The organism is Paraglaciecola sp. QJM3NY_14, from assembly GCF_056173245.1.
Genome location: NZ_CM149664.1, coordinates 288356 through 346026 on the forward strand (window position 1 = coordinate 288356; position 57671 = coordinate 346026).

The 57671-nt window shown below is 45.1% G+C and carries 53 protein-coding genes (2 of these 53 running past the window's edge); 27 read left to right on the plus strand and 26 right to left on the minus strand.

Features of this window, described 5'->3' with window-relative positions; all coding sequences use genetic code 11:
* A protein-coding gene (gene hemE, locus AC0VYA_RS01220) for a uroporphyrinogen decarboxylase (RefSeq protein ID WP_475489801.1) crosses the window boundary here: on the minus strand, window positions 1–246 show its 5' portion. 822 nt of this gene lie to the left of the window's left edge; only the first 246 of its 1068 coding nucleotides appear in the window; the start codon lies at window positions 244–246; its stop codon lies off the left edge, out of view.
* A 251-nt stretch (window positions 247–497) separates the two neighbouring features.
* Window positions 498–1313, minus strand: a complete 816-nt coding sequence (gene nudC, locus AC0VYA_RS01225) for an NAD(+) diphosphatase (protein ID WP_011573179.1) — start codon at window positions 1311–1313, stop codon at window positions 498–500.
* Window positions 1314–1647: 334 nt separating this feature from the next.
* On the opposite strand from nudC, the gene AC0VYA_RS01230 reads away from it, so the two are divergent.
* The 4 genes from AC0VYA_RS01230 to AC0VYA_RS01245 all read left to right on the plus strand — a co-directional run bounded on the left by AC0VYA_RS01230 (window position 1648) and on the right by AC0VYA_RS01245 (window position 4215).
* Complete coding sequence (locus AC0VYA_RS01230; protein ID WP_006993003.1) at window positions 1648–2079, plus strand: transcriptional repressor; 432 nt, start codon at window positions 1648–1650, stop codon at window positions 2077–2079.
* A gap of 49 nt (window positions 2080–2128) precedes the next feature.
* Window positions 2129–2593 (plus strand): chemotaxis protein CheX, encoded by a 465-nt coding sequence (locus AC0VYA_RS01235; protein WP_006993004.1) that lies wholly within the window; start codon window positions 2129–2131, stop codon window positions 2591–2593.
* Window positions 2583–3020 (plus strand): secondary thiamine-phosphate synthase enzyme YjbQ, encoded by a 438-nt coding sequence (locus AC0VYA_RS01240; RefSeq protein WP_475489802.1) that lies wholly within the window; start codon window positions 2583–2585, stop codon window positions 3018–3020. The genes AC0VYA_RS01235 and AC0VYA_RS01240 overlap by 11 nt, the downstream gene beginning before the upstream one ends.
* Window positions 3021–3108: 88 nt before the next feature.
* The gene (locus tag AC0VYA_RS01245) at window positions 3109–4215 is read left to right on the plus strand and encodes an OmpA family protein (protein ID WP_011573181.1); all 1107 of its coding nucleotides are present in this window, start codon (window positions 3109–3111) and stop codon (window positions 4213–4215) included.
* Window positions 4216–4318: 103 nt separating this feature from the next.
* Here the strand turns inward: AC0VYA_RS01245 and dnaB are convergent, their stop codons facing one another.
* Window positions 4319–5710, minus strand: a complete 1392-nt coding sequence (dnaB, locus tag AC0VYA_RS01250) for a replicative DNA helicase (RefSeq protein WP_475489803.1) — start codon at window positions 5708–5710, stop codon at window positions 4319–4321.
* Window positions 5711–5864: 154 nt separating this feature from the next.
* Complete coding sequence (recQ, locus tag AC0VYA_RS01255; RefSeq protein ID WP_475491014.1) at window positions 5865–7673, minus strand: DNA helicase RecQ; 1809 nt, start codon at window positions 7671–7673, stop codon at window positions 5865–5867.
* A 128-nt stretch (window positions 7674–7801) separates the two neighbouring features.
* On the opposite strand from recQ, the gene AC0VYA_RS01260 reads away from it, so the two are divergent.
* Complete coding sequence (locus AC0VYA_RS01260) at window positions 7802–8275, plus strand: thioesterase family protein (protein WP_011573184.1); 474 nt, start codon at window positions 7802–7804, stop codon at window positions 8273–8275.
* Window positions 8276–8381: 106 nt separating this feature from the next.
* Here the strand turns inward: AC0VYA_RS01260 and AC0VYA_RS01265 are convergent, their stop codons facing one another.
* From AC0VYA_RS01265 to AC0VYA_RS01280, 4 genes are read right to left on the minus strand one after another with little or no spacing between them, the layout of a single operon-like run.
* Window positions 8382–8816: a group I truncated hemoglobin gene (locus tag AC0VYA_RS01265; protein WP_475489804.1), complete on the minus strand. Its 435-nt coding sequence runs from the start codon at window positions 8814–8816 to the stop codon at window positions 8382–8384.
* Entirely contained in the window at window positions 8816–9664 is an 849-nt protein-coding gene (locus AC0VYA_RS01270) for a DUF3034 family protein (protein WP_475489805.1), read from the minus strand. The genes AC0VYA_RS01265 and AC0VYA_RS01270 overlap by 1 nt, the downstream gene beginning before the upstream one ends.
* Window positions 9654–11990: a putative bifunctional diguanylate cyclase/phosphodiesterase gene (locus AC0VYA_RS01275; RefSeq protein WP_475489806.1), complete on the minus strand. Its 2337-nt coding sequence runs from the start codon at window positions 11988–11990 to the stop codon at window positions 9654–9656. The genes AC0VYA_RS01270 and AC0VYA_RS01275 overlap by 11 nt, the downstream gene beginning before the upstream one ends.
* A complete protein-coding gene (locus AC0VYA_RS01280; RefSeq protein WP_475489807.1) occupies window positions 11991–12713 on the minus strand; it encodes a methylamine utilization protein in 723 nt (240 codons plus the stop codon). It lies immediately after the preceding gene.
* Window positions 12714–13006: 293 nt separating this feature from the next.
* Here AC0VYA_RS01280 and AC0VYA_RS01285 point away from each other — a divergent pair, with 293 nt between their 5' ends.
* The 9 genes from AC0VYA_RS01285 (at window position 13007) to AC0VYA_RS01325 (ending at window position 24301) form a co-directional block, all read left to right on the plus strand.
* A complete protein-coding gene (locus AC0VYA_RS01285) occupies window positions 13007–13609 on the plus strand; it encodes a mechanosensitive ion channel domain-containing protein (protein ID WP_475489808.1) in 603 nt (200 codons plus the stop codon).
* 153 nt (window positions 13610–13762) lie between these two features.
* A complete protein-coding gene (locus tag AC0VYA_RS01290) occupies window positions 13763–14680 on the plus strand; it encodes a mechanosensitive ion channel family protein (protein ID WP_475489809.1) in 918 nt (305 codons plus the stop codon).
* Window positions 14681–14803: 123 nt separating this feature from the next.
* Window positions 14804–16543 (plus strand): autotransporter assembly complex protein TamA, encoded by a 1740-nt coding sequence (locus AC0VYA_RS01295; RefSeq protein WP_475489810.1) that lies wholly within the window; start codon window positions 14804–14806, stop codon window positions 16541–16543.
* The gene (tamB, locus tag AC0VYA_RS01300; RefSeq protein WP_475489811.1) at window positions 16540–20319 is read left to right on the plus strand and encodes an autotransporter assembly complex protein TamB; all 3780 of its coding nucleotides are present in this window, start codon (window positions 16540–16542) and stop codon (window positions 20317–20319) included. Before AC0VYA_RS01295 ends, tamB begins: the two co-directional genes overlap by 4 nt.
* A 268-nt stretch (window positions 20320–20587) precedes the next feature.
* Entirely contained in the window at window positions 20588–21925 is a 1338-nt protein-coding gene (locus AC0VYA_RS01305) for a magnesium transporter (RefSeq protein ID WP_475489812.1), read from the plus strand.
* Window positions 21926–22141: 216 nt separating this feature from the next.
* The gene (locus tag AC0VYA_RS01310) at window positions 22142–22315 is read left to right on the plus strand and encodes a DUF1328 domain-containing protein (protein WP_041713142.1); all 174 of its coding nucleotides are present in this window, start codon (window positions 22142–22144) and stop codon (window positions 22313–22315) included.
* A 183-nt stretch (window positions 22316–22498) separates the two neighbouring features.
* The gene (locus tag AC0VYA_RS01315; protein WP_041714172.1) at window positions 22499–23047 is read left to right on the plus strand and encodes a BON domain-containing protein; all 549 of its coding nucleotides are present in this window, start codon (window positions 22499–22501) and stop codon (window positions 23045–23047) included.
* 67 nt (window positions 23048–23114) lie between these two features.
* The gene (locus AC0VYA_RS01320; protein ID WP_475489813.1) at window positions 23115–23279 is read left to right on the plus strand and encodes a hypothetical protein; all 165 of its coding nucleotides are present in this window, start codon (window positions 23115–23117) and stop codon (window positions 23277–23279) included.
* Between the two features lie 89 nt (window positions 23280–23368).
* Entirely contained in the window at window positions 23369–24301 is a 933-nt protein-coding gene (locus tag AC0VYA_RS01325) for a GGDEF domain-containing protein (protein WP_011573196.1), read from the plus strand.
* A gap of 151 nt (window positions 24302–24452) precedes the next feature.
* On the opposite strand, the gene purD is transcribed toward AC0VYA_RS01325, so the two are convergent.
* From purD to AC0VYA_RS01355, 6 genes are all read right to left on the minus strand, one after another.
* On the minus strand, window positions 24453–25736 hold the full coding sequence (gene purD, locus AC0VYA_RS01330) for a phosphoribosylamine--glycine ligase (RefSeq protein ID WP_475489814.1): 1284 nt from the start codon (window positions 25734–25736) through the stop codon (window positions 24453–24455).
* 101 nt (window positions 25737–25837) lie between these two features.
* On the minus strand, window positions 25838–26644 hold the full coding sequence (locus tag AC0VYA_RS01335) for a class I SAM-dependent methyltransferase (protein ID WP_011573198.1): 807 nt from the start codon (window positions 26642–26644) through the stop codon (window positions 25838–25840).
* 157 nt (window positions 26645–26801) lie between these two features.
* Window positions 26802–28424: a bifunctional phosphoribosylaminoimidazolecarboxamide formyltransferase/IMP cyclohydrolase gene (gene purH, locus AC0VYA_RS01340; RefSeq protein ID WP_475489815.1), complete on the minus strand. Its 1623-nt coding sequence runs from the start codon at window positions 28422–28424 to the stop codon at window positions 26802–26804.
* 99 nt (window positions 28425–28523) lie between these two features.
* Window positions 28524–28817 carry a DNA-binding transcriptional regulator Fis gene (fis, locus tag AC0VYA_RS01345; RefSeq protein WP_006991173.1) on the minus strand — a complete coding sequence of 98 codons (294 nt, stop codon included), beginning with the start codon at window positions 28815–28817 and terminating at the stop codon, window positions 28524–28526.
* 29 nt (window positions 28818–28846) lie between these two features.
* Window positions 28847–29848: a tRNA dihydrouridine synthase DusB gene (gene dusB, locus AC0VYA_RS01350; RefSeq protein ID WP_475489816.1), complete on the minus strand. Its 1002-nt coding sequence runs from the start codon at window positions 29846–29848 to the stop codon at window positions 28847–28849.
* 311 nt (window positions 29849–30159) lie between these two features.
* Window positions 30160–30465 carry an Mpo1-like protein gene (locus AC0VYA_RS01355; protein WP_011573201.1) on the minus strand — a complete coding sequence of 102 codons (306 nt, stop codon included), beginning with the start codon at window positions 30463–30465 and terminating at the stop codon, window positions 30160–30162.
* 167 nt (window positions 30466–30632) lie between these two features.
* Between AC0VYA_RS01355 and AC0VYA_RS01360 the strand changes: the two genes are divergently transcribed.
* Window positions 30633–31478, plus strand: coding sequence for a tetratricopeptide repeat protein (locus tag AC0VYA_RS01360; RefSeq protein ID WP_011573202.1), 846 nt, complete (start codon window positions 30633–30635; stop codon window positions 31476–31478).
* Between the two features lie 135 nt (window positions 31479–31613).
* On the opposite strand, the gene AC0VYA_RS01365 is transcribed toward AC0VYA_RS01360, so the two are convergent.
* The gene (locus tag AC0VYA_RS01365; protein ID WP_011573203.1) at window positions 31614–32498 is read right to left on the minus strand and encodes a LysR family transcriptional regulator; all 885 of its coding nucleotides are present in this window, start codon (window positions 32496–32498) and stop codon (window positions 31614–31616) included.
* A gap of 132 nt (window positions 32499–32630) precedes the next feature.
* Here AC0VYA_RS01365 and AC0VYA_RS01370 point away from each other — a divergent pair, with 132 nt between their 5' ends.
* From AC0VYA_RS01370 to AC0VYA_RS01420, 11 genes are all read left to right on the plus strand, one after another.
* Window positions 32631–33281, plus strand: coding sequence for a peroxiredoxin-like family protein (locus AC0VYA_RS01370; RefSeq protein WP_011573204.1), 651 nt, complete (start codon window positions 32631–32633; stop codon window positions 33279–33281).
* Between the two features lie 111 nt (window positions 33282–33392).
* Window positions 33393–34076: a haloacid dehalogenase type II gene (locus AC0VYA_RS01375; RefSeq protein ID WP_011573205.1), complete on the plus strand. Its 684-nt coding sequence runs from the start codon at window positions 33393–33395 to the stop codon at window positions 34074–34076.
* Window positions 34077–34254: 178 nt separating this feature from the next.
* Window positions 34255–35181, plus strand: coding sequence for an alpha/beta hydrolase (locus tag AC0VYA_RS01380; protein WP_475489817.1), 927 nt, complete (start codon window positions 34255–34257; stop codon window positions 35179–35181).
* A gap of 30 nt (window positions 35182–35211) precedes the next feature.
* Entirely contained in the window at window positions 35212–35799 is a 588-nt protein-coding gene (locus AC0VYA_RS01385; RefSeq protein WP_475489818.1) for a pentapeptide repeat-containing protein, read from the plus strand.
* An 802-nt stretch (window positions 35800–36601) separates the two neighbouring features.
* The gene (locus AC0VYA_RS01390) at window positions 36602–36946 is read left to right on the plus strand and encodes a hypothetical protein (RefSeq protein WP_475489819.1); all 345 of its coding nucleotides are present in this window, start codon (window positions 36602–36604) and stop codon (window positions 36944–36946) included.
* Window positions 36947–37209: 263 nt separating this feature from the next.
* Window positions 37210–38247: a succinylglutamate desuccinylase/aspartoacylase family protein gene (locus tag AC0VYA_RS01395; protein WP_475489820.1), complete on the plus strand. Its 1038-nt coding sequence runs from the start codon at window positions 37210–37212 to the stop codon at window positions 38245–38247.
* A 142-nt stretch (window positions 38248–38389) separates the two neighbouring features.
* Window positions 38390–38812: a hypothetical protein gene (locus tag AC0VYA_RS01400; RefSeq protein WP_011573210.1), complete on the plus strand. Its 423-nt coding sequence runs from the start codon at window positions 38390–38392 to the stop codon at window positions 38810–38812.
* 24 nt (window positions 38813–38836) lie between these two features.
* Window positions 38837–39052, plus strand: coding sequence for a TIGR02450 family Trp-rich protein (locus AC0VYA_RS01405; RefSeq protein WP_011573211.1), 216 nt, complete (start codon window positions 38837–38839; stop codon window positions 39050–39052).
* A gap of 366 nt (window positions 39053–39418) precedes the next feature.
* Window positions 39419–41098, plus strand: a complete 1680-nt coding sequence (locus tag AC0VYA_RS01410) for an ABC transporter transmembrane domain-containing protein (protein WP_011573212.1) — start codon at window positions 39419–39421, stop codon at window positions 41096–41098.
* Entirely contained in the window at window positions 41091–42119 is a 1029-nt protein-coding gene (locus AC0VYA_RS01415; RefSeq protein WP_475489821.1) for an efflux RND transporter periplasmic adaptor subunit, read from the plus strand. The genes AC0VYA_RS01410 and AC0VYA_RS01415 overlap by 8 nt, the downstream gene beginning before the upstream one ends.
* A complete protein-coding gene (locus tag AC0VYA_RS01420) occupies window positions 42119–43534 on the plus strand; it encodes a TolC family protein (protein ID WP_475489822.1) in 1416 nt (471 codons plus the stop codon). Before AC0VYA_RS01415 ends, AC0VYA_RS01420 begins: the two co-directional genes overlap by 1 nt.
* Window positions 43535–43572: 38 nt before the next feature.
* Here the strand turns inward: AC0VYA_RS01420 and AC0VYA_RS01425 are convergent, their stop codons facing one another.
* The 8 genes from AC0VYA_RS01425 to manD form a co-directional block, all read right to left on the minus strand.
* The gene (locus tag AC0VYA_RS01425; RefSeq protein ID WP_475489823.1) at window positions 43573–44019 is read right to left on the minus strand and encodes a DUF2798 domain-containing protein; all 447 of its coding nucleotides are present in this window, start codon (window positions 44017–44019) and stop codon (window positions 43573–43575) included.
* 94 nt (window positions 44020–44113) lie between these two features.
* The gene (gene gdhA, locus AC0VYA_RS01430; protein ID WP_475489824.1) at window positions 44114–45466 is read right to left on the minus strand and encodes an NADP-specific glutamate dehydrogenase; all 1353 of its coding nucleotides are present in this window, start codon (window positions 45464–45466) and stop codon (window positions 44114–44116) included.
* 44 nt (window positions 45467–45510) lie between these two features.
* On the minus strand, window positions 45511–45897 hold the full coding sequence (gene rnk / locus AC0VYA_RS01435; RefSeq protein WP_473477595.1) for a nucleoside diphosphate kinase regulator: 387 nt from the start codon (window positions 45895–45897) through the stop codon (window positions 45511–45513).
* Window positions 45898–45940: 43 nt separating this feature from the next.
* Window positions 45941–46111: a hypothetical protein gene (locus AC0VYA_RS01440; RefSeq protein ID WP_475489825.1), complete on the minus strand. Its 171-nt coding sequence runs from the start codon at window positions 46109–46111 to the stop codon at window positions 45941–45943.
* Window positions 46112–46371: 260 nt separating this feature from the next.
* A complete protein-coding gene (locus AC0VYA_RS01445) occupies window positions 46372–47319 on the minus strand; it encodes a hypothetical protein (protein ID WP_475489826.1) in 948 nt (315 codons plus the stop codon).
* 3 nt (window positions 47320–47322) lie between these two features.
* A complete protein-coding gene (locus tag AC0VYA_RS01450) occupies window positions 47323–49095 on the minus strand; it encodes a sodium:solute symporter family protein (protein ID WP_475489827.1) in 1773 nt (590 codons plus the stop codon).
* An 11-nt stretch (window positions 49096–49106) separates the two neighbouring features.
* Window positions 49107–50246, minus strand: coding sequence for a Gfo/Idh/MocA family protein (locus AC0VYA_RS01455; RefSeq protein ID WP_011573220.1), 1140 nt, complete (start codon window positions 50244–50246; stop codon window positions 49107–49109).
* A 51-nt stretch (window positions 50247–50297) separates the two neighbouring features.
* Window positions 50298–51515: a D-mannonate dehydratase ManD gene (manD, locus tag AC0VYA_RS01460; RefSeq protein WP_475491015.1), complete on the minus strand. Its 1218-nt coding sequence runs from the start codon at window positions 51513–51515 to the stop codon at window positions 50298–50300.
* Between the two features lie 198 nt (window positions 51516–51713).
* Between manD and AC0VYA_RS01465 the strand changes: the two genes are divergently transcribed.
* Window positions 51714–52739: a LacI family DNA-binding transcriptional regulator gene (locus AC0VYA_RS01465; RefSeq protein ID WP_475489828.1), complete on the plus strand. Its 1026-nt coding sequence runs from the start codon at window positions 51714–51716 to the stop codon at window positions 52737–52739.
* A gap of 192 nt (window positions 52740–52931) precedes the next feature.
* Here the strand turns inward: AC0VYA_RS01465 and AC0VYA_RS01470 are convergent, their stop codons facing one another.
* The 3 genes from AC0VYA_RS01470 to AC0VYA_RS01480 all read right to left on the minus strand — a co-directional run.
* The gene (locus AC0VYA_RS01470; protein ID WP_475489829.1) at window positions 52932–54905 is read right to left on the minus strand and encodes a BCCT family transporter; all 1974 of its coding nucleotides are present in this window, start codon (window positions 54903–54905) and stop codon (window positions 52932–52934) included.
* Window positions 54906–55329: 424 nt separating this feature from the next.
* Window positions 55330–56727 (minus strand): 5-methyltetrahydrofolate--homocysteine methyltransferase, encoded by a 1398-nt coding sequence (locus AC0VYA_RS01475; RefSeq protein ID WP_475489830.1) that lies wholly within the window; start codon window positions 56725–56727, stop codon window positions 55330–55332.
* Window positions 56728–56759: 32 nt separating this feature from the next.
* Window positions 56760–57671, minus strand: the 3' end of a protein-coding gene (locus tag AC0VYA_RS01480; protein ID WP_475489831.1) for a TonB-dependent receptor. The gene runs 1482 nt beyond the window's last position; 912 of the gene's 2394 nt are visible here — the last part of the coding sequence; its start codon lies off the right edge, out of view — the gene reads right to left on this strand; the stop codon is at window positions 56760–56762.

Sequence of the window (57671 nt, forward strand, 5' to 3'; positions counted from 1 at the left end):
AGGGATAGTGAGTATGTCAGAAAACAGTATAGCGGCGTCTAAATCAAAGCGACGAAGAGGTTGGAGCGTCACCTCGCATGCCAACTCTGCATTTTTGCACAATGACATGAAATCACCGGCTTGCGCGCGCGTTGCTTTATATTCAGGCAAATAACGGCCTGCTTGGCGCATCATCCACACAGGGGTGACATCGACTGGTTGGCGAAGTAAAGCGCGTAGATAACGATCGTTTTTTAACGAATTCATGAATTTCCTCTATACATCTGTGAAAGTAGTGCGCCAGTCCTAGGCCAAAAAAGCCGACATTGTACCCTGTTAATCTTAAGGTAGAAGCGAAATCAACCTAAATTTTGTAAAAACTTGCAACATAACCAGAAACTCTGTTATAACAATGTTGCGAAAGCAAACTAACAATAAGAAGCTCGAAAAAACGAGACTTAGACGCTAAAATATTCGAACCCCACTCAAAGTGGGGTTTTTTATGCCTGGTGTTTTTTTCAGTTTTGGCAAATTTCTTCAATCGTGCGTTCGATTAATTGCCCGGCAATAGAAAACTTCGGTGGTATATTCGGCAACTCGTCAAATTTAAACCAGTGGGCTTCGATGATCTCGTGCCCATCCACATTGATATCGCCGCTATCAAAGTCTGCTAAGAAGCCGACCATCAATGAATGTGGAAAAGGCCAAGGTTGGCTAGACATGTATCTGATATTTTTGATCGCGACACCCACTTCTTCAAATACTTCCCTGTGAACAGCGTCCTCTAAGGTTTCTCCGCTTTCAACAAAACCAGCCAATGTTGAAAACATATTGCGCTCTTTCTGGGGTTTACCTTGTGCCAGTAGAATTTTGTCTTCATGGCGAATAGCAACAATAATGCAGGGCGATATTCTTGGATAACATCTGTGATGGCAGCGATGACAGTGCATGGCCATTTCCCAATCTATTTTCTGCATGGTAGAGCCACATTGGCCGCAAAACCTATGAGTACGCAAAAATAGAGCAACTTGCCAAGCTCTGGCTGCCACAGAAAATATATCCATTTCATCATGAAGCAATAACGATCTGAGGTGACTTAGTTGTAATCCCGCTTGTTCGATGAGTTCATTGCCCATATCGACGAGATAGCAAACTTGTCCATTATGCTCCCCTACCTGCACAACTTGCTCTTCATATGCATGAGCAAATTCTAGCTTTTTCCATGTTTCGATAATTGGACCAGGCTGCTTTGTAGGCACTAACAGTTTTTCGGCGCTGAAAATAAACCAGATGCTTGGGGTATCAACATTGATGTTTACATTTTGTTTGATCATAGATTTTTACCACTTATTCATCGGCACTAAAATGATACTGCTACCTACACGATGAACGTTTTTGTAGGAAAGAATGCAAAAATTACATCTTAGCGATTTATCATTTTGCGCCTAAAACGGATTGGTTCAGCTTTCGTTAAGAAATGCTTGTCCACAATGATACTCATTATGTGTACTAATTCCTCAACTTTATGAAGTAAATCAAGCTACTATTCATACAAACCCTATTAGATGAGTGATATACTTCGCTAAAATAATCAGATAACTCTGATTGAGCGCTATTCTTTTACGTTTAAAGGACAGCTTGATTAACTGGAAGGCCTGCAGCATAAAGATGAGTATTGGATCGCAAGTAGAAAAAGCACGTCAATATTGTGAACAAAAAGGTGCACGTTTTACCCATTTAAGAGAAACAGTGTACGCCCTGTTGTTAGAAAAAGAAGGGGCTGTTGGCGCCTATGACTTGCTTGATACATTGAAAGAAACGGAAACGAATGCCAAGCCTGCGACTGTTTACCGTACTTTAGATTTTTTGCTTGAGTTCGGTCTGATCCACCGATTGGAGTCGACTAACGCATTTGTTGCTTGCCATCATTTTGGTTGCAGCCATCCAGTGCAGTTTTTAATCTGTGATAATTGTGGTTTGGTTAAAGAGATTCAGTCTGAAGGGTTGCAAGATACCTTAGTCAAGCATGCTGAGTCCCATGGATTTAAGGTTTCAAAACAAACTATTGAGGCGCATGGTTTGTGTACAGCATGCCAATAATGTTCAAGGCAGTGCAGATACTTAGTAATCGACAGGAAGTATGGCAAAAATGAATGCAGAGTTTATAAATCCGTTCATTGCCGCTTTACGCAACGTTCTCAGTACCATGGCGCAATTAGAGTTGGTGCCAGGCAAGCCACAGAAGAAAACGGATTCTGCGGCGAAAGGTGATGTGTCTGGTTTAATTGGTATGGTTGGTGACGATGTAAAAGGGTCACTATCAATTACTTTTGAAACCAGCATTGCGCTCAAAGTTATGCATAATATGCTCGGAGAGCAATTAGAATCGGTCAATGAAGACGTGGCCGATATGGTTGGTGAAATCACCAATATGATTTGTGGTGGTGCAAAAAACGAATTAGCTAAACTTGGTTACAATTTTGGTATGGCAACACCGGTTGTAGTTTTCGGTAAAAATCATACACTAAGTCACACGGCATCTGGTCGTAAATTGATCATGCCATTCGCTAATGAACACGGCAAAGTGTATTTAGAGATGTGTTTTGACAAATAGTTTACCGATTTGGCAACAATTTCAGTTAAGCCTTCGTGCTAAACCTAGAGGATTTCATCTCATCACAGATGAAATAGAGAAGCAGTTAGAAGTTTTAACGACGGTAAATATTGGCATTCTGCATCTGTTTATTCAGCATACAAGTGCCAGTTTGACGATTAATGAAAATGCAGACCCAACAGTCAGGTCAGACCTAGAGAGTCACATTAATCAAGCTATTCCAGAGAATGCGGCATATTACCTGCATAACTATGAAGGTTCGGATGATATGCCAGCACATATTAAAGCCAGTGTATTTGGTAGCAACATTACCATTCCTATACAAAACGGAAGGTTAGCACTGGGTACATGGCAAGGAATATATTTGGGAGAGCATAGAAATCATGGTGGTGAGCGTAGCGTGATTGCAACAATTACCGGCCAATAAATATTTTACACACTGAATCAGAATATATATCGACGTTAAGTCGGTCGTTATATCGAATGATTAACACATTACATTAAGGACGTTTATTATGAAAAAAACCATGACAGCCATGGGTATCTTACTTGCTTTTACCAGTGGCGCTTTCGCACAATCTGCGCCAGTAGGCGACAAATGGGTAGGTGGTTTCGGTGAATATTATAAAACTGATGGTGAGCTAGATGGCGCGCCTACATTTTATGATGACGGTGTTGGCTTTGGTGCCGAGCTAGGCTTTCGCTTCAAGCCTCAGTGGGCTGCAAGATTAGAATGGTCACACTTAAACATTGACCAAACTAATGGCCTAGGCGACGAGTCTGGTAACCGCTTTGGTGTCGACGCCATGTACTTTTTACCTGACGACTTAATGTATGTGTTCGCAGGTGTCAAACACCTTGATTTAGCTGATAGTTCTCGCTTAGCTAATGTTGGTATTGGTAAGCACTGGGCTATCAATGACAAATGGCGTGTTATTACCGAAATCGCTGCGTATCACGATTTCGGTGAAGCATACAATGACGTAAGCGCAAAAATTGGTTTGGCATATAGCTTCGGTACAACATCTACTCCAGTGACTCGCGATTCTGATAACGACGGCGTAAACAACAGCATGGACAAATGTCCTGGTACTGCACCTGGCGTTAAAGTTGACGCTATGGGCTGTGCACTTGCTGCTGCAATGACTGAATCTGATTCAGACAACGATGGCGTTGTAGATAGCAAAGATAAGTGTGCAAACACGCCTTCAACAGACCAAGTAGATGCAACGGGTTGTAGCATTTTTACTGAAGTTGAAGTTGAAGAAACCTTACGCATTTTGTTCGCTAACAACAGTGCAGAAATTGCAAACCGTGCGAACAGCGACATCCGTGACTTCGCAGCATTCATGAAGCGCTTCCCTTCAACTGATACTGTAATCGAAGGTTACGCGTCAGCTCCTGGTGAAAGCGACTACAACCAGTGGTTGTCTGAAGAGCGTGCAAAAGCGGTACGTATGGTATTGATTGAAGATTACGACATCAAACCTGCTCGCATCACAGCGGTTGGTTTCGGTGAAAGCAAATTGCTTGACGCACCTACAGCTAAAGAAGCTAACAAAATTAACCGTCGCATCGTAGCGCGCGTTAGTGCTTCTAAGCGCGAGAAACTAACTAAGTAATTAGTTCGTTTTATAAGAGTTTCGAGCACAAAAAAAGGAGGTGATATTCACCTCCTTTTTTATGTCTGCGATTCAGTTGTATAGCTAGATTGGATGCGGCAGATTAATACTCGTCGTCCCTGGGCGGCCCAGCATAATTGTCAAATCGAGAAAACTGACCTTGGAAGGTAAGTCTTGATGTACCAATAGGGCCGTTACGCTGTTTACCAATAATGATCTCAGCCACGCCTTTGTCTTCACTGCCTTCGTTATACACTTCGTCTCGATAAATAAACATGATCAAATCGGCATCTTGCTCAATTGACCCTGATTCCCTCAAATCCGAGTTAATGGGGCGTTTATCTGAACGCTGCTCTAGTCCACGGTTTAGCTGCGAAAGTGCAACGACCGGCACTTCGAGCTCTTTTGCTAGAGACTTTAACGAGCGAGAAATTTCGGCGATTTCTAGAGTACGGTTGTCACTCAAGCCCGGCACCTGCATCAGTTGCAGGTAATCGATCATAATCAGGCTAATACCACCGCGATCGCGCGCCAATTTACGCGCACGCGTACGCACTTCCATTGGTGTCAGACCGGATGAGTCATCGACGTATAAGTTATCTTTGTCTTTGAGCATTGCCATAGTGTTAGACATGCGGGCCCAATCTTCATCATCTAATTGAGCGGTACGAATTTTGGTTTGATCTACGCGGCTCAGTGAGGCAAGCATACGCATCATGATCTGTTCGGCGGGCATCTCTAAGCTGAATACCAAAACTGGCTTTTCTTCCAATAACATAGCGTTTTCACACAAGTTCATAGCGAACGTGGTTTTACCCATGGAAGGACGCGCGGCAACTATTATCAAATCTGAAGGTTGTAACCCACTGGTTTTCTTATCTAAATCAGTGTATCCGGTAGAGACACCAGTCACTTCTTTATTGTTTTTAACTAACTCTTCAAGGCGGTCAATGGTTTTTGTTAGTACGGACTCAATGCCTCGTGGACCTTCGTTTTTTGAGGTTCGCTTTTCCGCAATTTCAAAAACTCGACTTTCCGCCATATCGAGTAATTCGCCGCTATTTCGGCCTTCGGGATTATAACCAACATCGGCGATATCGTGAGCCACACCAATTAGCTCTCTAACGACGGCGCGCTCTTTTATAATATTGGCATAGGCAGTGACGTTAGCAGCACTTGGCGTGTTTTTCGCTAACTCGCCTAAATAAGCAAAACCGCCTGCTTCTTCAAGCTCGTCTAGATTCTCTAAATCTTCTGAAACAGTGATTAAATCGATTGGATGGTTGTTTTTTAATAAGCGCAGAATCGCGCCATAAATGACCTGATGGGAGCGGTTGTAAAAGTCTTCCTCAGTGACAAGTTCAGCGACTTTATCCCAGGAGTCAGGTGCGATCAACATACTGCCCAGCACAGATTGCTCTGCCTCAATGGAATGCGGAGGAACTTTAAGTTTTTCGACTTTTTGATCTTTATTTTTTGCTGAAACGGCTTTCACAGAAGGTACATTTATCCTCAAGAACAGGTGGCTAGTATGCGCCAAATTACCCCTGTTAGTAAAGGTAAGATAACGCGGTAAGGTATGTGGTTAACGATGAAAGTACGGTTATAAAAAAGTATTTTTGTTCGCCAAAGTATCGACTATTTTAGCACTACAAATCTTGCGAATAAGCAGATATTACAGCTAGAAACTCGCTGCCATAACGGTCTAGCTTGGTTTGACCAACCCCATTGACCTCTAAAAAGTCGGTTTTAGACTGAGGCAGCTTATCGGCCATGTCTGCAAGAGTTGCGTCACTGAAAACGACGAATGGCGGCACATCTTCCCTTTGCGCAATGGACTTTCGTAAATGCTTTAACTTGGCAAACAATTTACGATCGTAGTTCATCTCTTTGAGCTTTGATTTTTTACCTGAATCAATTGTCAGACGCGGCACCGCTAATGCCAGTTCTAATTTACCTGCAAGGACACCCCTGGCTTCCTCAGTTAGTTTAAGCACGGCGCTTTGTGTAATGTCGATGCGCAGAAAACCTTTGTGGATGAGCTGATTAATTATGTTGTGCCAGTGCGCATCAGACTTATCTTTACCAATAGCAAACGTACTGAGGCTATCATGACCTTGCTCAACAATGCGTTTGAGCTTTTTGCCACGTAATACATCAATGACATATTGGCTGGCGACATTCTGTCCCAAACGATAAATACACGACAGCACCATCTGCGCCGGCACAGTCCCATCGAATCGCTTCGGCGGATCGAGGCAAATATCACAGTTGCCGCAGTCATGGGCTGAGTACTCGGAAAAGTAATTGAGTAAGACTTGTCGCCTACAGGTCTGAGCCTCTGCGAACGCCTCCATAGCGGCAAATTTTTGCAATTCGATATCTAGACGTTCGGGGTTATCACCCATACCAATCCATTGGCGTATCCGTGCAGCATCTTTTTCATCAAACAAAAGTAATGCTTCTGCCGGCATACCGTCTCGCCCGGCGCGCCCTGTTTCCTGATAATAGGCTTCCACGCTACGTGGCAAATCGAAATGAACTACAAAGCGCACATTGGATTTATTGATCCCCATACCAAATGCGACAGTGGCCACAATGATGTCGATGTTATCTTGAATAAAGTCCCGTTGGATTTTGTCTCGTATCGGGCCTTCAAGGCCGGCATGGTAACCGGCACAGTTGATACCTTGTCTGGCAAGAGCAATACTCAAATCATCAACTTTCTTGCGGCTGTTACAGTATATGATCCCGCTACCTTCTTGTTGTTTTACGTACTGAATCACCTGATCAGTCGCTTTGTATTTGAACAATTGGTTGTAACGGATATTAGGCCTGTCAAAGCTGCCCTTAAAAATGAACGGATCCTGTAGGGCGAGTTGCTGCAAGATATCACTGCGCGTTGTGATATCTGCGGTAGCGGTCAGCCCCACCACTGGAACAGTAGGAAACTGTTGTTTTAATTGACCTAGCCGACGGTACTCTTTACGAAAGTCGTGACCCCAGTGTGAAACGCAGTGGGCTTCATCAACGGCAAAAAGGGCGAGTTCTAGACTATGTAAGCGCTGAATAAAATCAAATTGCATCAAGCGCTCAGGGGCGACATAAATGAGTTTGTAACGACCATCTTGCATGCCGCGATAAACATTGTGTATTTCTTCGCTGCTGAGGTTTGAATTGATATAAGCTGCACTGACCCCTGATGCGACAAGAGCGTCTACTTGGTCTTTCATAAGAGCGATAAGAGGTGAGACAACAATGGTTAACCCCTCAAGCACCAAAGCTGGTATTTGGTAACAAAGTGATTTCCCTCCTCCCGTAGGCATAAGGACTAAGACATCGTGACCTTGTAATATCTTTTCGATAACGTCGCGCTGACCGTCACGAAATTCATCATAACCGAAAACCGTTTTCAAAACGGATTGGGCGCTGTTGATAGCGCTTGTAGCGGGGGGCATTTGGGACAAAAATCAGGCTCTAAAACAAAAATTCTGCGCGCATTTTACGTGTTTTTACACCATACATCACTTGCCAATAACTAAAAACTTCGTCACATTGGGATCTTCGCCGCAATAAGGAAGATTATATGAGCGATAACAAAAGCTTAACGCCAGAGCAGCTGGCTGAATTCGTCATCGAGTTTTTTCAATCCAGTATGCCCTTTAACCAAGCGCTGGGATTTCAAATTGAAACCTTAGCTGATCATGAAGTGCAAATACGTATGCCTTGGAGCAACATGCTTATGGGTAACCCGGTACATAAAATTTTGCACGGGGGCGCAACCGCTGCCATTCTCGATACAGTAGGTAGTGTGGTTGCTCTCATGTATGGAATAAAGCAGCTTAAGCCTGAAGAGGTGGAAGAGTTCAAAAATACATTGGCCAACAACGGTACCATTGATATGCGAGTAGATTACTTGCGCCCAGGTAAGGGGGAAGAATTCATAGCAACTGCTAGCGTTATTCGCAGGGGAAGAAGGGTAGCTGTATGTAGAATGGAGTTACATAATGAAAAAGGTCAACATATTGCCTCCGGCACGGGGACCTATTTAGTCGGGTAATTCAGTAAGGGCTCTAGCTAGATATGTTTGCGCCCCTTTGCCTTCGATCGTTACGTCTGCGTTTTCAAAACTTTGCTATAAAAATATGTACAGTTAGCACTCAGGGTTACAAGTAAATCATCTCTTTGCGAGTCTTGGCCAGTATTGCCAAAACCTTGTTCTGTATAGGGTGAGGTATTTCTGCCTTGTTCATTGCGTTTATAAACAAATCGACCCCTCGATTAAAATCGGTTTCAGTGATGTTCATGCCTGCATGCACACGGGCCATAGTGTCGCCCGTGTATTCACACTGCCCTCCGGTAAGGTGGCATACATGTTCAACCAGCTTTTCTCTGAAGCGGTCAACATCTGTATCCGTAAAATATTCGAAAATAACCGGATCGAATTCGATTTCTGTAATGAAATTGTCTACTACTTCTTCTACCTTTGGCTGGCCGCCCATCTGAGCATAAACTGATTGTTGTGCATTTGATGCGCAGGCACTCATCCCGAAAGCAAGCGATATAAGGAGTAATACAAATAATGGTTTGATAGCATTCATTAAAGTTGTCCATTAAGAGAAAGGTAGACGCCGTCTTGACCGTGAGCGCCGGCTATTGAGCCTAAGTCAGCCCACGCCAAGGTCACACTGAAATGCTTGCTAGGAATATAGGTAATAAAAATGTCTTTCCAATCATCTTCACCTAAGCCTAAATTGTCTGGTTTTTGTCGATATTCAATACCTACCGCAAGGTTGCGAGAAAACAAGATACCCACAGACGCTTCTAACATCATTTCATAGTCATCGTTGTTGGCGCCGCCGAAACCTAGTAACCCCATTTCGTTAGCTTTGGTAGCTCTAGCGGTAAGATTCCACACCGTGTTGTAACCCGCAAGTGCGCCTAAATGAACTTTGGTCGCTGCAATGTAAAAATCCGTACCCTCGTTGGTTTTATTGGCACCAACGGCATTAGCAATGCCTTCGTCCTCAAGCACTTTATGTTGAATTCCCACGCTTATTTGTGGCCAGCGAGAATATACGACGTCTCCATAAACGCGATACTTAACGCCGTATATATTTTGCTTAATATCGACACCCGCCTCTTTTAGATCGAATCGGTGTTGAGCGACACTGACTTCAACACGGTCGTAAAAAGACGCGCTTAACCCCAGTACATTTAAGCGATAATCATCCATATTTACTTGCGTCATAAGCGCACTAAAAGATACTTCGTCTCGACTATCGTACCCAGATAGCGTTGCCCATGGCACAATACCACCGCCTCCGCTGCCTTCTAATTGCACTAAACCTGCGGTTCCTATGAGTTTGCCTTCTTGGGAATAAGCCACGTCGCTAAGAAGGTAAAGTAGGAGTGCGCTAGCATATCTGAACCCTATTTTATGTAGCATCTTTTTCAAACCAGTTAGTTAATTGGTGGGTGTTATGCCAAGTGATTAAGTCGTCAAATGGGATGGGTTTACACATGTAATACCCTTGAGCAAACTCGCAACCCCATTTCTTCAACAAAAGGAGTGTCGCTTGACTTTCTATGCCTTCGGCCACCACATTCAAACCGAAGCTGTGGGCTAAATCGATAACGGTTTGCACGATTTTTTGGTCACCTTGCTGAGAATCAAGAGATAGGACAAAGCTTTTGTCCACTTTTAAAGTAGTGACAGGCAAATATTGTAAATACGCCATGGATGAGTAACCGGTGCCGAAATCATCAATCGCTATCTCAAAGCCTTTATCTCTAAACGCTTGCAACTGTTGAATTGCCTTTGCAGGCTCTTGCACCAAATCACTCTCTGTCATCTCAAAACTCAAAGCTTTACTGCTTAATTGGCTTGCCTCCATGAGCGAGGATATATGAGGCAATAATGCCTGATCCATCACGTCTTTCGCTGATAGATTGATGGCGATACTCATCTCAATACCAGCGTTCCTGAGGGCAACCGCGTCTTTTATGGCTTGATTGATAACCCAGTCAGTAATTTTTCCTATAAACCCAGCTTGCTCGGCAACGCTGATAAAATCTTCAGGGGAAACAAAGCCCAGTATGGCATTGTTCCAACGAATCAAGGCTTCTACCTTAGTGACTTTACCTGTGTATAAATTTAACTTAGGTTGATAAAAAAGGCTCAACTCATCTTGCTGCTCTTGCAAAGCTGTTTTAAGCTCGGCAATAATTGATAGGCGGCGAAGATAACGATGTTCAAACTCCGGTTGGTAGGCAAGTATTGGCTGATCTGACAGTTTCGTTTCATCGAGTGCGATATTGATACGCCTGAAAAGCTCTTCGGCATTGGTCGCGTCATTTGGGCAATTCAGCATGCCTATGGATAACTTGGCCATAATGGATGAATCACCCGTATCAATGGGTTGTTCTAAGCTATTTATAAATTGTACGACCTGCTTTTGTGAAAGGTGCTCATCAGGCACCCAAAGTAGCTCCCCACCTGCTAATCTAGCACCTATCCCACCATGTTCGAGTAGTCGATTGGCAAGTATTTGCAGGCAAATATCGCCATTGTGATAACCAAATACGTCGTTAATACTTCGAAAACCAAACACGTTAATGCCTAACACCTGAAAGGGTTTGTTTTCTTTGAATTTAGCGCAAAGTAGCGCTTCCATATTGTAGCGATTATTCAAACCAGTCAGTATATCGTGCTGTGCTTGATAGCTTATTTTTTCTTCACGATGGCGAATGTTAGATTGCATTGATTCCAATGCCTGGGCTAAGTTTGTTACTTCGGTAGAGTTAGAGTGAGCAACGATTGTCTTATTGTAGTCACCGGTAGAAATGCGCTGGGCTGTATCCGCAAGCGCAACCAATGGTTTAGCGACTTTACGGGAAAATAACGCTGCAAAACATAACGCCAAAATAATTGCTAGTAACGCTATGAACAAGATATTCAGCTGCAAAGCGTTAAAATCGGCAAATAGACGATGAAGATCATTCGACAGCGTAATCATTACTTTAAAATCGCCTTCTTCCTCCAACAAAAACTGCCGAGATACAAAAGGTGCATCGTTAAACAACGTCAGTGAAAGCCAAGACAAAGTCTGTCCCTGCTCTGCTAAAGCTACCCCTAACATTTCACTGTGCAAGGTACTGATGGTGAGGTTATTTTCTCCATCCGCTTGCACTTGTATGGTGGTATCCAACTGAGTGACATCTTTGAGCTGTTGCGCCCATCCATGGTCTATCTCAAATCCAATGACGGCGACGGCAATCGGGGTCGGCGCATCGATAGTCAGCATCATTACTTGGTATAACTTGTTATCGATAAGTAGCAGCGCCGCAGCACCACCGTTCAGTAGGGCGTTTTGTATTATTTTTGAATAAGGAAAGGGAGTTTCTGTCGGCAGAATATTCGGAACGCTGGTGATGTTGTTGCCGCCGAGAGAGACTAGCGCCATCAAATCGGCGGTGATCCGCCCGCCATGGTTAAACAACGCGCTGTTGATCGTAGGAATATCGCCTGAAGCAACGGCTTGTTTGAAGCCGAAATCAGCAGTCAATACGCTTGCTGAGTTGTAAAGCACATCCTCCCGACTCTCTAATACTTGCTCAAAAACGTTTTGGGCGACTTCAAGGTCACTGTTTAATTGGCTTTGTGCGTGCTTGCTCGTTGAGGTCCATACATTGATGAGTATCATGGTGGCGGTGAGTACAACCAAACCTACAACAAGGCGGAATATGCTTTGGTTTAGCTTTCTAGTGGCCAATTACTGCTCCCTAGAGGAAAACTTGCGCGAAAACTTGCGGCGTTTTACTTCTGTTTTTTTGTTCTCTAAAAGAGTCAAGGTCACTGTTTTCATTTCATTTACTCTATTGCTTGTACGCTTAGTGCTTTCATTATTCTGGGCATTTTCTCGGGCGAATGACTTCTTCACACGCTCTGAATTACTGGCAGACAAGTTAGCATGCCAAAAAGTAAACTCAGTTGCTTGTGTGCGCAGCCTTGCAATGCCATCTTGGTCTGTGATGGCGGTAACTTCATTTTCAGCTACATAGATGTAGCCAAGCATCTGGTCGTGAATATTGCAGCCCAGTACCACGACGCCAGACTTATCAAATGTAATAGGCGTTGAATGTTCGCCCTTATAAAGTCGTATCTCAAAAGGCTTAGGCTCAGAAAAGCTGTAAATATGGTGACGAATGTCATCACTGTTCGGAAAGCGCACCGCCTGATTTTTTTGAATAACCAGAACATGAGGAGAAAACTGCGAATTGATTTGATCCATCACAGCAATGTTAGCGATATCATCAATGGGTTCTCCGTTCGCACTCACAACGGCATTAGCAATAGGGTTGCCCATTTGGTCAACGACCTTAAACTGTATTTCTTGTGTGGCGCTGGCGATATCAATAACTAATGAAAACATGAGCAGGAAGAAACCAGTTATCCAGCGTGTTTGCTTGGTGTCAATCGTACGTCCCTTGTTCATGAGAACTTGATTCCTATTATTTAGCGTCTTTTTTTGCACAATTTAATATTACACATGCACCTTTAAAAAGCACTTGGGATCGCAAAATTGCGTTAAATTCGCCAACTTAGTAGGTTATTTTATAACTCAAAAGTGCTAACCGTAACGATGAGACGGGCTAAATCAACATCAACTGCTGCTTTGGATATTCTTTTTATCGACTAACATAGGCATTTACATTAAATTGCCAGTCAACTGTTGAGCTGTTAGGCGCGTTGTAAATTTTCAGCGCCATATCATTGGAATCGTTTTAGATGTTAAAGACACAGTGGGCTGATAAAATTTTAGATTGGGCCCAGCTCTACATGGGGAGCCTTATTTGGACTCTGGTAATGCTATTTGTGTATGTTTTAGTCACTAAATGGACATTGCCCAGGATAGAAAAGAAAATAGATGAAAGTAATTTAAAGTCACCTGAGGTACTGCGGGCCTATCACATCATTCGACTGGTAGTCGGCATTCTCACTTTCGCGATAATACTCATCGCTTGGGGCATAGATTTTAGTGGCTTACTGGTGATTTCTACGTCTCTCATTACATTGACCGGTGTGGCATTCTTCGCGAGTTGGTCTTTGCTGAGTAACATAACGGCTTACTTTTTGCTGTTATTTCAAACATCATTCCGCCGAGGTAATTTTATTCGCGTATTGGATGCTGATAACTATGTGGAGGGCTTTATCACTGAGATCAACTTATTCAATACTAAGCTCATCACCGAAGACCGAGAAATTATCGTTTATCCAAACAATCTCATTCTAACTCGCCCTAGTATCATCAACCCCAGAGCGAAGTGGAAAACAGTGGGTAAGTTTACCGATAGACCAGAAAAGAAAACGCCGCAAATACGTAAAAAATAATCTTACTTCTGACTCATTCGCCACTGTTAAGCATGCTAAAATAGGCCTTATATCAACACTTAGCTTGGCATGCCTGTTTTAAACAATGACATCTTAGCTTGAGTTGATACTCGATTCAGCCCATTCGAATAGCCAACAAGTATGAAGCCGTAAATGAGTATAGATTTTCCACCTGTTCTAGAGCATCTCTCGCTTTTCCTCAACGCCCTGTTTAGCAACAAGGTTGTGTTAACTATCCTGCTCGCATTCTTCATTTTAGGCGTGAAATACGCTTTGGTGAAAACTGTGCGCAATCGCGCCATCAGCAAAGGTAAAGACAAGCGAGATTTGGTCAACAATATCAAGAATTTTATCAATTTTGTGATGTTGTTTTTACTACTCAGTTTGTGGGCAGGAGAGTTACAAAACTTCGCACTTTCTATTGCGGCATTTGCGGTGGCTATTGTTCTTGCTACTCGCGAGTTTATTCAATGTGTGATTGGTTTTTTCTATTTGGCCTCTACCCGTCCTTTTCGCATCGGGGATTGGGTGCAAGTAGGGGAAATCGTTGGTGAGGTATCTGAAACTGACTGGATGAAAAGTACGCTATTAGAGGTAGACATTCACAAGTACGAATACACAGGTAAAACATTGTTTATTCCTAACAATGCGATGATCACGAACACGATAAAAAACCTAAATTTTTTAAAGCGTTACGCGACGCACCATTTTAATATCACACGGGACCAGAGCGTTAATCCCTATTTGTTTATTGATCAGCTCCAGGCAAAAGCAGAGTTATATTGTGCGGATTTTAAAGATGTTGCCTACCGGTACAGTCAAACGATTGAACGGCGCCTGGATGTAAAAATTGCTGGCCCAGATCCTCATATTAACGTTTCAACTTCGGATGTAGGCGATTCAGTTGTGACAGTCGCGATTTTTTGCCCAACGGAACGCGCCATAGAAATAGAACAAAAACTGATTAAAGATTTTATGACAATGTGGTTTGCCGCTAGGCGCAGCGGTAACGTTTTATCAATTCAGAATGAACTTGATGAGAAAAATAATATCGATGATAGTGCCACGTAATAAAGAGATGATGTCTCGTGCTTACTATTGTCATAAAACTTGCTTAGTTATCGATTGTTTTTATATCCGATAGGTAAAGTGGGGTCACAGCGCTCTTCTCGCTATCTAATCAAAGAGGTCACAGTGTTCACTTTACGGACGGTTCAATTATCTTTTTCTTGGTTGATCGCACTTCTCGTGCTTGTTGCCCCTCACGTTTTGGCGATGTCGGTTGATATTGAAGGAGCAGATGACAGTCGTTTAGAAGAGAATATTGAGACACATATTGGCATCATCGGTGCCCCAGTGGGGTGTGAGCTTACGCCAAACTATCGCCAAACTGTTAAAGAAGCGGTAATTAAAGCGGCTCAAGCAATTGGCTATTATCAGCTTGAAACCTTAAGTATACGTTTATCAAAAGACCAAGAGTGCAGCGAGTTATACCTCTCAGTACGAGCTGGCACGCGTGTAAAAATTAGTCAGCGTCAAATAGAGCTAGTTGGATCTGAAAAGCCAGACACGGTACTGCAAGGCGTTATTGATAAAGCCCAGCTAAAAGAAGGTACGTTCTTAGAGCAAAGTCAGTATGAAAGCCTAAAAAGCAAGCTGTTGTCTATGGCACAAGTGCGCGGCTATTTTGATGCGAAATTTACCACCCAAGAAATTCGTATCGACTTCGATACTTACTCGGCAAGTATTCACTTAGTCTTTGCTGCAGGTAAGCGGTATGCCTTCGGTAAGCTGCTCATTCCAGAAGACGACAAAGCGCAAGTCCTTATCCAAGAAGTATCGACCTTTAAAGAAGGTGAGCCTTACCACGCAGATAAACTAGCGGAATTTAACCAAAATTTAAAACTCACAGGCTATTTTCAACAAGTTGTGGCGCGTCCGCTCGTCAGTAAAGCACAAGGCGGTGAAGTACCCATTGAATTGATTGCCAGCGCCAAGCCCAGAGACACATTTAACATAGGCGGAGGTATTTCTACGGATACTGGCCCCAGCCTTCGATTTAAATGGCAGCGCCCCTGGGTTAACAGCAAGGGGCATAGTTTGTCAGCTGACGCATTTATCTCAAGCCCAGAGCAAAACATCAGTGTGAAGTACAAAGTGCCGCTTGAGGACCCACTGAATAATTATTTGAGTTATCAAGCGGGTCTTAAAGCCGAAAATGACAATGATACGCAAAGTGAAGTGATTACTCTGGCTATTCAGCGCCATTGGGGCGAGCCTGATAACGATTGGAAACGTATTGGATTCTTACGTTTAGAACAAGAAAAGTTCACTCAGGGAACTGAAAATGAACAAACCACCACGTTATTGTTGCCCGGTGTCACTGTGAGCCGGCGAAGAACGCGCGGTGGGTTAGACCTCAATTGGGGGGATAAACAGCAATACACCCTAGAGGGCGCCACCCAAGAGGTGGTTTCTGATATCGATTTGGTGCGTATCAGTTTGCAATCTAAATGGTTGCGTTCCTATGGAAAACATCGCTTATTCGCTCGGGCAGAATTGGGGGCTATTGCGACCAATGACTTCTCTCAAGTGCCATCGAGTTTACGCTATTTCGCAGGGGGAGATCAAAGCGTACGAGGATTTGCCCTAAATACATTGTCGCCAGAAGAAGACGATGAATTAACCGGCGGGCAATATTTGAGTGTGGCGAGTATCGAGTATTCCTACCCAGTGGCAACCGATTGGCGCTTAGCTGTTTTTACGGATGTGGGTAATGCAAGTGATAAACCATTTAAAGATCTCGCCACCGGTGTTGGCTTAGGCGCTAGTTGGGTTTCACCTGTTGGACCAATACGTTTTTATTTTGCGCGAGGTAACAGTGTGGAAGAAACCACATGGCGCTTTCATTTTTCCATGGGGCCTGCATTATGAGGCTATTGAAATATTTAGGCATATTCCTTTGCGTTTTGGTTTTGTTAATCGCTGTAATTGCATCGCCTTGGGGTACAAGAGGCGTGCTGTCCATCGCTGATAGCAGTGTAGACGGGTTGGACATCGATTATGATTCAGGCAGTTTTCTTTCTGAGCTGTCGCTCAAAAGGTTAGCATTCTCGACGCCAGATTTAAGCTTGCAGATCAAAAAACTAGCCGTCGATGTTAATTGGTCTTGCGTGGCTACGATGCAAGCATGCCTATCTGAGCTTAGGGCGCAAAGTATTGGCGTTAACGTCACCCCTAGCGAATCGTCTGAGCCCGAAAGTACTGAACCGTTAGGGCGTATCACGCTGCCATTGCCGGTATCCGTGGATCATTTAGACGTGCGTAACATTCGAATCGACGTGGTCAATACAGTAGGTGTAACAATACAGTCTGTATCCAGTGAGCTCAGCATGTTCCGTACTTTGCACATCGACCACTTGGCAGTTAATGGTATTCGCGTTGAGTTACCTGAGGCCAGCCCTGAAGCGAAGTCCACTGATAATCAACCGTTAGACTTGCAAACAATCGCCAATTGGCAATACACGCCGATGACGCTGCCGGCTATTGTGTTTCCAATTGTTATGCGCGGAAATAATTTGGCGCTGGATGACCTAGTAGTTTCTCAAGGCAAAGCGTCGCTTATTGATATCACGAAGCTGCGAGCAACCATTAATATTACCCCTAAATTACTCACGGTGAAAAATTTGCAGCTAAGCTCTAGCTTAGGGGAGGCAGACTTAACCGCTACCCTGGGTAAGCAATGGCAGCACCAAGCAACGTTGTTGTTCAATACTACTACCAATAGCCCATATCCTATGAACGCTAAGCTGAATCTCAAGGGGAATTTGCAGCACAGCGAACTTAAGCTCAATACCACGGGCTTAGTTGACTTAACGGCCAGTGCTAGCGCTGATTTGCAGTCAAAGCAATTACCTCTTGCTCTTGAGGTCAATTGGCAGCCAGTCGAGTGGCCGATAAAGCAACCACAATTACTGATTGAAGCAGGCCAGCTGACGCTGTCTGGAGATATTAACCAGTATAAATTGGCCTTAGATACCGCCCTCAAAGGCGCTTCAGTCCCCCAATCGACATTGACCGTGCGCGCTGCGGGCAACAATCGCCAAGTGCAGCTTACTCGATTGGCCATCGATACCCTTGGGGGGCAAATACAGGCGTCAGGAAATGCCACCCTAGATACCTTAGCAAAATGGCAAAGTCAGCTTCAGTTTACTGATATTCAACCCCAACGCTTTTGGCCCAAACTGGACGCTAATATACAAGGCGAGCTTAGCCTTGACGGGCAATATGATGGCCAAAACATACTGGCCCAGATGCGTGATCTTGTTGCATCTGGCAAATGGTTAGATTATCAGTTAAGTGCTTCTGGCGAAGCGAACTTTGACTCACAAGAAGGGCTCGAAATCCCCGAATTGTTGGTTAAAACAGGTGACAATCAAATCACCCTTGTCGGTTCATTAGAGGCCTTTGAAGACGTACAGGCGCAATTGACTGTCGACGCGCAAGACTTATCTCAGTTGTATCCCTCATTTGCTGGCAGGGCACAGTTTGAAGCGCAAATAGATGGCACAATCTCTGCCCCTGAGGCCAACTTTAGTGGCTCTGCTGATAACATCGATATACCCGATATGCGTATCGCACAACTCGCGACCAAAGGGCAGGTTATTTGGGATGCTCAGAAACAAGCCAACATCGAATTGCAAATTAGCAATAGCGTTATTAGCCAGCAAAGAATAGCGAATTTAAATGTGGCTTTGAACGGTGATGCACAGGATCACCAACTGAGTTTATCGCTTAATAGCAACATGGCTGACGTCGTGACTAAATTGCACGGAAGTCTGTTGGATAGCCATTGGGATGGCGCGCTAGATGTACTTACCTTTGCCTCAGATGCAGGCCAATTTGATTTAGAGGATGAGGGGCCTAGCATATCCGCTAATTGGGCGACTGATGAATATCGTGTCGCGCCATTCTGTTTATCTGATAATGATGCTCGCGTGTGCATTCGCCTTGCTGAGTATGCAGCCACTGGTGCCCAGTTTGATCTGGCGATTGACGACTTACCCTTAGCTCCATTGCTAAGCGCTAACTTAGCGCAACTGCAAAAGATAGGTACCGATGCCAAAGTAAACTTAGTGGCTAAAGGCGATTGGGACACAAAAAAACTGCCTATTATTGAAGCTAATATCAGTTTAACGCCCTCAACCTGGACGGTAGAGGGGGCGAGTACACCCCTTGAGTTAGATGTGCTTAACATGCGCGTTAACACCATAGTCGATAAAGTGGACGCTAAAACCGCAGGTAAAAATGACCCACCTCAGCATGTAGTTGCGCAGTTGACACTGCAAAGTAAGCAATTAGGTGAGGTGCACTCAAATGTTGACTTGCAATTAAATGACCAAGACAAGCCGCTTTCTGGTCAGCTAACGTTAAGCAATATTACCCTAGGTGCTGCTGCCCAATTTGTACCGCAATTGACTGAGCTCGCTGGGCGTATCGATGGCCAAATAGAGCTCGGCGGAAACTTAACCGCGCCATTAATCAAAGGAGAGGTGACGTTAGTTGAAGGTGCCGTCGCGGGCTCAATGCTGCCATCGCGTATTCATCAGGTTGAGCAAGTTATTACGTTTACTGGGCAGGCCGCGACGCTGAGCGGGCCATTCCAACTGGGCAACGGAGAGGGCCAAATAGACGGTGAGTTCAGTTGGCAAGATACCCCTAGCGCGACAGTGAACGTTAAGGGAGATGAAATGGAAATCGACTATCAGAATATCGTCAGGGCTAAGTTATCGCCTGACATCAATGTGCAATTTGGGGAAGCCGGATTATCGGTTAAAGGAGAAGTCACTTTACCCTACGCCCGTATTAAGGTGAGGGAGTTGCCACCCAGTGCTTTATCACCTTCTAGTGATGTGGTGTTGGTAAATCATGAGCAAGTCGCTAAAGAAAACAGTTTACCGCTGGATTTATCTCTACAAATTAACATTGACCCAGACAAAAATAATGACGTCAAAGTGGATGCATTTGGTTTGACCTCAGACTTAGAAGGCGCATTGTTATTAACGCAAGCTGGCGAAGTCCTTAATGCTAACGGTGAGCTGAATTTGGTCAATGGTCGCTACCAAGCTTATGGCCAAGATTTGGTGATACGAGAAGGAGAAATTCAATTTAGCGGCCCGATAGATAGCCCATATCTTGCGGTGGAGGCAATTCGAGATCCTAACAAAACCGCGGATGATGTGATTGCAGGCTTGCGAATTCAAGGCAGCGCGTCAGAGCCTCAAGTCAGCGTATTTTCAGATCCAAGTATGGAGCAGCCAGAGGCGCTTTCGTATCTGTTGCGCGGCACTGCAATCAATAGTACTGATGAATCCTCAAGCGACGGGGCACTGGCCAGCGCGTTAATCGGGTTTGGTTTAGGTAAAAGTGAAAACAAAGTGACTAATATCGGGCGCAAACTGGGGGTAGAAGATCTCGCTTTAAATACCAGTGGTACGGGAGACGAAACCAAGCTTTCGGTTTCTGGTTATATCGCGCCTGGTGTGCAAATTCGCTACGGTGTGGGGGTATTTGACTCTGTTTCAGAAGTTGCTCTGCGTTACCAGCTATTGCCAAAACTGTATCTGGAAGCGGTGAGCAGTTTAAACAGCGAGCTGAACTTATATTATCAATTTACTCTTGATGACAAAGAAGAGTCAAAGCCCGAGTAACTTACATAAAAAACTAATTATGTTTCGAAACGGGCTAGCATTTTTACCTCAGTAACTGTACTGGATTGGCGCGTAATTTGATCAATAACCCACCGATAACCGTCATTATGAGTCGTTCAAATCATCTGGGGCAGTCTCATGTCATAAAAATTGTGACTTTTTTCGATAGTGTTACGTCTACTGATGATAAGTGTGTCGTTGTCTATTGTTTTTCATATTTTGTATTTTCATATCATCATTATCTAGCGCATTTTGGATAGGAGTCACCATGGCTGAATTATTACCCGAGTTGATTGAAGAAGTTGTATCGGCTCCAGAGCGCGGTGAACAAGATAATGTAGTGGCACTTGTAGCGGCCCAAGACACCGATGATGTGGCATTACTGTTAGAGTCTTTACCCCTAGAACAGCGCCTAAAAGTGTGGGAAGGAATACCCAAACGACGTCGACTCGATGTGCTGGTTGCCATGCGCGGGGATCCTCGCGAGACGTTAATTGCCGCCACTGATGTAAGTGAGTGGGAAGCCATTTTCTTTGAGGTGGACGCTGAGCAATTACTCGAATTGTCAGATTCATTGCCCAATGCGTTGGTTGATAAAGCGCTGGATGCCATGGATAAGCAACAGCGCCAGTATTTCACTGACGCGAGCCAATTTAGTGACGATGAAATTGGCCACTGGCTTAGCCAAGACCCACTTGTGCTGCCTTTAAACGCTAAAGTACGCGATGCACTGCGTTTGATTCGCCGAGATGTACCAACCCATGCTGACACCATCTTCTTGGTTAACCGTGCAGGTCAATTTTCAGAAGCCGTAAAGTTAACCAACGTCATGGGGCTACCCGAGCATGTGCCCTTGGTAGATTTATCAGAAGAGGTATTCGATACCATCAACGCGAGTAACGAGCTAACCACGGCATCCTTGATGGTTCAACGTTCCGGCTTTGCTTCATTGCCGGTTGTGGATGAACAAAACAAAGTGCTGGGTCGTTTAGACATTTCCACCGCGAGTGAGCTACTGAATGAATTTTATGAACGCCAAATTATGGCGACGGCGGGTATGGATGAAGACGAAGATTTGTTCTCGTCGGTACCTAAGAGCGCAAAGAACCGAGCGGTTTGGTTAGGTATCAACCTGCTGACGGCATTTTTAGCCTCAGGTTTTATCGGGATGTTCGAGGCAACATTACAACAGGTGGTGGCGCTAGCGGTTCTCATGCCTATTGTGGCGAGTATGGGGGGCATAGCAGGCAGCCAAACCCTGACTTTAATGATACGCGGCCTTGCCTTAGGGCAAGTCACTGGCTCTAACGTGAAAGCCTTACTTAAGAAAGAGTTGAGTGTCGGGGGTTTAAACGGTGTGGTGTGGGCATTGGTGATTGGCTGTATCGCGTATTTTTGGTTTTCAGACGCAATGCTCGGATTGGTGATTTGCTTAGCGATTTTATTAAATATCATTGCCGCCGCAGCGGCTGGAGTCGTGGTGCCTATGGTGTTAAATAAGTTTAACATCGACCCAGCGTTATCGGGATCAGTGATTCTAACGACGGTCACAGATATTGTAGGGTTTGTCGCATTTCTTGGTTTGGGGACGTTGTTCCTACTGTGATTTAAGTGAAAGCACAGCCTAAGACGGAGCAATTATACAATGTGTAATTTTTTCGTAGCCCACTGCAAAACCTACAAGGATAAGGGGAGCGAAGAATAGTTGAGCACCACAGGGCAGGGCTTATGGACAAGTTCAGAAGTTGGCACGTATGTCGCTTACTACACCCAGCCGAAGGAGCATTAACTCCTTCGTTTATCCGTTTTAAAGGAAGTGTGTATGTTGACTTGGGCCCTAACATTTTTTGTGCTTGGCGTAATAGCGGCCGTTTTTGGTTTTGGTGGAGTGATTGGCGTCGCAGCCAGTATTGCAAAAGTGATTTTTTTATTGTGCGTCGCGTTTGTCGTGCTCTTCAGTGTGTTGGCATTTAAACAACATAAGCGGCATAAGTAGTCATAAACATGAGCGCCATTTTGGACTCTAATATTCGGCCTGTTTTGGCTTGCCAAGAGGAGCTGCTAGCGGCGCTAATGCTTGAAAATGCCTGTTCTTAATAAACAAATCAGAGTTTTACTCTTGGCATCATTATCGCATTAGCTATGTTTTGAAGGTCTAATGCAAATGTGTGAGGCAGCGATGAAAAAGATATTACAAAGCATAACCCTGATTGCCATCTTCAGTACCGCCAGTGTTGGCGCCTCAGCCGGTAACTACTGGAAAGCCAGTGCGCTTGATGGTTGGATTGATGGTTACGTAGAAGCCACCTTGTTGCTAAATGGCAACTTGGATGCAACTGGCATTGATACGGACGTTGACAATGGCTCGGTGACCCTACGAGGTAAGGTGGAAACAGATTTAGATAAAGCCTTGGCGCAGGAATTAGTCATTGGCGTTGAGGGTGTGACTGGGGTAGAAAACATGCTTACGGTGTTCTCACCGGGAAAGAATGAAGACAGCGAAGTGCAGGCTAAGCTAACCGATAACAAAGTCGCTACTGTAGTCAAAACCCGTCTACTGGCGGCACCGGATATCAGCAGCACCGAAATTGACGTAAATAGCACTAAAGGTGTGGTCGTGTTGCAAGGGCAGGTGAAAAATGACGCTGAAAAGCAACGAGCGGTTGATATCGCTCAAGAGGCCATCGATGTAGAAAAAGTGGTGAGCAAGTTAAAAGTTAGCGAATAAATCATTGCACGCGCTGTAGCATCTGACGTGACAATGCTCAAAAATTATAAATGTAGTAAGAGGTATTATGATGAATAAGCACAATAAGAATGCATACTTTAACTGGTTCGAAAAAGTAGACAAGCCGGAGTCCAATGAATCGGAGCTTGTTGAGCGTTTAGTTGAGGAAAATACTCTGCTAAAAAAAATACTCATGCAAAAACAGCAGGAGGGTATTGAAACTGCTGTTTGATTATTGAACAATGAAGCGTCTTTCATGTCGATTAGGTGCTGTGGCAATTTGCGAGTTAAGCACCTAGCTGACCAAAACCCAGAGCCGCAATGCAAAATCCAGAGAGTGCAAATGTTCTAAAACAAACGTTGCTGGTGGTAGATAACCCCGGCGAAATGTTAAAAGCACTCACCCGCCAATTTTCAACATCATTCCATTTGCTCGTATGTAATGACAATGAAGAGGTACTCAAGTTAGCGCTAAATGCACCTATCGACTTAGTATTGATCAGAGTATCTCCCCGTGACAGCGACTGGCTTCTCATTTGTACCCGTTTGAAACAGCACCCTCTAACCATAGATATTCCGCTTATCTTGTATGGTAAAGATACGCCTAAATCCTTGATTTTATCTGGACTAGAAGCGGGTGCATTAGACTTCGTTGAGCTGCCAACTGATATTGCCATGCTCAACATCAAGATCCGAAATCATATGCAGGTATCGGCTAAGCTTCGTACGCTGGCGCTTATCTCCTGTACTGACGGGCTGACTGGCGTACCTAACCGCATGCAGCTCGACACCACCTACAACCGGTTTTGGTACGCAGCTATTCGAGGGCAACATGAGCTGTCAGTGCTAATGATTGATATTGATTTTTTCAAGGGATTTAATGATACCTATGGTCATGTAGCGGGTGACGAATGTTTAAAGAAGGTTGCCACTACCATTGAAGCGAGTTTGCAGCGTGAGAGTGATGCTATGGGGCGTTATGGCGGCGAAGAGTTCCTAGTACTGTTACCTTTCACCGATAAAGTAGGCGCGCAAAAAATAGCTGAAATGATATTACGCAATATTGAAGCGCTAGATATAAAAAACAAGGCGTCTACTGTTAATGGTAAGGTCACTGTGAGTGTCGGTGCGGCAACACTCAAGCTCCATGACATTAACGACCACACCTTTAATCACCCTGAATTTCTGGTTGAGCAAGCCGACCGGTGTCTTTATCAAGCTAAGAAACAGGGCCGCAACCGGCTTGTGAGTTAGTCACACCCCTTCCAATAAATACGTGCCCTGTGAGAATTCATCCAGCGGATTTTGAAAATGGCGTTGGTATAAGAAGGCTCATTTAAAGCACATAAAAAAAGCGCCATGTTGGCGCTTTCTAGTGTCGCTTTCAGATTTTAAACCCTAATCTTTATTGCTCACGAGCAATGGCGCGATAAGCAATGTCGTCACGATAGAACATGCCATTCCAGCTGATGCTCTTGGCCAGTTCATAAGCACGTTGTTGTGCCTCAGTGACGCTTTCGCCTAAGGCTGTTGCGCACAATACGCGCCCACCGTTTGTCGTTACATTACCGTTGACATCTTTCGTGCCAGCGTGAAAAACCTTAGCTACGTCGCTTTCATTTTGGTTTAAACCAGAAATCACGTCGCCTTTTTTATAAGCTTGCGGATAACCACCTGCGGCGAGTACCACGCCCACAGCAGCTCTAGGGTCAAACTTGGCAGTGGCTTGGTCTAACTTACCGTCAACGGCAAGCTGCACTAACTCAACGAGGTCAGACTGCAAGCGCATCATGATGGGCTGTGTTTCAGGATCCCCAAAGCGGCAGTTATATTCAATCACCTTAGGTGTGCCATCGGCCATGATCATCAAGCCCGCATATAAGAAGCCGTGGTAATCGTTACCTTCGCTTGCCATACCTTGTACCGTAGGGTAGATCACTTCATCCATCACGCGTCGGTGAATTTCATCGGTCACAACGGGGGCTGGTGAATACGCGCCCATACCACCTGTGTTTGGCCCTGTGTCGCCATTGCCCACACGTTTGTGATCTTGGCTGGTGGCAAAAGGTAATACATTTTTGCCGTCAACCATGACAATAAAGCTCGCTTCTTCACCGTCCAAGAACTCTTCAATGACAACACGACTGCCTGCTTCGCCAAAGGCATTGCCCGCCAGCATATCGCGCACTGCATCTTCGGCTTCATCTAAGGTCATCGCGACAATCACACCCTTGCCTGCGGCTAGGCCATCAGCTTTTATCACGATAGGAGCGCCTATTTGTTGCAAATAGGCTAAGGCGGGCTCAATCTCAGTGAAATTTTGATATTCAGCTGTAGGGATCTTATGACGCGCTAAAAAATCTTTAGTAAATGCCTTTGAACCTTCAAGCTGCGCAGCGGCTTTACTTGGGCCGAAAATTGCTAAACCTTCGGCTTGAAATGCATCTACCACGCCCAACACAAGTGGAACCTCTGGGCCCACTATGGTTAAAGCAATCGCATTTTGTTTGGCAAAAGTGACCAGCGCGCTGATATCTTCAACGTCGATGGCAACATTCTCGAGTTTTGGCTCAAGGGCCGTTCCTGCATTACCTGGGGCAACATAAACTTGGCTTACACCGTTTGATTGTGCTGCTTTATAAGCTAGAGCATGCTCGCGGCCACCGCCGCCAATTATCAATACTTTCATGAGATCCGCTTTAGAAAATGGGTTAACAAATAGGGCTATTTATCAAAACGCCGCTCAATAAGGCGGCGTTTTGAATGGCTAATCGCTAGCCTAATACAGGTTTATTTTACGAACTTTAAGGTCATACGATTGCTCTCGCCAATCTTCAGGTACTTACCTTCGTCCTTCTCGCCTAAACGTAAGCTCGGGGGTAAGGTCCACACGCCTTTTTCGTGTTCGCCGCTATCTAATTTATTGGCGTTGATTTCACTTTTACCTGCTAGGGTAAATCCAGCTTTTTCAGCAAGAGCGATAACATATGACTGTTTCATGTAGCCGGAGCTTTGTTGCAACGCGCTGCTTTGTGATTCGCGTAAGCTATGCTCAACCACACCAAGCACACCGCCGACCTTTAAAGCTTTGTAAAAAGCTTTAAAGGCGTTCTCTACGCCTTCATCACCGTCTTGCATGTACCAGTTATGAATGTTGCGAAAGGTGAGCACGCGGTCAAGGGATTCAGCTGGCGCAAAATCAGTGGCTTTCATTGGATGAAAGGTGGTGACCTTAACGTTTTGATAGCTTTTTAATGCAGTTATTTTTTGCTCAAATTGTTCACGAGATTTTTTATAAAACTCGTTGGTGTTCTCATCCACATAAAAGTGTGCAGCGTAAAACTGGCCCTTTTCCTTTAATAGCGGAGCAAGAATATTACTGTACCAACCACCACCAGGTGAAATCTCGGCTACAGCCATGTCTTCCTGAACTTCAAAGAAGCGAAGAGTTTGCTGCGGATGACGGTATTCGTCACGTAAACGTTGTTCGGTAGGGCGTCCTTCATCGGCTAGAGCATCGATAAGGGCATCAGCTTGAGCAAAAGAAGAAGCTAAGAACGTAATAGAACAAACTAACTGCGTAGCGCGCTTAAACATGAGCAAATCCTGTAATGAGTCTTTAAACGGACCTAGTGTAGCGTTTTTTTACGCAACACTAAATATCAAGTAGCTTAAACCTAAGCCGTAAATCTGCTCAAATCAGCGAAGAGCGATGGAGTAAACACCGCGCTTCGCTTGCGATTAATGCAGACAATTAATGGCGGAAGTGACGCATACCAGTGAATACCATAGCGATACCATGTTCATCCGCTGCGGCGATAACTTCATTATCACGCATAGAACCACCGGGCTGTATGACAGCGCTGATCCCAGCTGCTGCTGCGGCATCAATACCGTCACGGAACGGGAAGAACGCGTCAGAGGCCATTACCGAACCTTCTACTTGCAAACCTTCATCAGCCGCTTTAATACCCGCGATTTTGGCTGAGTAAACTCGGCTCATTTGGCCTGCGCCTACACCGATTGTCATGCTGTTTTTACAATATACAATCGCGTTAGATTTAACGTATTTAGCGACTTTCCAGGTAAACATTAAGTCTTTTAACTGCTGCTCAGTCGGTTGCACTTTGGTGACAACCGTTAAGTCTTCCATGTCAACCATGCCAAAATCACGCTCCTGCACTAATAAACCGCCGTTGACACGTTTAAAGTCGTAGCCGTCAGTTAACTGGCCTTGCCAATCACCGCAGGCTAAAAGGCGAACATTCTTTTTAGCCGCAACGATGGCAACGGCTTCATCGTTAACGCTAGGGGCAATGATCACCTCTACGAACTGGCGGTCGACAATAGCTTGCGCCGTTGGGCCATCTAATTCACGGTTAAACGCAATGATGCCGCCGAATGCAGAGGTAGGGTCTGTTTGGTAAGCGCGGTTGTAAGCTTCAAGTATGTTCTCGCCCAGGGCTACTCCGCAGGGGTTAGCATGCTTAACGATAACGCACGCAGGCTCTGCGAATTCCTTCACGCACTCTAATGCAGAGTCGGTGTCAGCGATGTTATTAAACGACAGCTCTTTGCCTTGTAACTGAGTAGCGGTGGCAACAGACGCTTCTTGAACGTTGTTTTCTACGTAGAATGCAGCGTCTTGATGGCTGTTTTCGCCGTAGCGTAAATCTTGCTTTTTGCTCATTTGTACATTGAATGTACGGGGGAATGCACTGTGTACATGGCCGCAATCATCAGCACAGTCGTCTGAACACTCATCAGCGCAGCTGTCAGATTCGATCATGGTGCCGAAGTAGTTGGCGATCATGCCGTCATATTCGGCGGTGTGTTCAAATGCGGCGATAGCTAAATCGAAACGCGTATTGGCCGTTACTGAGCCATTATTGGCTAGCATCTGCTCGGAAACACGGGCGTAGTCTTTGGCGTTGACGACTATCGTTACGTCATTATGGTTTTTGGCTGCTGCGCGTACCATAGTTGGGCCGCCGATATCGATGTTTTCAATCGCATCTTCAAGGCTGCAGTCGTCATTGGCAACGGTGGCAGCAAAAGGATAAAGATTCACCACAACTAAATCGATAGGTTGAATGTTGTTTTCAGCCATCACTGCTTCATCTTGGCCGCGACGCGCAAGAATGCCGCCGTGAATTTTGGGATGCAGGGTTTTTACACGGCCGTCCATGATTTCAGGATGACCAGTATAAGCAGATGCTTCGATAACAGTTAGCCCGTGGTCTGCTAATAATTTGGCTGTACCACCGGTCGATAAAAGCTCAACGCCTTGCTCGGCTAAGAAAGTGGCAAATTCTACAATGCCAGTTTTGTCAGAAACGCTTAATAAAGCGCGGCGAATAGGTTTTTGAGTCGTCATAGTGTGTTTATCTTCTAAAAAGGATTAACAATGATGCTAGGGGCGCGAAGTATAGCGCATACAAAAAGAGCACCCTAGGGTGCTCTTTCATTTTTTTACTTAGTTCATGCCGTACTGTTTAAGCTTCTTGCGTAGCGTGCCACGGTTGATGCCTAACATGATTGACGCGCGAGTTTGGTTTCCGCGGGTGAAAGTCATGATTTCTTCTAACATTGGCGCTTCAACTTCGGCCATTACTAGTTCGTACAAATTTTCGATATCTGTGTTGTCTAGTTGCTTAAGGTACTTATTCACTGCTTGTTTTACAGAGTCACGTAAAGGCTTCTGCGCCTGTGTTTGTGAAGGAGTCGTTACCGTAGTGGTAAAAGGAGAAGTTACATTTTGCTCGAACATATACAATCTTGCTCTTTAGTTAGTCATCGTTAGGCAGCAGGTGATACGAGATGAGTCGTAGGTTCGCCTGCCAAGTGGTCAAAATAATGTGCCAATGAATCAAGTTGCTCTGCAGCATCATCAATCGCATTGAACCTGGCTCGGAATTGCCGCTCACGGTCATGTTCCGCTAAATACCAACCCACATGTTTGCGAGCTATCCGCGCTCCCTTAAATTCACCGTAAAATTGGTGAACATTGGCTACGTGCGCTAATAATACGTCGCGCACTTCACCTAATGGGGGCGAAGGCAGTATTTCGCCAGTTTGCAGAAAATGTTGAATTTGGCGAAATATCCAAGGGTTACCTTGGGCACCTCGGCCTATCATCAACGCATCTGCATTGGTGTATTCCAACACGTGTTTTGCACTGTGCACGCAGGTAATATCACCGTTGGCAACGACGGGTATCGACACAGCCTGTTTAATGGCTTTAATGGTGTCGTACTCAGCGTTACCTTTGTACATACAGGCCCGGGTGCGACCATGAACTGCTAAAGACTGAATGCCGTTTTGTTCGGCGATCTTTGCAATTTGCACCCCGTTGCGATTGTCCGTATTCCAACCTGTGCGTATTTTTAACGTTACCGGAACCTGCACCGCTTCGACCACAGATTGAACTATTCGCTCAACCAATTGTGGATCTTGCAATAACGCAGAGCCCGCCAACTTTTTATTTACCTTCTTAGCTGGACACCCCATGTTGATATCAACAATTTGGGCACCGTTATCCACGTTAAACTGTGCCGCTTGAGCCATTAATAATGGATCAGCGCCAGCAATCTGAACCGCGCGGACCCCTTTTTCGCCTACATGATCCATACGTTGCTTGGATTTACTTGACCGCCATACATCAGGATTAGACGACAGCATTTCAGATACCACCAAACCTGCACCCATGCGTTTGCATAATTGCCGGAAAGGCCTATCTGTCACACCTGCCATAGGCGCCAGAATCAAATTGTTTTCAAGCTTGTAAGGACCAATCTGCATAATTCAAAACGCGAAATCGCGCAAAAACTGTCCGGTTTGCAAAAAAGGGCGGCAAGTTTACGGTTTTTTTACAGACTTGAAAAGGCTATATTTTGAACAAATTGTCAGTTTTTTTGACGTTTTGGGCTTGACACTTATAGAACATAGCAAATTTCACATGTCCTCACTTTATGCTGGGTGATATCTAAGCAGTTGTGTAAATTAAATGTAGCCGAACTGGCAGGGATGTTACACAGAAACCCTACCATTACTGGGGTTAAGAGGGGGTGTTAACAGAAGCAAGATAAGACTGAGAGAGGATCGAAAACAAACTAGAACTTAATTTTTCCCGTGAGCATGTCTTTAAACATCACCCAGTCTCCTAGGAAGCTATAAAAAGGGTAGGTAAAGGTGGCTGGCCTATTGTGTTCGTAAAAGAAGTGCCCGACCCAAGCGAAACCATAGCCTAATACAGGGATAAGCCACAGCAGGGCAAATTGAGCATTTAGCACTGCGTATATAATGGTAAATATAATCAAGCTTGAACCTACAAAGTGTAAGCGACGGCAAACCGTGTCTTGATGTTCACTCAGGTAATAAGGATAAAAATCAGCAAAGCTTTGGTATTTCTTGGACATGGGGTTTCCCCTTCACTATGTGTTCTAATAAACTAGACGTTAGCACGGACAATAATGAGGAGATTGTCTAATAGGCGACAGTCTTGCTTTTTTCAAAGGCAGAAAACGGCTTGAGTTTGGCGTAAACGACCCCACCATTTGTTCATCATCAGCATAAGAGATTTAACATGCAAAATAGCGTAGATATTACCATTGAGAATTTTCAGCAAGTCATCTTACAAGAATCCGCCACCAAATTGGTTATGGTTGAGTTTTGGGCCCAAGGTTATGAGCCTAGTGAGCAACTAGCGCCAGTATTGCAAGCGATTGCGAGCAAACAAGGTGAAAATCTATTGCATGCTCGAGTGGATTGTCAGGCACAGCCAGATATTACGGCGCAATTTGGCGTGCAAAACTTGCCTACGGTTATGTTGATTAAAGATGGCCAACCTGTTGACGGCTTCGCCGGTGTTGAAAGTGAAGCGAATATTCAAGCCATGTTAGATAAACACTTGCCTAAGCCTCAAGACGAATTATTTGCCCAAGCCACTGCCATGGCAGAACAAGCTAATTACCAAGAAGCGTTTACCCTTGTAAAGCAGGCGTTCGATTTGGACCCTAACCGCGCTGATATTAAGTTGCTATTGGCGGATTGCCAAGTAGAAGTAGGCCAGGTGAATCAAGCCAAGGAATTATTAGCGACCATTGGCTTGGTGGACCAAGACGGATACTACCGTGCTATTTTAGGTAAAATTGAATTGGCCGAGCAAGCCGCTGAGTCCCCCGAAATTATTGCTTTGCAACAAGCACTGGAAAGTGACCCAGACAACTTAGATTTAAAAGTAAAATTAGCAGTACAATTGCGTCAAGCCAATCAGATCGAAGAAGCATTGGGCTTAATGCATTCTGTATTGCTAAAAGACCTGAACTTTCAAGATGCTAAAAAATTAATGCTAGATATGATCAACGCGCTGCCAGATGGTGAGCCTCTTAAATCTCAATATCGCCGTAAGGTGTATAGTCTGCTTTATTAACGATAAATGACTTCAAGGGCGCATCTCAATGTGCGCGTTTAAAAGCAGGGAAATTCAATAATACCAAAGCCATTCCTTGGTATTTTTTTATTTGTTTTTCACCGTACTACAGGTATTTCAGGACATATTGCGGGCCTAGCATTGGCTAAAAGCCTGTTTTACAAATTCGAAGAAGGCTTCGGCTTTACGGGTCGCTAAACTATTTTGCGGGCGTAAAAACCAGACTGGAGCCTCTGGCGAAGCAAGTACGTTGGGCAATACTTCTACTAATTTCCCCTCTTGGATGCAGCGCTTAATCGCAATTTCTGATTTTATGCCAATGCCGTGACCCGCACGCAGCGCTTGGGTCATATTGTCAGAATTAGAAATCGTAAACCGAGTTTTAGTATTCAAGGCAAATACGCTGCCATCATTATGTAAAAGTTTAAGCTGCTTTTGCCATGGCAGGGCGACAAAACGGTGCTCGGTGAGCGCTTGTACGTCAGAAATAGGTGGGTGTTGTGCTAGGTAATGGGGCGAAGCACATAAGATCCGCTTGTTGTTAACTATTTTACGCGCCAGTAATCCTGAGTTTGCTAAGGTGCCCACCCGAATCGCAACGTCTTGGGCATCGTCCACTACATTGACGAACTGATCGGTCACCAGAAAATCTAAAATAACGTCAGGGTATTGCTGCTCAAACTTGACGAGGTTAGGCAGGATATAAATCGAAAATATCCAAGGTGGCAGTGTCACCCGCAATCGTCCACTGATCGCACTGTCTCTGGCGCCAATGGCAAACTCGGCATCATACAGGGCAGCTAAAATATCTCCCACACGTTGATAAAACTCTTCCCCTTCGGCGGAAGGGCGCACATTACGACTATCTCTAAATATTAAAACCGTGCCCAGAATGCGTTCAAGTTTAGACAGCCTGTGGCTGACTGTGGCAGGGGATATGTTTAAAGCGCTGGCCGCAGAAACCACGCCTTTGTTTTCTACTATGGCAATAAAGGTTTCTAATTCGTTGATTGTGTACATAAAGTGGGGCCGACGTTTACTGATTCGAAAATATTAAACCATGCTTTCGGTTTTACCTGCTAGGTTTTAATTTGTCTAACCCCATATCTTACCCATACATAGTTAACGCCGTATTTTAAGCAGGAGATAATCATGTCGCTACAGGCGCAAATAGCCGAATACGAAAAACAGAAAAATGCCACCGCGCCCAAGGACGTATTAAACGTTATGGCCCTAGCCACCAGTGATTTGATGGCAACGGATATTTCTTCTGATGCTTTACAAGTGGGGGATTACGCGCCTGATTTTAGTTTGCCAAATGTGCATGGTAAGCTCGTCACCTTAGCTGAAATGCTGGCCCACGGGCCCGTGGTGTTAAATTTCTATCGCGGTGGTTGGTGTCCTTATTGCAACTACGAGCTTCGAGCATTTGAAGAAGTGCTGGAACGCATCGAAGATTTAGGGGCGCAGTTGGTGGCAGTGTCCCCCGAAACGCCAGATAACTCACTCACCACCAAAGATAAAAACGAGTTGTCTTACGCTGTATTGTCAGATGTGGGCAACAATGTGACGAATGACTACGGTCTGGTATTTAGCCTTGACGAGCGCTTACGGCCAATTTATTCGCATTCAGGAGTGGATCTTCCCGCTTTTAATGGTGATGACACCTTCAATTTGCCCATGCCTGCAACGTATGTCATCAATCAAAGCGGTCAAATTGTGTATGCGTTCGTATCTGAAGATTACACTAAGCGCTCAGAGCCATCTGAGGTCTTGAAAATTTTAACCACACTTGATAACTAAGCAGAGTACCCATTTATGCCCTTATTTATGCACTTATTTGTGCCCTTCGCAAAACGAACGCGGTTGATCACGCTAACCTTTCTTTTCTTTTCACTATTAGGAGCGAACTTTATGGCTCATGCGGCCCCAAAACCCAAAGTTATTATTTTCGATGTAAACGAAACCCTTCTCGATTTAGAAACCATGCGCACCTCAGTCGGTAAGGCCTTAGATGGTCAAGAAGAGCTAACAACTTTATGGTTTTCAACCATGTTGCATCATTCGCTAGTGACCACAGTAACCGGTGACTACCAAGACTTTGGTAAAATTGGCGTAGCGGCGTTAATGATGGTGGCGCAAAACAACAATATCGACATTACCGAAGAGCAAGCTGTAACCGCGATTAAAACGCCCTTACTATCTCTGCCCGCTCACCCTGATGTTAAAGCGGGGTTGACTGCCCTTAAAGCGCAAGGATTCAAGATTGTCAGTTTGACCAACTCGTCTAACAAAGGTGTTGAGACCCAGTTCAAAAATGCGGGTTTAACGGATTATTTCGATAAGCGCATGAGCATTGAAGACATTAAAGTTTACAAACCTGATCTGCGTTCATATGCATGGGCACTTGAACAACTGAATATTAAACCTGAGGAGGCGCTAATGGTTGCTGCCCACGGTTGGGATGTCGCTGGTGCTAAAGCGGCAGGGTTACAAACCGCTTTTGTTGCGCGCCCAGGCAAAGCGCTTTATCCGTTGGCACAAGAGCCAGACTATATCGTGAAAGATTTAAGCGAATTGGTTGAAATACTAAAGTAAGCTGATGTCATGACGTCAGGTGTTTGTTTGTGAACACCTATGGACAAAAAATGCTTTTCAAGCCCTCGAATGCCTCGCCGTATGCGAGGGCTTTTTGTCTGTATTATTCGGTTTTGAGTTTTCATCATAAAAATTGTCTTTATACTCGATGTAGGTCAAAACAAAGAATAATAATAACATGCGCAAAATATTTGTGATGCTACTGGTAGTGGTTGTTGGGCTATTGCTCTGGCTTGGGGTGTGTTTATTACAAGACAGTCGAAGCACAGGCTTAGCTATTTTCAATAACACACTCAAGCTGATTGACCCCATCACAGTCAATCATGATATTGCCTTTGGCGATGAGCCATGGCAAACATTAGATGTGTACCCCAGTGACAATTCGCACCCTGTGGCACCGGTTATCGTATTTATTCATGGTGGAGGTTGGAATTGGGGAAACAAGTCTATGTATTATTTCGTCGCTCATGCCTTTGTTGCACGCGGCTACACAGTCGTTATCCCTGACTATATTAAATATCCTGAAGGGCACTTCCCCCAGTTCATTGAAGATGGCGCAAAAACACTTGCTTGGGTAAAAGAGAATATTTCCCGCTATAACGGTAACCCGCAACAAATTTATCTTGCAGGGCATTCAGCTGGGGCACACACCGGCGCGCTATTGATGACGGACAAACACTATTTGACTGACGTTGGCATAACTGTGGGGGATATCAGCGGCTTTGCAGGCATAGCTGGGCCTTATGCATTTACTCCAGATTCTCCAGAATATATTGCCACCTTCGGTGAAGAGAATTTTCACACAATGAAAGCCACTAGCCATGTTGATGGCGACGAGCCACCCATGTTGCTATTGCATGCAATGGGTGACAACGCAGTGGGTGAATTCAATCAACAACAGCTAGCACAAGCCTTGCGTGATGCAAATCGGCCAGTGCAGACACGGCTTTACGGTGAAGAGATTAATCACATCAACATATTATTAAAACTGCATCCTTGGTTTGCAGGTAGCGTCGATACTGGGCATGACTTAGACGAGTTTTTTCAATTGCTCAGTGCACAGCAATTTAACGAGCTACGGCCTACCCACCAAGGGGCCGATTAACAGAAGTATTTAACCGAAATAGGTAACGTATTGGGCATTGAATATTACGATGACGAGATTGGTCATCAACACCCTTTAGCCAGTGAAGCTTGCTGGGAGAGCATGAGGTTCGAACAGTGCAGGTTCGAAAAGCTTGATTTGAGGGAAGGGCAATGGCGCTTTTGTGTATTTGATGAATGTGAATTTGTCGATTGTGATTTGTCGCTGCTGGCATTGAACAATAGCCAGTTTCACAGTGCCATTTTTATTCGCTGTAAATTATTGGCAGTTGACTGGACGCAAGCAGATTGGACTAGTCATTTGGGAAACCCGCCAAAATTTAAAGACTGCATACTCAACTCCGGCTCTTTTTTTGGCTTGGCTCTGGGGGCTATACAGCTTATTGATTGCAAAGTGCATGATGCCGACTTTACCCAAGCCAGTTTGCGTAAAGCGCGTTTTGTAGGCAGTGAGCTAGATCAAAGCCGCTTTCATAATACGACTTTGACTTCAGCTGATTTCACCCAAGCCCAGGGGTACCAAATAGATTTAAGGCAAAATCGTGTAGATAAGGCACGCTTTTCTCGCGTTGAGGCGTTGGAGTTGTTAGCTACATTAGGGATTGAGTTAGTAGACTAAAGTTTGCATTTTGTGAGTTGAGCTAACAGTATCCGTGCCATCTGCCATCTGCCATCTGCCATCTCATTCATGAACCGAGCCCTATGCAAGTTCAAGCAACTCACGCTTCTTCAATGGGAAAGCGATATTAGATTAATGGACAGGGCTTTCTATTTACATTCAAAGATTGGTGCAAACCATTTAGGGAAAGCCTGATTTAAACAAGCCGGCTCAACAAACTTCTCATCCAATGTAGTTAAATCCATCAGACTGCTGATCCGTTGTGGCCATCTACGTGTTAACGCATGGCTCGGCGAAATCGGCATTGATAGCACCGAGATTGATACGTTGCTGCGTAGTCAGGAAAGCGCGTTAACCGTTCTACGACAGTGTCCCCAAAACACACCACGCATATCTCAATATACTGGAGTCGGTAACAGCGACCTTCCTAAGCTTCTACATACATTGTCTAATCGTTAACCATTTTAGGTTGTGTTACTTTCTGCGCCCTAGAGATGGGAGCTTATTTTATGTAGCAACAAGGCATAGAAAACATTCCATTACACCGTCAGTAGTTTTTATCTGACGTGTGTAAAAAACTCTCAATTTTTCAGGAAGATACAGGCCTATTGATGATTAATAATAGGTAAGATAAGCAGTGAAGCAGTCGTTTATTTTTCTTTATCTTTATGATTCAAAACAGATTTTTAATTGGTGAACTCCTTATATAGCTTTTTGGCTTTAAAGGGTATCGATATTGCAAATACTGTTTTAGCGCAAGACCTAAGGTCTTGTTTAACTATTAATTTTAAAGAGAGAAACCATGAAAACCTTATTGTCATTGACCACAGTAATCACTTTAGCCGCTGGTGGCTTTTTATTGAATGCGCAGGCTGATGAGAGTGTTTCCACCCAAAATTCCGCAGCAATGTCGGTGATGCCTGTTGAGCTACAGCAGTTAGAGGCAAAATTGACCGGCATGCAATATGACCTGTCAGACCGTAATACCAAATTGCGTGTTCAACGCGCCGCTTATTATTTTGGTATAGCGCGTAAACATGCCGACTCAGGTTGGAGTAAAATGGCTGTTGAACAAGCAACGCGGGGCCTGTCATTGCTTGAGTTAAGTAATATGCAGTACTTGCAAAGCGCTAACGTGCAAATGTAGTTTTCGCTAGCTTTCTGGCTGCGAGCATCAAGCGCAGCCTCGCCATGTTATCTTTTTAGTTAGCATGCGCTTCGCTCAATCATTTGCCTGCAGCTACCACTAGGTTTACAACGAGCGCATCAAACATGCTCCGCTCAGCAATATTCTCGCTATCCGCGATCTTCAACTCTGGTCTTCTGGAAGCTAGGTCTTTCATATACAATTCAATGGCATGTGATGTGTAAACCCAATCTCTTGATCTTCATGACCTAACTGGAAAAACGATGCATCTACGATCCCGCTATTTAATGATTATTATGTGCTTTATCACCAGCCTAGCAAATGCTGCTCGCTTGCCCTTCGAATTAGCAGGCAACAGCATTCCTGCAGGTGAGCAGCGTTCATTTTTTGCCAACGTTACGGATACTGATATGCAGGTCCCGATCACCGTTTTCCATGGGGTTGACTCAGGCCCGGTCTTGACCTTTTCTGCAGGAACCCATGGCGACGAATTCCCAGCAATCACAGCCCTACAACGTTTGCGCTCAGAGGTTGACCCAGCTGTACTTAAAGGAACGCTCATTCTTGTGCATGCGGCAAATTTGCCTGCGCTTCACCAATACGGCCTAAGCGCTCTGCATCCAAATGACAAAAAGAATCTAAATCGGGAGTTTCCTGGCAACGCCAAAGGTTCTGATACAGAGCGTCTTGCGCATTTTTTAACAGAAGAGATCATCGGCAATAGTGACTATCTTGCTGACTTGCATTCAGGGAGCGCATATCAGCAACTATGGCCGCATATATACGCGCCCTTCGTGGGTGATAAAGCACTAGATGCTCGCACTCTGGCCTGGGCCAAAGCCTCCGGTATGCGTCATATCATTTTATACGGTGACCGCCCAAGAGATCCCGCCAATTCAATTAGTTACCCGAATACAGCAATGACACGTGGCAAGCCCGGCCTGACGCTAGAGATAGGTGATCGTGGCCATAACGAAGAAGTAGACGTGCTGGCATATCTTGATGCACTGCGCCGTCTAATTGCGGGTATCGACATGCTTCCCAGCACCTTACCTGCTTCAGAAGGTCAAACTATTTACGAACAACTTGTCGAAGTAGAAACCCCAGTAAAAGGCTTTTTTGAGTCTAAGTGTGAAATTGGCGAATTCGTGCACAAAGGGGCGCTACTAGGGACAGTGCGCGATTACTTTGGTGAACCTATCGCTGAGCTTCGGGCGCCAAACCGCGGTGTGGTGTTGATGCTTCAAAACGCGCCGCCAGCGAACAAAGGGGCAGCGTTGATAACCATTGGTGTCCAATAATTCACTGGGAAGTGCAAATGGTCTTTGCACTTCTGGCTTTACTAATCTCAATATGAATTCCATGTTTCATGTTATCTTTGCTGGCATACAATGCGCTGCGAAGAGCTCTTCGTCGCTTGATGATGTTTAAAAGGGTTGCGTGATGATTAATACCAAAATATATAAAGCGGTTTATGGCCTATCTGAAAAGTTGATGACGGCTGCTAACAAGAACGACCAGAAGGCGTTTGATCGTCTTTACGATGAGTTGAAAGCACTTTGCCTTGAGCATCAAAATACCAATAAAGATCACCCTGAGCAGTGGGAAACATTGGCCGATTTCACCGAAGATCTAAGCGATGCCGTGCTTATTTACCAAAAAGCGTTAGACAAGGCTACGGCGATAAACTCGAAAGACCATATGTCATCTATCGCCTATTCGATGGCGAAACTACAAATAGAGTTGAATCGCACAGGCGAGGCAATTAAGAACTTACAGGCTGCGAAAATCAGTGCCAATAAAATCGAAGATAAAGAGCTCAAAGCAGAGATTGATGAGTTATTAACGTCGTCGCTCATTGCCTAATTACATCTTAGCTAAAGGCCGTGTATGCATCAAATTAACCCTAAAAAGCTACTCAACAGCAAATGGACGGCGGTAAGGCCCCAGAACAAAGAAAAGCACTTCATTGTCTCTGAAGTGGAGTTTGATGAAGAAGGTGCAGTGCTAATCTGCTGCATTGAAGCTGTGATGACGAAACGCGCTACCTCTATAGATTGGCAGGAATTAAAAAACAGCGGCCAATGGCAACAAGGTTGGAAATAGTACAGCTTACGATCCAATTTTGCTTTCTTAGCGACGCAAATGTATCAGCAGCAATAACAGTAACAGCGGTGTATGCAGTATTCATCATCCGCGCAATCTAGCGCACAGTGCCCACGATAGAATTTGTATATCTATAAATGAGCCAAATTACTGTTTTTCACGTAAAAGCGCGTTAAATATCAATCAGTTTTATATGCTCAGCAGCGATAATCGATTTTAATTTTGCGAATAAATCAGTAAGCTATCCAGCGTGAATTGGGTACAAGTTACCTTTCACTGTAGAGTTTTCCTGTGATAGCTCAGTTTTTATAAAGTTAACAACATTGAAATTGACCGTGTATTGACGCCATAAAAGACGAGCCAAAAATGTCCTCCAAAAATATTGACCTAGTTAACTTGCGCCAAACCTTGTTTGCGCTGTTAAAACCAGAACGTTCTTTTTTCGCTGTCGTCATCGCTTATAGCGTAGTGATTGGCCTATTGACATTAGCTGTGCCAATCGCCGTACAAACCTTGATCAACACCATAGCCAATATCGCTTCAACGCGCGCGGTCATTACCCTTGCCATCGTGTTGTTTAGTACTTTGCTGCTGTCGGGGTGTTTCGCAGCGCTACGCATGCGGGTGATGGAGTATTATGAACGGCGCATCTATGCACGCTTAGTCGCTGATCTAAGCTTGCGCACTATCTTGGCTCCCCATAGCTACTTTGAGGGCAGCCAAAACACATCAATCACCCATCGTTATTTCGACATCATGACATTGCAAAAGAACGTCCCTAGCTTGATGGTTGATGGTATCGCATTGATCTTGCAGATGATTGTCGGTTTTACTCTGGTTTCTTTTTATCACCCATTTCTGCTGGCATTCAACTTGTGCGTCATTTTAATTATGTATGCAATCTGGCGACTCTGGTCAACTCAAGCAAAGGTTACAGCGGTGCGCCTATCTGAGTCTAAGTACACGACTGCGAAATGGTTGAGTAACTTAGCATCAGCAAACGACTTTTTAAAATCGTCTTCGCAATTTGATTATGCAGGCAAAAAAACCGAGCGCTACGTTTCAGAGTATGTGGATAATCACTCTCGCCACTTCTCATTCACCTTTAAACAAGTCGTTATGTTTCTGGTGCTTTACGCACTGGCAAGCTCGGCTTTGCTTGGTTTAGGTGGTTGGTTGGTCATTATTGGTCAGTTGTCCATCGGGCAATTGGTTGCCGCAGAGTTGATTATGGCCGCAGTATTCTTAGGGCTGTCTAACTTCAGTCATTATTTAAAGTTGTATTACGAGCTATATGGCACCGCAGACAAAATTGGCGGCGCTATCAACATACCTCAAGAGGCGTTAGAACAAACATCCAAACCTGCGCCAGCTGGCGGTGCACTTGATTTCAATAAGGTGATTATTAAGCGTAAAAGCGAATCATGCCTTATCGACAAACAAATCGCACAAGGGGATAAATACTTTGTCTCTACTCAGACCAATTGGACCCAGCGCAGCATAGTTAACTTACTCAAACGCTATGAGGTTCCCTCTTCCGGGTGGATAAATCTTGATAATAGCGACTTGTCTGATTACGACACCTACGATTTACGCCAAGCCGTATTTGTATTAGACCGCTCATTAATTATCGAATGTACTATCGAAGAATACATACACATGTGTGTTCCCGATGTAACCACCAGTGAGATAAACGCCACCATAGAAAGAGTCGGCTTAGCGGATGTGATCAGTTCGTTGCCGCTAAAGCTCAAAACGCCAATTTCATCGGTAGGCACACCTTTGCAGCCACTTGAATTTATCTTACTAAAGTTAGTCGTGGTGATGCTTTCTAAGCCAAAAGTGCTGGTCATCAACCAGCATTTCGATGCGATCCCGACCATCAGACGAGAGCGTATTTTAGGCGTGATAGAAAGAACAGATCTAACCGTATTGTATTTTTCGAATGCACCAACGCCGGCATTTTTTAATGGCATTATTGAGTTAGAAAGCAAAAAAGAGCCCCAGCCCAATGTAAATACAAGTCAGGAGGCAGAACATGAGTAACGCCCATACTGATTTCATGGGTGCCATGAAAACGCTGAAAAGCTTAAAAGTCCCTAAAACCCATACAACCATTATCTGGCTGGTCGTAACCTTAGTCATCGCAGCAGTCTTATTGCTTACCTTTACCCCTTGGGTGCAAACCGCCTACGGCACGGGCTCAGTAAATTCCCCCGACCCTTTGTACCGTATCCAGCCCATATCAGCTCTGCTCAATGGCCAAATTGAAACCTGGCACGTTAGAGAAGGCGACAACGTTAAAAAAGGCGAACCTATCGTCACTTTGGTCGATGTAGATTCAGACCGTTTAGAAAAGCTGCGTTCGCAACAAGTAGCCGCAAATCAGCGCTACGTTTCAAACAAATTATCTGTGCAAAATGCCCTAAGTAACTTATCAAGGCAAAAGAAGTTACTCAAAGAAGGGCTAGTCTCGCAAAAAGAAGTTGAAGCTGTCGAAATTGCGCTTGAAAAGCTAAAGGCCGAAGCATCAAAAACAGAAGAAGATCTTGATACCCTTAAGATGACATTGGCCCGCCAAGAGACGCGTACTAAGTATGCACCAATGGACGGCACAGTCGTTAGGCTCCAATCTGGCGGCATTGCGACTTATGTGACGGCTGGTAGCATTTTAGGCTGGTTTGTTCCGGCGAATATTGAACGCCAGATTAGTATCAAAATTAATGGTCTCGACGCAGCATTAGCCACCAAAGGCAAAAAGGTACGTATCCAGTTCGAAGGTTGGCCAACATTCCAATTTAGTGGCTGGCCCGGCATGTCAGTCGGCACCTTTGAGGGTGTGGTGTCGTTCGTTGAACCGGTCGCTGACCAGTTCGGTATGTTCACTGTGTGGATTGCCCCTGTGAATACAACAGTGGCTTGGCCAGAACACGAAAGCGCACGTTTGGGGAGCCGTGTCAGGGCGTGGATCCTCTTAGAGGAAGTCAGGTTAGGGTACGAGTTATGGCGACAATTAAACAACTTCCCTCCCGTGCGTTCGCAAGAAACTAGTGAGAGCTCAACCTGATGTATGGAGTTCTGATAAGTGCTTTAGTTTTGCTTGGCTTTTCTGCGTCATCAGCGGCATTTACCTTGCAACAATACTTGTCGTCTGTGGCCAATAACCATCCAGAAATTCTCGCAATTGATGCCACCACAGGGCAGTACGGTGCTGACATTCAATACGCAGATGGCGCTTATGACGCGAAACTTGAACACAACAGCTTTTCGCGCGTCGCCGGTTATTATGATGGTTTGCAGGCAAGTCAAAAGTTCTCTAAGCCTCTTGAAGTTTACAACGCGGAAATCTTTTCTGAATACCGTATTTCTGACGGCGATTTCCCTGTGTACGAACAAGAGTACGCGACCCTATCCGGCGGTGAAGCCTCATTGGGCGTGAAGCTGTCATTGCTACAAGGCCGCGACACCGACAAGAAACGCACCGCCATGGCCAGCGCCCGCCTCAAGTATAAAATGTGGAGCGAAGAAGCCAAACTTGCCCAAAGTGAGTTTTACTACTCGGCCATATTGGCCTACTTGGATTGGGTAGAAGCCGTTAGTTACTTCAACAAAATCGAGCAGTTAGTCGCGGTCAGCGTTAATCGCCAAGAGGGCATAAAAACCCGCGTCGCAGAAGGCGATGTGGCTGAATTTGAGTTGTTAGAGTTTGAAACCCGATTACTAGAGCGTCAATCGTCCTTGCTTGCCGCTGAGCGAAAAGTACGCGCTAATATGCAGAAATTGCGTTATTACATGCACAGTGGCGAGGCATTCGATGAGCAGAGCCAAGCGCCTAAAAGTGCAGCGAAAATCACCTGGCCTGCGTCATTTAATTTGGCGGTAAAAAGCAGCGATGTAGATAACCACCCGGCTCTGGCGGCGAAAGCCCTAGAGATGCAAGCTCTCAAGCAAAAAATGCGTTTGGCACAGGTGGCACTTTTGCCTAAGCTCGATATCGAAGCCAAAGTGGCGCGAGACATAGGCTCAGGCCCTACGTCTTTGCAAGACACTGAGGCCAAGATAGGCTTGTATTTTTCAGTCCCTTTTGACCGCACGCAAGCCAAAGCCAAAAAGAGCAGAACTCAGTATGAAATCTACGCTCTGGAATCAAAAACAAACGCATTACGTCAATCAATTGATGCAAAACGACAAGAACGTCTGGTGAATCTGTCCTATGCCAAGCGCTTGCATGATATGCAAACCAAGCAGGTCGTCTTATCACGCAAGCTCTTTGAACAAGAACAGCGGCAGTTTGAATTTGGCTCCAGCGATTTTTTTATGCTCAACAATCGAGAAGCCGATGCATTTCAAGCGGAATTAAAAGCCCTTACCACACGTATTAATGTGTTTCGTGAAGAGCTCGCGCTCCTTAAAATAAACGCCGTCTTAGACCATCCATTTATTCAGAAAACACTTAGAGCACATACATTGTCTATCAGGTAATCGCTCTTTGGTCACAGTCAGAGCCGGTCGCAGCATCTTTAGCTGGCTAAAAATGCTTCCATCTTAGGCTTTATTAACAAGGTCATAATGGGGGAAAGGACCAAGGCAACAGGCAGCACCATCAAGTAACTAGCGAGAAAGGCTTGGCTAAATTGTTGCCAGTCGCCCAAGCCGATATTGCGATACGTTGTACTCAGCGCCATGACGGCCTCCATGCTAAGCGCCATACCAAAACCAAAAATCAGATTTTTATGTAAGCTCGATAACCGCCCGAAAAAAGCCTCAACGACCTTGTGCATTGTCCACATGATAAGCACTCCCATAGGGAAAATCACGCACACCGCCTGCATAAACGAGAATGTCCACTGGCGTGAAAAATCGTCACTAAAGCCAATGTTTGAATACGTCATAATGCCAGTAAACGTGCCGCCGACGAGTGTGACCATTGCGGCCACAAGCAAAATTTTATTCAAGGTTTTATGCATGATGTCTACCCACAGTCCGTTAGATTCAGAATTGAAATTCGAAACGTGGATGATAAACATGTGGTTGACAAAGTCAACTATTTTGAGGTTTCTTTTAAATCACCCCTTGCTCAATCATCGCATCAGCCACGCGACGAAATCCGGCAATATTAGCGCCTAATACTAGGTTTCCATCTTCACCAAATTCTTTGGCCGTTTCACTCGCCGCGATAAATATATTTTTCATGATCTGTTTGAGTCTTTGATCCACCTGCTCAAAACGCCAAGTTTGCATACTGGCGTTTTGAGCCATTTCTAACTGACTGGTAGCGACACCTCCAGCATTCGCGGCCTTACTTGGGCCATAGGCAATGCCTGCATTTAAAAATATATCAACTGCATCGTTGGTCGAGGGCATGTTCGCCCCTTCGCTGACCAACTGGCAGCCGTTTTCTAATAACGCTTGAGCATCTTGGAGCGTCAGTTCATTTTGGGTAGCACAAGGAAAAGCTGCATCAGCTTGATAGCGCCACACTGCGTGACCGTCAAGGGGATAATCAGTAACAGCTGTATGCTGGGCCTCAGGATAGGTTTTAAGGTACTCTAGCAAATCGCAGCGACGGCCTTCTTTCAGTCGTTTGATTAATTTTAGATCTATTCCGCTGTCATGAAAAAGGGTACCAGAAGAGTCACTACAACTTATCGGTGTAGCGCCTAGTTGATACAGTTTTTCCATAGCATAAATAGCGACGTTGCCCGCCCCTGAAACTAAACAACGCTTGCCTTGCAAATTATCGCCGCGCTCTTCAAGCATATAATCCGCAAAATATACGGCGCCATAGCCAGTCGCCTCTTTTCGCACTAATGAGCCGCCCCACAGCAGACTTTTACCAGTCATTACGCCCTCGTATCGACCTGTTAAGCGTTTGTATTGGCCAAACAGATAGCCAATTTCTCTCGCACCCACTCCTATATCCCCGGCAGGAACATCACAAGTGGGCCCTATGTGGCGATAAAGCTCACTCATAAAAGACTGGCAAAAGCGCATGATCTCGGCGTCAGACCGACCCTTGGGATCAAAATTAGCCCCACCTTTAGCGCCACCGATAGGCAACCCTGTTAATGCATTTTTGAATATTTGCTCGAAGCCGAGAAATTTTATAATGCCTGCGTTTACAGTCGGGTGAAAACGCAAACCCCCCTTATAAGGGCCTAACGCAGAATTAAATTCAACCCGATAGCCTTTGTTGACTTGAATATCGCCATTGTCATCCACCCAAGGCACACGGAACATAATTTGGCGCTCGGGCTCCACTATGCGCTGGATAATGGCTTGCTGTTGATAGTATTGGTTCTTTTCTAGCAGTGGTTCCAGCGAATGCAACACCTCTTCAACTGCCTGATAAAACTCAGACTGCGCCGGACTACTGAGTTTCAAATCCGTTATTGTTTGTTGAATATATGTCATTCATTACCCTCTTTATTTTGCTTTGCTTATGTCGGTTGAGCTTTCTAGCGCTTTCTACTTTCTACCTTAATAATTTCCACAGACTGCTGTCCGCGCTGGGTTTGCCATTTAATGCATTGGCCTGTGCTCAGACCAATCAATGCCGAGCCTATCGGCGCGAAGACTGAAATGCTGTCTTCAAACTTTACGCTGTCATGGGGTAAGCATAAGGTTTTGGTAAATACTTTTTGACTATCTAAAATCTTAAACGTGACCTGGCTACCAATGGCGACCACATTTTCTGGTAGGTCTTTACACGCCACTATGGTTGCTCGGTCTAACTCGTTTTCGATCGCCCGGATAGCATCATCGGGCAATTTAGAGCGCTCAAGTTGGTATTCAAGTTCTGCCAAATCGGCAGTAGAAATAATAATGTCTGGTTGTTTTTCCATAATCTCTTTTCTTCGTGTTAACTAAAAAACTCGATTAAGCCCCTTACGTTGTCTGGCTACTTTTGTTTTTCTTCGCGCCTTCGCTGTCACAAAACGCTAAGCGATTTAACAGCGAAGATAGCGCCACAGGATTTAATAAAATCCGAGAGTCTGCGTCTTGCAGCATAAAGTCAGGTGGACAAAGTAAGGTTTTAAACGATTTTAAAATACGCATAAGCACGGCTAATTATCCAACCGAACTGATGACTAAAAACAAACAAAAAGGGACAGCTGCCGAGCGTAAGGGCTACGCTCGGCTTAATTTGGTAAGGTGAGTAGGTTACTCTTTATAAAGTTGATGTTGCTATTCTTAAACATGATTTCCTCGACGTATGTACTCGATGATAGCTCGCTTAAAAATAAATACAATAGTCAAAATAGGGTATATTTTTAACACCGTATTTTGCATTATCAGATCAGTTCTAACCCCTTGGTTTACTTGGCGACTAAATTTTTGACGGCTTTATCAAGATCCGCGTAATGCGTCGATTCAACAAACCCAATTGAAAAGCGTTGTGGGGTATTAAGGAACTTGTCTTTATTGCTGCGGCCAAAGCCCAGCACCGTCATATAAGGGCGACTCACGTAATCATCAGGGTGGCTATCTTCTAGCGGCTTATCCTTTAACTGCATCTTATCTGCTTGCTTATGACTAGGCTGAACTTCATCTTCGTGGTGTAACAAATACAACATGCGCGTTGATTTTTCATCACCAAAGGCAAACCATTCTGGGCTGGGCAAATCGCCCTTGAATGATTCGTTGATCGGGTGTGGCTGGTCATTTGCTGAGTTATACCAAAAATCGCTTTCATTCATGAGTCCGCCGGGTACGCCTTCGTACTGCACCCAGTAGTGATAACCTTGGCTCACTTTTGTCATGGTAAAATCGCATCTGTCTGGGTAAAAGTCCCACTGGCCTTGCCATTTTGCATTGCTTGAAGTGAAAACAATTTGAACGTGCTCAGCGGTTTCAATGGTTACTTTTGAGGTAGAGGGGTCTGTCCCTGCATTCATGGCGTGAAAATAACTACCATCTTGTTTATGTACGGCGTTTGGAAAACCCCGATACTCGCCCTTCCAACCGGTGCCTTCAATATTGTTAAAGCCAATCCAATCGACACCATCAGCGTCAAGCAGGCTCGACAGCCCGCCACCTTGCTTTTCAAGATAGAAAGTCGCGTTAGCTATTTTCACGATATACGCTGGAAGCTCGCCCGCTGACTCATCAATCCCATGAGTAAGGGTAACTAGTGTTGGGCTGGTCTCCATTGCTTTATGAGCAGTGTGTACATTGCTATCACCGCGCGTGTTGCAGCCTCCGCTTGTTGCAACACTTGCTATGACCAGCATGTATGCGAGATGTTTTATTGTTAAGCTGAACATTGATTACCCCTTTTCTGCCTGAAGCGAATCACGCTTTGGCTTAGCGCTATTTCTTAACAAATAACCCATTACTAAAATGGTTATCGCACACAAGCCGAATACCATGCGACCCCACATCGGGTTGGGTATCAACATCATTACGACCATACCGCCTCCCATAAACATCACCATGGAGCCCAATTTGTGGCGTTGCTGCTTGTCGTATTCGTCTTGTTCGAAGTCGGCAATGACAGGCGTCTCTAGATCGGTAAAGAAGCGATCTGTTCCTTCTTTATGCTCGTCTCGTTCCTCTTGGTAGAAGAACGAAGTTGAACAAAAGAACCCAGCGGTGATCACTAAGTGAGCGGCGATGGTAATCATTAAATTAACGTCGATTGATTCCCGGCGCGTAAAGGCTTGTTCTAAGCCTATCCAATTGGCAAATACTTGTGGGGTGAATACGTTGGCCGTTAAATACGATACCAGCATACCGATTATCACTGTTACCCAAGGTGCCCAGTTCGACGTTTTCCTTACGAACAAGCCGAAGATTAATGGTACGAGTAACGGCACTTGGACCATTACCGATACACTCATCATCAGCTCAAACAGGCTTAGTTCTTTCAATGACTTAAAGAACAGTGCCACCACAATGACCAGAATGCCGCTGATAAAGCTCACCCAACGACTGACCGTTAGCAGTTGTTTGTCACCTACGTTCTTTTTCTTTTTAAGCAAAAAGGGTTGGTAAATGCTGCGCACAAAAATACCGGCGTTTTTATTTAATGCCGAGTCCATCGACGACATTGTTGCAGCAAATAACCCTGCGAGTAACAAACCAACAGTACCCATCGGCATAGCGTTTCGGGTAAACACCAAATACACCGCATCGGCCGCTTTGTTGCCTAATTCAGGGTATGACGCCGCCGCATCAGGGTATAAAATCGCTGACGCCCAAGGCGGTATGAACCACACTATGCTGCCAATTCCCATCAATACCATGGCCAGCAGTGCGGCTTTGCGGGCATTGTCTGAGTCCTTTGCGTTTAAAAATCGAAAGGCGTCATGCATGTTCATGATGGTGATCATTTGCTTGGCCAAAAAGAAGATAAAGGTACCGACTAAAATTACCCCGTAGTTCATATCAGGGCCCATCACAAAATCGGTTGGAAAGTTTTCTACCAGTTCGACTGGGCCGCCCACCATCACGAGGGCAACGATGGCACACGCCACCGAGATAACCGCTACGATAAGGGTTTGCACAAAGTCAGATGCCACAACGCCCCAAGCACCAGACAGCACCGATACGAACACCACGGTTAACCCGGTCACGATTATGGTTAAGGTAATGTCCGCTTCAAACACGGCGCTGGCGAATACGCCTAATGCGTTTAGCCACACACCTGCGTTGATAAAACTAAAAACGATTAACGCCCAAGAAAAGAATTGCTCGTTTTGGCTACCGAAACGCCGTTTAATACCTTCTGTTGGGGTATCAACCCGCATCTGGCGAAAGCGCGCCGAGAAATACGCCCAGCCACAAAAATAAGCAATGGTATTGGCGAAAAATACCAAGCTAATTGCAAAGCCGTCGGTAAAAGCCTTGCCCGCAGCCCCTGTGAATGTCCATGCGGAAAATTGCGCCATAAACGCCGTCGAGCCAACCATCCACCACAGCATGCGACCACCACCACGAAAGTAATCACTGGTGGAGTTTTTCGCCATATTCTTAAAGGCAAAACCAATGCCTAAGATCAATAAAAAGTAGCCAGCGATAACCAAGTATTCATAAAACATGAAAAGACCTTTTATTGAAGATGACTAACGTCAACCCAATTATCATTTTTACGAATAATATCAATTAGTTGTTGATATTGAGCACCTTCTTTAAACGTTTGATAGGGAAGTACCTTTTCCCCTCGAATATCTTTAACCAACTCGCGAATAAGGTAGCGCCAATTACGCTCGGTATCGCCTTCGCCCTGTGGGGTGTTTTCGACGATATCATCCGGTAATGGCAACCGCGTCCAATGGTTATTACAGTCGTAAAAATATAAAGGGCCGCTGCCATAGTGACCTTTGATGTAAATAGCGCCCTTGCTGCCATAAATAACAATATGATCTTCATTGAAACGCGGATGCAAACCGCCATGCTTGAACAACACAGATACCGGCTTTTCGGCCAATGCGCTTTCGAGTTTCGCTAGCACCGTATATGACCATTCCACATTTGATTCTCCCCATTTTAAAGCGGGGTCATTGAGATCGTCAGGTATATAGTCACGACGCTTTTTGAAGTTGTGCACACCTTCCACTATTGGTGCTCGCCCTAAGTCGTCACGCACCTCGCCCATTACCGACAGTATTTTTTCGCCGATGATCGAAGTGACAATCGAAAGCTTATGGGTAAAGTTATTATTTAAACGCCCGCCGCCGTCTTCCTTACGATGCGACCATCCAAAGGGAATATCTCGCTCTAAATTGAAGTGCGAAATACACTCCACTTCTAGTGGCTCGCCTATGGCTCCCGCCGCCACAATTCGCTTAGCGTATATGACATCAGGCATGTACCTAAAACTGGCCGCGAAAGCTGTTTTTACGTTCTTCTCAAGCGCTAATTCATGTAGCTTTTTAGCGGACTCGCCAGTCGCGGTCAAAGGCTTATCGCTAAACACGTGGCATCCAAACTCAATGGCTTGGGTAATCGCTTCCTCATGAGCCCCACCTGGCGTGGCAATAGACACCACATCAGGCTTACATTCAGCCAGTGCCTCCTGCCAATTTGTGCCAGCAAAAGGAATATCCATGTCTTTAGCGACTTGTTCGACAACGCTTTGCGTTCTGCCGACAATACCCACCACCTCAGCGCCGACCGACCTAAACGCATCTGCGTGGCCTTGCCCAGCGAAACCTGTACCTTGTATTAATACTTTTATGCTTTTACTCATGCTATTTATCTCTACTTATCAAAGACTAAATTCATAATTAAACATGCTGAATTACCAATTCCATACAGTGCCATCTTCCAACCTGCTGACCGGTAAATACGAGCGTTTATAGGGATATTCTTTCGCGGCTTGTTCGTCAAAATCTATTCCAAGGCCTGGGGCCTCGCTGACGTTTGCCAAACCGTCTTTCACTTCTACTGTGTGTTTAAAAATCCGCCTGGAGTGCGCATTGCCAAAACCAACAAATTCTTGAATACCAAAATTGGGTGCCCACAAATTTAAATGCATGTGAGCAGCAAAACACACAGGAGAGAGGTCTGGTGCGCCGTGAGGGGCGGTTTTTACGTTATAAATACTGGCGAAGTCGGCAATGCGGCGAAGGGGAGTAATACCACCAGCGTGGGTCGCTGCTACACGAATGTAATCAATCAACTGATTTTGAATCAGGTCTTTGCAGTCCCAAATGGTGTTATAGGTTTCACCAATCGCCAGTGGAGTGGTGGTGTGTTGGCGTATGATTTTGTAGCTGTCTTGGTTTTCAGCGATCGACGCATCTTCCAAAAACAGCAAATTGTACGGCTCAAGTAATTTGCCTAAACGCGCAGATTCAATAGGCGTCAAGCGGCTGTGCACATCATGTAATAAATGCACGTCGTTACCAAAGCGCTCTCTAGCTTGTTTAAACAAATCCACTACCATGTTGAAGTATTTTTGCGTCGACCAATCTTCTTCTGGGGGTAATGGCCTGCTGCCTTGCAACTCAAAGTAATCGGCCTTATCGCCAAGTACGCCATACGTCACATTCAACCCTGGCACTGCGCATTGTAGGCGCACAGCCTTGAAGCCTTGGGCAATATGCTCTGCGGTTTTGTCTAGGGTATCGTTAATCGTTTCACCACTGGCATGGGCATATAAGGTTACGCCTCGGCGGCTTCTACCACCAAGTAATTGATAAACTGGCATATTCGCGGCTTTGCCTTTGATATCCCACAGGGCCATATCAATCGCAGCAATAGCTGCCATGTTCACAGCGCCTTTGCGCCAGTAAACACCTCTGTATAAATACTGCCAAATGTCTTCAATATCGTGGGCATTTCGACCAACTAAACAAGGCGCAACATGCTCTTCAAGATACGCAACAACCGCCATTTCACGGCCGTTCAGCGTTGCGTCGCCTAAGCCGAATATCCCCTCGTCAGTCATCACTTTAACGGTAACGAAGTTTCGGCCTGGGCTGCAAACAAACACCTTCACTTGGGTAATTTTCAACTGACATCCTCTTATCATCATCTTCGCATGAGCTGCTAACGCTTTGCCCCACATAGCAATGCTGACACGCTCTGTGTGTGGCAAAATGCTCCGAAATGTTTAGCAAAACATCTACTAAACCGGTTTAGTTGAACAAATTAGCATAATCCCGCAGTATGTCAACACACCAAGCTACCTCATGTGCTGAAAAATCAAACAATGGCAAAAGTAAAACTTATCGACGTTGCTCAGCTTGCTTCCGTCTCAAAAAGTACCGTATCTCAATACCTTAATGGCCGATTTGACTATATGTCGAAGGAAACTCAAATACGCATTCGCGCCGCAATCAAAGAATTGGACTATGTACCGAATCCGATCGCGAGAAACTTAAAAGCTGATAAGACCAAGACTATTGGGGTGATCGTGCGTGATATTACCGGTTTTGATACCAGCAGAACGATCCGAGGAGTAGATGACTTTTGTAAAGGGTGTGATTACAACGCGTTAATTTACAACACAGATTTTGACCCTGAAACCGAAGCAAAATCGCTTGAAGCGTTATACCAGATGCGCGTCGATGGGATCATTATTGCCTCGTCAGGGCAGAATAATACGTTAATATCTGAGTATATAGACAAGGGCATGCCCATAGTGCATTTTCAATTGGAGCATGACGGCAGTGAGAAAAATCTGATCCTGTCTGATTATCGTCAAGCCGCTTTTGATGCCACCGAATACTTAGTCAAACTGGGTCATAAGCGCATTTGCTTTATGACTCAAGATTTTAAGAATGTGAAATCCAGAAACGAGCGCTATTCAGGCTATGTCGCAGCCCTTAAAAAATACGACATTGTTCAAGATCCTGCGTTAATCCAGTACTGGCAACGAGAAACAGGCTTTGAGCACTCACCAAAGAGTGTGCTTGAGTCAGCCGCCGCGCCCACTGCTTTTTTTACCCAACACTTGGCCATTACCACCGAGCTGTTAACGCACTTAAATCAAGAAAACATCACTATACCCGATGATGTATCCCTAATAGGGTTCGACGATATCCCCATGGCAGAGTTTTTCAAAGTCCCTGTGACCGTTATCAAACAGGAGCCCTACATCATAGGCAAAGAAGCCGCCAAGCTATTACTAGAGAAGGTAAATGACAAAAACAGGCATTCACAGAAAATCATGATCTCTTGCTCTATCACCGAAAGGCAATCCTGCACTGCGCCAAAGGCAAAAAAATACAGCTAATTTCATGACTTGACTAAAACGGTTTAGACTCATTTCAGAAAATAGTTAACCACTGAGTATTTATTTGTTGGAGTTGAATTTGATGAATTTGGTGAAGGTATAAAAAAACCGACTAAGAAGTCGGTTTTTTGCAATCTGACAATACTGTTTTTGCGCCCTAAAGGCTTAGATAAGCCCTTGAGCCTATGCGGCCTATCCCGCTAAATGCAAAAAGTGCAGATGGCGATGATACTGGTCGATAATATCGTTGATAACCGCGACTTTAGACCAGCCCATGATGTCGTAGTTTTGCCCACCTTCACTTAAATGTACGTCGGCCCGATAATAAGTATTCTCGTCAGCTGAGTCCTCTGCTTGCGAATCACTTGATTGGCTGTACTCAGGCATGTGGTGAATAGTTGGGTATACCGCATAAATAAACTCGGCATCTTCGCCATGTTTAACGGTTAATGTCACGGATTCTGTTGATTGGCTGATCTCTGCTTCGATATGTTTAAGGGTTAACTCTTGGGCCACAGAATCAAATGCCTGTTTAACCGTTTGCTCAACAAATCGCTCTACAGTTGTTTTATTTGGGAAGTCGACGATGGTTTGCAAACGCTCTTTCCAGCTGTCGTTGCCCGCATTAATTTGTCCAGAAGGGGCATGCAAGGTCATACTTGCGCGCTTAAACTCCTCTACCCGCAAGGCTTTGATTAAGCCATACATAGCAATGATTAATATCACCGCAAATGGCAAAGCGCTAGCAATGGTCATGGTTTGCAAGGCACTCAAGCCGCCAGCCATTGACAAAATAGCCGCCACTAAACCAACGCCTCCCGCCCAGTAAATACGTTGCCACACTGGGGTGTCATTTTGGCCGTTCGAGCACAGCATATCGACCACCATTGCGCCTGAATCGCAAGAGGTCACGAAGAACACCACAATCATCAGCACTGCTACGCCGGATATCACGTTAGACCAAGGAAAGTGCTCAAGGAATAAGAACAGCGCCACCGGCGTGTTATCTGTGGCTAATTTGGCCAGCTCTGTGCTGCCCTGATTCAGTACTAACTCAATCGCGCTGTTACCGAAAATGGTCATCCAAGCGAGCGTAAACATTGAGGGGATCAACAGCACGCCAATCAGGAATTCGCGGATAGTACGGCCCTTGGAAATTCGCGCGATAAACACCCCTACAAACGGTGCCCATGCTAACCACCAACCCCAGTAAAATATGGTCCAACCGCCTAACCAATCTTTCTTATCATAAGCAAATAAGTTAAAGGTATTACGCACTAAATCAGACAGGTATGCGCCAGTATTTTGCAGCATCGCTTGTAGCAAAAACACCGTCGGGCCGACCAATAAAATAAACAACAATAAGCCCACAGCCAGAAGCATATTGAGTTCAGATAACATACGTATTCCCTTATCTAAACCACTGACAACAGACACAATCGCCAAACCCGTAATGGCAGCAATTAATAGTAGTTGATAGCCTTCTGACACCGGAAAGCCAAACAAGTAATTAAGACCTGAGCTAATTTGCGTGACCCCTAAGCCCAAAGACGTGGCGACACCAAAAATAGTACTGATGACGGCAAAAATATCGACTACATTCCCCCGCCAGCCATAAATTTTCTCACCAATAATAGGGTACAGGGCTGAACGTAAGGTCAGAGGTAAATCGTGGCGGTAACTGAAATAGGCTAGAATGAGCGCGACTACAGCGTATATGGCCCAAGCATGCAGTCCCCAATGGAAGAACGTCATTTTCATCGCTTCACGCGCAGCCTCAATGGTGCTGGGGGGTGCCGTGGGTGGGGCTAAAAAGTGCATCAATGGCTCAGCCACGCCGAAAAACATCAACCCTATGCCCATACCCGCAGCAAACAACATGGAAAGCCAAGAAATAAAGGAATAGTCAGGCTCTGAATGGTCTGGCCCAAGTTTGACCTGGCTATGGCGTGATACTGCCAAGTACAACACAAACATCAAAATGCTCGCCACGGTCAATACATAAAACCAACTGCCGTTATCAACGATAGTAGATTGCACCTGTGAAAAGGTTTGGTCTGCAAATTCAGGGGAGATCAACGCAAAAAGGAGTAAAGCGACAATCACGCTTGATGCCCCAAGAAAAACAATTTTATTCAGATGTTTAGAAGAAGCGATAGGATTCAATCTGTTTACCTTTTTCTGTCGCTGCTTTAAATACGCTGAGGCGCAACAGCTTGTTCCAGCTTGTGTTTTTATAGTACCACATGCACAAGTGAGATCTTAAAAGTCAAAAATATGAAAGAAAATCACTGAAAATTGTCAGTTTGGTTCAATCGTAAAATAAAAAAGATAACTGCGATTGACCGCTTAAGTGCTAAGCGATTGATTTGCATATTGCGTATAGCGCACAAGCTAGCAGCGCCATGGTGCATAGACAGCAGATGTAGGGTTCTAGGTTCAAAATGAATGACGTTGGGTTATCTTGCTTTTGCGTTTAATTAAAGGTGCGTCCAATTAGCGGTGCGTGCAAGCATCAAAGGAGTGGCTTGCAATGTACACCAGTAGCGCAGCTAACGTTTAGCTGCGCTGTGATTTTCCTCGTTACTTATTAATCGTGGTCATGCTCATCGTGGTCGGCTTCTGCTATTCCTAACCAAGTGATGCTGTCAGGGGCAAAATCGAGTTCGATGTCACCTGTGATGGTTAACGTTTCAAGGTCAATTTGTAGGATATGCTGTGCAATAGGATCTGCGATATACACGTAATGACCATTTTGCGCTACTGTCATGCTAAACGACATGCCTTCTGGCATGGTGGATACATCCTCTTCAGTGATATCTAAACGCGCGTGTAGTTCCCAGTGCTGCCCCCCGTCTTCTTCATGGGCTTCTAGCACATTCAAATAGCCTTCGCTGTCGAGGACTAAAAAGGCATCGCCTTCATGAGAGAATGCATAGGATACAGGATCCGCTGGGCTTTCAGGCTGCCACTCGAGCTCTTCCATGGTGCCTTGTGATGGGTTTACAGCGATTAGCGTAGCTTCACCGCCGCCGTGACCAGATGCGACACCAATCAGTGATTCGCTTTCTTCATGGCCGTATAACGTACCAATGCGTAGGCCATCTAGTATATCGATATTGGCGATTTTTTCTGCTTCGTATTCGCCGTCATGCTCATGGGCAACAAGTACTCCATCAGTACAACCAAATGCAACGTAATCTTCGTTTTGTGCAGCCCCGTGTAAGTCAGGGCACAATACGTCAAGTACCTGTTCTTGCTCATACTCGTCGTCATGCAAGTGATAGACGCCTACTTGGTCCGGTAGAATTTTCGCAGCAGAGGTGCTTTCAGCGTCATCACGGCGAATGGTGGCAAGCAGGTACTCCCCTCGAGCTTCGGCTACGCCATGCATATTCAAGGTGTAATCTAGCGTTGGCAGTGGATCTGTTTCACTGCTTATTTGCGTATCTGTGGCAACTTTCACTGATGCTGGTGTTCCTGCATCCGCGTCACCGTCAAAAAACACCGCCAATCGACCATCATGACTTAAAATATGCGTAGGACGGCTTCCGGCGACCTCAAAGTCGCTCATGGCAGGGCTTTGCTCATAATCGTGCAAATGCGCGGTGTGATCTTCTTGCCACATACCACCGTCGATAAAGCCAACATAGTCTTCGCTTCGGCTAGCGATAACAGCGAAACGATAGTCTGCAGATGAAGTTAGGGTGTTTGAGGTGTGAATTAGGCTGAAGGTGTCTAATAGTTCACTGTCGTCTAAATCAAAAATACTGGCTACGTTACTTTCGCCAGAAAGCACAGCAATACGCCCCATTGAATCAATTAGAAACTCATCATCGTCGTCGTGGTCATGATCATCGTCATGGTCATCATCAGGTACTTCTATTGGATCCTTTTCGATGAGGGTGGTTTCGGCGTCACCACAACCTGTGAGAAGTATTGCGCCAATTGCCACGGCGAGAAGATTAAATTTATGTGTGATAGTCATTGTATATTCCTTGTTATGTAATTGAGTTTGAGCTAGAAGTTGCCTCTGACGCCAACAGAAATGCTGCGTCCCGGCCGTGGTGCAATGTCTTTTAAGAATGAGGTGTGAACTCTGGCCTCAGTGTCAGTCAGGTTATTGCCTTTAAGAAAAACGGCAATATCGTGACTAGAAACAGGTAGGTCATAAGACACACTCGCATCGATCAAGGTGTAGCCACTGGTGCTGGTTTCGTCAGATGAAACGCGGTCTTGTTCTTGATAACGGGTGATATCTAAATGCGCACTCAAATGTGCAGTTTGATAACTAAATTGTGTACCAAAGCGCAGTGGTGGCGTACGGGGTAAGTCTCCACCCTCTTTTAAACGTGCGCGCACGTAATCTGAGAACAAGGTTGCTTTGAATTCATCGGTTGCTTGCCAGGCTATTTGTGCCTCAAACCCATGTAAAATGACGTCATCAGTTTGAAAAATATAAACCGGTAATTCGTCTGCATGTTCGTCTTCTTCGACACCGCTTTCTTCATGCTCGTGTTCATGATCGTGGCCGCTTTCGGCAAACAAACCCGTGGCTGTTTGGTAGTAATAATTGTCCACTTGGTTGTAGAACGCGTTGAATACGAACCCAATGTCTCCTTGGATTTTACGTAATGTGAGATCAATATTGTTGGCGGTTTCAAGATCGATATCTTTTGAGGTGAGACCGATACTTGAACCTTCGTCATTTAAGGCGAAAAGTGCGCCCACTTCATAGGTACCCGTACCAATATGCGCGCCGAAGGACAACAGTTCAGCTGCAGAAGGGGCACGTTCAGAGCGTGAAATTGACAATCCTAGGTTGTAACTCGGTGTAAAGTCCCATACTAAGCCCGCGGATAAGCTCACTGGCGTAAATTCGTGATCTAGCTCGAAAACGCGTGTGACAGAGGCTTCTTCTTCATGCTCGTG

What these genes read in the sequence shown, in the direction of transcription:
- nudC (WP_011573179.1), bottom strand. Translation starts at nt 1,313, where the DNA reads ATGATCAAACAAAATGTAAACATCAATGTTGATACCCCAAGCATCTGG.
- AC0VYA_RS01230 (WP_006993003.1), top strand. Translation starts at nt 1,648, where the DNA reads ATGAGTATTGGATCGCAAGTAGAAAAAGCACGTCAATATTGTGAACAA.
- AC0VYA_RS01235 (WP_006993004.1), top strand. Translation starts at nt 2,129, where the DNA reads ATGAATGCAGAGTTTATAAATCCGTTCATTGCCGCTTTACGCAACGTT.
- AC0VYA_RS01245 (WP_011573181.1), top strand. Translation starts at nt 3,109, where the DNA reads ATGAAAAAAACCATGACAGCCATGGGTATCTTACTTGCTTTTACCAGT.
- recQ (WP_475491014.1), bottom strand. Translation starts at nt 7,673, where the DNA reads ATGCCCCCCGCTACAAGCGCTATCAACAGCGCCCAATCCGTTTTGAAA.
- AC0VYA_RS01260 (WP_011573184.1), top strand. Translation starts at nt 7,802, where the DNA reads ATGAGCGATAACAAAAGCTTAACGCCAGAGCAGCTGGCTGAATTCGTC.
- AC0VYA_RS01265 (WP_475489804.1), bottom strand. Translation starts at nt 8,816, where the DNA reads ATGAATGCTATCAAACCATTATTTGTATTACTCCTTATATCGCTTGCT.
- AC0VYA_RS01270 (WP_475489805.1), bottom strand. Translation starts at nt 9,664, where the DNA reads ATGCTACATAAAATAGGGTTCAGATATGCTAGCGCACTCCTACTTTAC.
- AC0VYA_RS01280 (WP_475489807.1), bottom strand. Translation starts at nt 12,713, where the DNA reads ATGAACAAGGGACGTACGATTGACACCAAGCAAACACGCTGGATAACT.
- AC0VYA_RS01285 (WP_475489808.1), top strand. Translation starts at nt 13,007, where the DNA reads ATGTTAAAGACACAGTGGGCTGATAAAATTTTAGATTGGGCCCAGCTC.
- AC0VYA_RS01290 (WP_475489809.1), top strand. Translation starts at nt 13,763, where the DNA reads ATGAGTATAGATTTTCCACCTGTTCTAGAGCATCTCTCGCTTTTCCTC.
- tamB (WP_475489811.1), top strand. Translation starts at nt 16,540, where the DNA reads ATGAGGCTATTGAAATATTTAGGCATATTCCTTTGCGTTTTGGTTTTG.
- AC0VYA_RS01305 (WP_475489812.1), top strand. Translation starts at nt 20,588, where the DNA reads ATGGCTGAATTATTACCCGAGTTGATTGAAGAAGTTGTATCGGCTCCA.
- AC0VYA_RS01310 (WP_041713142.1), top strand. Translation starts at nt 22,142, where the DNA reads ATGTTGACTTGGGCCCTAACATTTTTTGTGCTTGGCGTAATAGCGGCC.
- AC0VYA_RS01315 (WP_041714172.1), top strand. Translation starts at nt 22,499, where the DNA reads ATGAAAAAGATATTACAAAGCATAACCCTGATTGCCATCTTCAGTACC.
- AC0VYA_RS01320 (WP_475489813.1), top strand. Translation starts at nt 23,115, where the DNA reads ATGATGAATAAGCACAATAAGAATGCATACTTTAACTGGTTCGAAAAA.
- AC0VYA_RS01325 (WP_011573196.1), top strand. Translation starts at nt 23,369, where the DNA reads ATGCAAAATCCAGAGAGTGCAAATGTTCTAAAACAAACGTTGCTGGTG.
- purD (WP_475489814.1), bottom strand. Translation starts at nt 25,736, where the DNA reads ATGAAAGTATTGATAATTGGCGGCGGTGGCCGCGAGCATGCTCTAGCT.
- AC0VYA_RS01335 (WP_011573198.1), bottom strand. Translation starts at nt 26,644, where the DNA reads ATGTTTAAGCGCGCTACGCAGTTAGTTTGTTCTATTACGTTCTTAGCT.
- purH (WP_475489815.1), bottom strand. Translation starts at nt 28,424, where the DNA reads ATGACGACTCAAAAACCTATTCGCCGCGCTTTATTAAGCGTTTCTGAC.
- fis (WP_006991173.1), bottom strand. Translation starts at nt 28,817, where the DNA reads ATGTTCGAGCAAAATGTAACTTCTCCTTTTACCACTACGGTAACGACT.
- dusB (WP_475489816.1), bottom strand. Translation starts at nt 29,848, where the DNA reads ATGCAGATTGGTCCTTACAAGCTTGAAAACAATTTGATTCTGGCGCCT.
- AC0VYA_RS01355 (WP_011573201.1), bottom strand. Translation starts at nt 30,465, where the DNA reads ATGTCCAAGAAATACCAAAGCTTTGCTGATTTTTATCCTTATTACCTG.
- AC0VYA_RS01360 (WP_011573202.1), top strand. Translation starts at nt 30,633, where the DNA reads ATGCAAAATAGCGTAGATATTACCATTGAGAATTTTCAGCAAGTCATC.
- AC0VYA_RS01365 (WP_011573203.1), bottom strand. Translation starts at nt 32,498, where the DNA reads ATGTACACAATCAACGAATTAGAAACCTTTATTGCCATAGTAGAAAAC.
- AC0VYA_RS01370 (WP_011573204.1), top strand. Translation starts at nt 32,631, where the DNA reads ATGTCGCTACAGGCGCAAATAGCCGAATACGAAAAACAGAAAAATGCC.
- AC0VYA_RS01375 (WP_011573205.1), top strand. Translation starts at nt 33,393, where the DNA reads ATGGCTCATGCGGCCCCAAAACCCAAAGTTATTATTTTCGATGTAAAC.
- AC0VYA_RS01380 (WP_475489817.1), top strand. Translation starts at nt 34,255, where the DNA reads ATGCGCAAAATATTTGTGATGCTACTGGTAGTGGTTGTTGGGCTATTG.
- AC0VYA_RS01390 (WP_475489819.1), top strand. Translation starts at nt 36,602, where the DNA reads ATGAAAACCTTATTGTCATTGACCACAGTAATCACTTTAGCCGCTGGT.
- AC0VYA_RS01395 (WP_475489820.1), top strand. Translation starts at nt 37,210, where the DNA reads ATGCATCTACGATCCCGCTATTTAATGATTATTATGTGCTTTATCACC.
- AC0VYA_RS01400 (WP_011573210.1), top strand. Translation starts at nt 38,390, where the DNA reads ATGATTAATACCAAAATATATAAAGCGGTTTATGGCCTATCTGAAAAG.
- AC0VYA_RS01405 (WP_011573211.1), top strand. Translation starts at nt 38,837, where the DNA reads ATGCATCAAATTAACCCTAAAAAGCTACTCAACAGCAAATGGACGGCG.
- AC0VYA_RS01410 (WP_011573212.1), top strand. Translation starts at nt 39,419, where the DNA reads ATGTCCTCCAAAAATATTGACCTAGTTAACTTGCGCCAAACCTTGTTT.
- AC0VYA_RS01415 (WP_475489821.1), top strand. Translation starts at nt 41,091, where the DNA reads ATGAGTAACGCCCATACTGATTTCATGGGTGCCATGAAAACGCTGAAA.
- AC0VYA_RS01420 (WP_475489822.1), top strand. Translation starts at nt 42,119, where the DNA reads ATGTATGGAGTTCTGATAAGTGCTTTAGTTTTGCTTGGCTTTTCTGCG.
- AC0VYA_RS01425 (WP_475489823.1), bottom strand. Translation starts at nt 44,019, where the DNA reads ATGCATAAAACCTTGAATAAAATTTTGCTTGTGGCCGCAATGGTCACA.
- gdhA (WP_475489824.1), bottom strand. Translation starts at nt 45,466, where the DNA reads ATGACATATATTCAACAAACAATAACGGATTTGAAACTCAGTAGTCCG.
- rnk (WP_473477595.1), bottom strand. Translation starts at nt 45,897, where the DNA reads ATGGAAAAACAACCAGACATTATTATTTCTACTGCCGATTTGGCAGAA.
- AC0VYA_RS01440 (WP_475489825.1), bottom strand. Translation starts at nt 46,111, where the DNA reads ATGCGTATTTTAAAATCGTTTAAAACCTTACTTTGTCCACCTGACTTT.
- AC0VYA_RS01445 (WP_475489826.1), bottom strand. Translation starts at nt 47,319, where the DNA reads ATGTTCAGCTTAACAATAAAACATCTCGCATACATGCTGGTCATAGCA.
- AC0VYA_RS01450 (WP_475489827.1), bottom strand. Translation starts at nt 49,095, where the DNA reads ATGTTTTATGAATACTTGGTTATCGCTGGCTACTTTTTATTGATCTTA.
- AC0VYA_RS01455 (WP_011573220.1), bottom strand. Translation starts at nt 50,246, where the DNA reads ATGAGTAAAAGCATAAAAGTATTAATACAAGGTACAGGTTTCGCTGGG.
- AC0VYA_RS01465 (WP_475489828.1), top strand. Translation starts at nt 51,714, where the DNA reads ATGGCAAAAGTAAAACTTATCGACGTTGCTCAGCTTGCTTCCGTCTCA.
- AC0VYA_RS01475 (WP_475489830.1), bottom strand. Translation starts at nt 56,727, where the DNA reads ATGACTATCACACATAAATTTAATCTTCTCGCCGTGGCAATTGGCGCA.